General features: G+C 70.9%; 43 protein-coding genes (1 of these 43 running past the window's edge). 27 read left to right on the top strand and 16 right to left on the bottom strand.

Features of this window, described 5'->3' with window-relative positions; all coding sequences use genetic code 11:
• The 3 genes from A5655_RS08105 to trmB form a co-directional block, all read right to left on the bottom strand.
• On the bottom strand, positions 1 to 2,617 hold a 2,617-nt coding region (locus A5655_RS08105; RefSeq protein WP_231999103.1), incomplete at its 3' end, for an MMPL family transporter.
• A 49-nt stretch (positions 2,618 to 2,666) separates the two neighbouring features.
• On the bottom strand, positions 2,667 to 3,380 hold the full coding sequence (locus A5655_RS08100; RefSeq protein WP_067007891.1) for an NYN domain-containing protein: 714 nt from the start codon (positions 3,378 to 3,380) through the stop codon (positions 2,667 to 2,669).
• Between the two features lie 13 nt (positions 3,381 to 3,393).
• Positions 3,394 to 4,212 (bottom strand): tRNA (guanosine(46)-N7)-methyltransferase TrmB, encoded by an 819-nt coding sequence (gene trmB, locus A5655_RS08095; RefSeq protein WP_067007887.1) that lies wholly within the window; start codon positions 4,210 to 4,212, stop codon positions 3,394 to 3,396.
• Positions 4,213 to 4,365: 153 nt separating this feature from the next.
• Between trmB and A5655_RS08090 the strand changes: the two genes are divergently transcribed.
• The 3 genes from A5655_RS08090 to A5655_RS08080 all read left to right on the top strand — a co-directional run bounded on the left by A5655_RS08090 (position 4,366) and on the right by A5655_RS08080 (position 8,903).
• Complete coding sequence (locus tag A5655_RS08090; RefSeq protein ID WP_067007884.1) at positions 4,366 to 5,388, top strand: hypothetical protein; 1,023 nt, start codon at positions 4,366 to 4,368, stop codon at positions 5,386 to 5,388.
• On the top strand, positions 5,382 to 6,890 hold the full coding sequence (locus A5655_RS08085) for a hypothetical protein (protein WP_067007944.1): 1,509 nt from the start codon (positions 5,382 to 5,384) through the stop codon (positions 6,888 to 6,890). Before A5655_RS08090 ends, A5655_RS08085 begins: the two co-directional genes overlap by 7 nt.
• Before the next feature lie 183 nt (positions 6,891 to 7,073).
• Positions 7,074 to 8,903: a phosphoenolpyruvate carboxykinase (GTP) gene (locus A5655_RS08080; protein WP_067007881.1), complete on the top strand. Its 1,830-nt coding sequence runs from the start codon at positions 7,074 to 7,076 to the stop codon at positions 8,901 to 8,903.
• 11 nt (positions 8,904 to 8,914) lie between these two features.
• On the opposite strand, the gene soxR is transcribed toward A5655_RS08080, so the two are convergent.
• A complete protein-coding gene (soxR, locus tag A5655_RS08075) occupies positions 8,915 to 9,376 on the bottom strand; it encodes a redox-sensitive transcriptional activator SoxR (protein ID WP_067007878.1) in 462 nt (153 codons plus the stop codon).
• Between the two features lie 61 nt (positions 9,377 to 9,437).
• On the opposite strand from soxR, the gene A5655_RS08070 reads away from it, so the two are divergent.
• From A5655_RS08070 to A5655_RS08055, 4 genes are read left to right on the top strand one after another with little or no spacing between them, the layout of a single operon-like run.
• Positions 9,438 to 10,151: an SDR family oxidoreductase gene (locus A5655_RS08070; protein WP_067007941.1), complete on the top strand. Its 714-nt coding sequence runs from the start codon at positions 9,438 to 9,440 to the stop codon at positions 10,149 to 10,151.
• Positions 10,151 to 11,203, top strand: a complete 1,053-nt coding sequence (locus tag A5655_RS08065) for an S-adenosylmethionine:tRNA ribosyltransferase-isomerase (protein WP_067007939.1) — start codon at positions 10,151 to 10,153, stop codon at positions 11,201 to 11,203. Before A5655_RS08070 ends, A5655_RS08065 begins: the two co-directional genes overlap by 1 nt.
• Positions 11,204 to 11,236: 33 nt before the next feature.
• Positions 11,237 to 12,751, top strand: a complete 1,515-nt coding sequence (fadD4, locus tag A5655_RS08060) for a fatty-acid--CoA ligase FadD4 (RefSeq protein ID WP_067007875.1) — start codon at positions 11,237 to 11,239, stop codon at positions 12,749 to 12,751.
• A gap of 2 nt (positions 12,752 to 12,753) precedes the next feature.
• Positions 12,754 to 13,710, top strand: a complete 957-nt coding sequence (locus A5655_RS08055) for an enoyl-CoA hydratase/isomerase family protein (RefSeq protein WP_067007936.1) — start codon at positions 12,754 to 12,756, stop codon at positions 13,708 to 13,710.
• A gap of 7 nt (positions 13,711 to 13,717) precedes the next feature.
• Here the strand turns inward: A5655_RS08055 and A5655_RS08050 are convergent, their stop codons facing one another.
• A complete protein-coding gene (locus tag A5655_RS08050) occupies positions 13,718 to 14,134 on the bottom strand; it encodes a CD225/dispanin family protein (RefSeq protein ID WP_067007872.1) in 417 nt (138 codons plus the stop codon).
• Between the two features lie 77 nt (positions 14,135 to 14,211).
• Positions 14,212 to 15,357: an acyl-CoA dehydrogenase family protein gene (locus tag A5655_RS08045; RefSeq protein ID WP_082978552.1), complete on the bottom strand. Its 1,146-nt coding sequence runs from the start codon at positions 15,355 to 15,357 to the stop codon at positions 14,212 to 14,214.
• A gap of 30 nt (positions 15,358 to 15,387) precedes the next feature.
• Between A5655_RS08045 and A5655_RS08040 the strand changes: the two genes are divergently transcribed.
• Genes A5655_RS08040 through A5655_RS08030 form a run of 3 tightly spaced genes read left to right on the top strand, consistent with a single transcriptional unit; the run spans position 15,388 to position 18,897 of the window.
• Positions 15,388 to 16,383, top strand: coding sequence for a MaoC family dehydratase (locus A5655_RS08040; protein WP_156764763.1), 996 nt, complete (start codon positions 15,388 to 15,390; stop codon positions 16,381 to 16,383).
• Between the two features lie 25 nt (positions 16,384 to 16,408).
• Positions 16,409 to 17,599, top strand: coding sequence for a CoA transferase (locus A5655_RS08035; RefSeq protein WP_067007866.1), 1,191 nt, complete (start codon positions 16,409 to 16,411; stop codon positions 17,597 to 17,599).
• On the top strand, positions 17,593 to 18,897 hold the full coding sequence (locus A5655_RS08030) for an amidohydrolase family protein (protein WP_067007863.1): 1,305 nt from the start codon (positions 17,593 to 17,595) through the stop codon (positions 18,895 to 18,897). Before A5655_RS08035 ends, A5655_RS08030 begins: the two co-directional genes overlap by 7 nt.
• 7 nt (positions 18,898 to 18,904) lie before the next feature.
• Here A5655_RS08030 and A5655_RS08025 read toward each other — a convergent pair whose 3' ends face one another.
• Positions 18,905 to 19,804, bottom strand: coding sequence for an alpha/beta hydrolase (locus A5655_RS08025; RefSeq protein WP_067007860.1), 900 nt, complete (start codon positions 19,802 to 19,804; stop codon positions 18,905 to 18,907).
• Positions 19,805 to 20,007: 203 nt separating this feature from the next.
• Between A5655_RS08025 and A5655_RS08020 the strand changes: the two genes are divergently transcribed.
• The 11 genes from A5655_RS08020 to A5655_RS07970 all read left to right on the top strand — a co-directional run bounded on the left by A5655_RS08020 (position 20,008) and on the right by A5655_RS07970 (position 32,468).
• Positions 20,008 to 22,119: a molybdopterin oxidoreductase family protein gene (locus A5655_RS08020; RefSeq protein ID WP_067007855.1), complete on the top strand. Its 2,112-nt coding sequence runs from the start codon at positions 20,008 to 20,010 to the stop codon at positions 22,117 to 22,119.
• Positions 22,112 to 22,465 carry a molybdopterin oxidoreductase gene (locus A5655_RS28225; RefSeq protein WP_067007852.1) on the top strand — a complete coding sequence of 118 codons (354 nt, stop codon included), beginning with the start codon at positions 22,112 to 22,114 and terminating at the stop codon, positions 22,463 to 22,465. The genes A5655_RS08020 and A5655_RS28225 overlap by 8 nt, the downstream gene beginning before the upstream one ends.
• A gap of 6 nt (positions 22,466 to 22,471) precedes the next feature.
• Positions 22,472 to 24,988 carry a nitrite reductase large subunit NirB gene (gene nirB, locus A5655_RS08010; RefSeq protein ID WP_067007849.1) on the top strand — a complete coding sequence of 839 codons (2,517 nt, stop codon included), beginning with the start codon at positions 22,472 to 22,474 and terminating at the stop codon, positions 24,986 to 24,988.
• A complete protein-coding gene (locus tag A5655_RS08005) occupies positions 24,985 to 25,344 on the top strand; it encodes a Rieske 2Fe-2S domain-containing protein (RefSeq protein WP_067007846.1) in 360 nt (119 codons plus the stop codon). The genes nirB and A5655_RS08005 overlap by 4 nt, the downstream gene beginning before the upstream one ends.
• A gap of 84 nt (positions 25,345 to 25,428) precedes the next feature.
• Complete coding sequence (locus tag A5655_RS08000) at positions 25,429 to 26,223, top strand: alpha/beta fold hydrolase (RefSeq protein ID WP_369807195.1); 795 nt, start codon at positions 25,429 to 25,431, stop codon at positions 26,221 to 26,223.
• Between the two features lie 237 nt (positions 26,224 to 26,460).
• Positions 26,461 to 27,114 (top strand): SAM-dependent methyltransferase, encoded by a 654-nt coding sequence (locus A5655_RS07995; protein WP_067007927.1) that lies wholly within the window; start codon positions 26,461 to 26,463, stop codon positions 27,112 to 27,114.
• On the top strand, positions 27,111 to 28,400 hold the full coding sequence (locus A5655_RS07990) for a molybdopterin-dependent oxidoreductase (protein WP_067007843.1): 1,290 nt from the start codon (positions 27,111 to 27,113) through the stop codon (positions 28,398 to 28,400). The genes A5655_RS07995 and A5655_RS07990 overlap by 4 nt, the downstream gene beginning before the upstream one ends.
• A gap of 1 nt (position 28,401) precedes the next feature.
• Positions 28,402 to 28,905: a hypothetical protein gene (locus A5655_RS07985; protein ID WP_067007840.1), complete on the top strand. Its 504-nt coding sequence runs from the start codon at positions 28,402 to 28,404 to the stop codon at positions 28,903 to 28,905.
• Positions 28,906 to 28,950: 45 nt separating this feature from the next.
• Positions 28,951 to 30,156: an alpha/beta hydrolase gene (locus A5655_RS07980; RefSeq protein ID WP_067007837.1), complete on the top strand. Its 1,206-nt coding sequence runs from the start codon at positions 28,951 to 28,953 to the stop codon at positions 30,154 to 30,156.
• Between the two features lie 44 nt (positions 30,157 to 30,200).
• Positions 30,201 to 31,610, top strand: coding sequence for a wax ester/triacylglycerol synthase family O-acyltransferase (locus tag A5655_RS07975; protein WP_067007834.1), 1,410 nt, complete (start codon positions 30,201 to 30,203; stop codon positions 31,608 to 31,610).
• A gap of 36 nt (positions 31,611 to 31,646) precedes the next feature.
• Positions 31,647 to 32,468 (top strand): crotonase/enoyl-CoA hydratase family protein, encoded by an 822-nt coding sequence (locus A5655_RS07970; RefSeq protein WP_067007831.1) that lies wholly within the window; start codon positions 31,647 to 31,649, stop codon positions 32,466 to 32,468.
• Here the strand turns inward: A5655_RS07970 and A5655_RS07965 are convergent.
• The gene (locus tag A5655_RS07965; protein WP_067007924.1) at positions 32,465 to 33,055 is read right to left on the bottom strand and encodes a TetR/AcrR family transcriptional regulator; all 591 of its coding nucleotides are present in this window, start codon (positions 33,053 to 33,055) and stop codon (positions 32,465 to 32,467) included. The two genes, A5655_RS07970 and A5655_RS07965, sit on opposite strands and share 4 nt — an antisense overlap.
• 101 nt (positions 33,056 to 33,156) lie before the next feature.
• On the opposite strand from A5655_RS07965, the gene A5655_RS07960 reads away from it, so the two are divergent.
• The 3 genes from A5655_RS07960 to A5655_RS07950 all read left to right on the top strand — a co-directional run bounded on the left by A5655_RS07960 (position 33,157) and on the right by A5655_RS07950 (position 35,555).
• Positions 33,157 to 33,696: an isoprenylcysteine carboxylmethyltransferase family protein gene (locus tag A5655_RS07960; RefSeq protein WP_067007828.1), complete on the top strand. Its 540-nt coding sequence runs from the start codon at positions 33,157 to 33,159 to the stop codon at positions 33,694 to 33,696.
• Positions 33,697 to 33,762: 66 nt separating this feature from the next.
• Complete coding sequence (locus A5655_RS07955) at positions 33,763 to 35,262, top strand: class I adenylate-forming enzyme family protein (RefSeq protein ID WP_067007825.1); 1,500 nt, start codon at positions 33,763 to 33,765, stop codon at positions 35,260 to 35,262.
• Positions 35,259 to 35,555 (top strand): hypothetical protein, encoded by a 297-nt coding sequence (locus A5655_RS07950; protein WP_066938713.1) that lies wholly within the window; start codon positions 35,259 to 35,261, stop codon positions 35,553 to 35,555. Before A5655_RS07955 ends, A5655_RS07950 begins: the two co-directional genes overlap by 4 nt.
• A 4-nt stretch (positions 35,556 to 35,559) precedes the next feature.
• Here the strand turns inward: A5655_RS07950 and A5655_RS07945 are convergent, their stop codons facing one another.
• The 3 genes from A5655_RS07945 to A5655_RS07935 all read right to left on the bottom strand — a co-directional run bounded on the left by A5655_RS07945 (position 35,560) and on the right by A5655_RS07935 (position 39,233).
• Positions 35,560 to 37,005, bottom strand: coding sequence for a PE family protein (locus A5655_RS07945; protein ID WP_067007822.1), 1,446 nt, complete (start codon positions 37,003 to 37,005; stop codon positions 35,560 to 35,562).
• A gap of 78 nt (positions 37,006 to 37,083) precedes the next feature.
• On the bottom strand, positions 37,084 to 38,535 hold the full coding sequence (locus A5655_RS07940; protein ID WP_067007820.1) for a PE family protein: 1,452 nt from the start codon (positions 38,533 to 38,535) through the stop codon (positions 37,084 to 37,086).
• A gap of 131 nt (positions 38,536 to 38,666) precedes the next feature.
• Positions 38,667 to 39,233: a TetR/AcrR family transcriptional regulator gene (locus tag A5655_RS07935; RefSeq protein ID WP_067007921.1), complete on the bottom strand. Its 567-nt coding sequence runs from the start codon at positions 39,231 to 39,233 to the stop codon at positions 38,667 to 38,669.
• Between the two features lie 428 nt (positions 39,234 to 39,661).
• Between A5655_RS07935 and A5655_RS07930 the strand changes: the two genes are divergently transcribed.
• A complete protein-coding gene (locus A5655_RS07930) occupies positions 39,662 to 40,456 on the top strand; it encodes a crotonase/enoyl-CoA hydratase family protein (protein ID WP_067007817.1) in 795 nt (264 codons plus the stop codon).
• Between the two features lie 55 nt (positions 40,457 to 40,511).
• Positions 40,512 to 41,135 (top strand): TetR/AcrR family transcriptional regulator, encoded by a 624-nt coding sequence (locus A5655_RS07925; RefSeq protein WP_067007814.1) that lies wholly within the window; start codon positions 40,512 to 40,514, stop codon positions 41,133 to 41,135.
• 4 nt (positions 41,136 to 41,139) lie between these two features.
• Here the strand turns inward: A5655_RS07925 and A5655_RS07920 are convergent, their stop codons facing one another.
• Genes A5655_RS07920 through A5655_RS07910 form a run of 3 tightly spaced genes read right to left on the bottom strand, consistent with a single transcriptional unit; the run spans position 41,140 to position 44,635 of the window.
• The gene (locus tag A5655_RS07920; protein ID WP_067007811.1) at positions 41,140 to 42,609 is read right to left on the bottom strand and encodes an aldehyde dehydrogenase; all 1,470 of its coding nucleotides are present in this window, start codon (positions 42,607 to 42,609) and stop codon (positions 41,140 to 41,142) included.
• Between the two features lie 44 nt (positions 42,610 to 42,653).
• Positions 42,654 to 43,421, bottom strand: a complete 768-nt coding sequence (locus tag A5655_RS07915) for a class I SAM-dependent methyltransferase (protein WP_067007808.1) — start codon at positions 43,419 to 43,421, stop codon at positions 42,654 to 42,656.
• Between the two features lie 26 nt (positions 43,422 to 43,447).
• On the bottom strand, positions 43,448 to 44,635 hold the full coding sequence (locus A5655_RS07910; RefSeq protein WP_067007805.1) for a hypothetical protein: 1,188 nt from the start codon (positions 44,633 to 44,635) through the stop codon (positions 43,448 to 43,450).
• 60 nt (positions 44,636 to 44,695) lie between these two features.
• On the opposite strand from A5655_RS07910, the gene A5655_RS07905 reads away from it, so the two are divergent.
• Complete coding sequence (locus tag A5655_RS07905) at positions 44,696 to 45,850, top strand: glycosyltransferase family 4 protein (protein ID WP_067007802.1); 1,155 nt, start codon at positions 44,696 to 44,698, stop codon at positions 45,848 to 45,850.
• Here A5655_RS07905 and A5655_RS07900 read toward each other — a convergent pair.
• Together A5655_RS07900 and A5655_RS07895 are read right to left on the bottom strand one after the other, a co-directional pair.
• Positions 45,834 to 47,525, bottom strand: coding sequence for a hypothetical protein (locus tag A5655_RS07900; RefSeq protein WP_067007799.1), 1,692 nt, complete (start codon positions 47,523 to 47,525; stop codon positions 45,834 to 45,836). The two genes, A5655_RS07905 and A5655_RS07900, sit on opposite strands and share 17 nt — an antisense overlap.
• 20 nt (positions 47,526 to 47,545) lie before the next feature.
• Positions 47,546 to 47,878, bottom strand: the final stretch of a protein-coding gene (locus A5655_RS07895; protein ID WP_067007796.1) for a DUF3068 domain-containing protein. 957 nt of this gene lie beyond the right edge of the window; only the last 333 of its 1,290 coding nucleotides appear in the window; the start codon falls outside the window, past its right edge; it ends in the stop codon at positions 47,546 to 47,548.

Below are 47,878 nucleotides of genomic sequence, written 5' to 3'. Positions count from 1 at the left end.
CGGCGGGCGCGCCCGGCCCCCCGTCGCGGCGGCCAGCCTGGCCGCGGGGGCACCGCGCGCGCAGCACGATCCCACCCACCCCGGCTCGCTGGAGCCGTCGCGGGCCGCGCACCCGGACCAGCTGGAGCCCAGGCCCGCCCGGGAACTGGCGGCCGGCGCGCCGAGCACGCCGTCCGCGGCGAGCACCACCCGCCTGCAGGCCCAGCCGGGCCAGCCCGTCGAGGCCAAAACCGCGCGCCTCTCGGTGCCCACGAACGCGGCCCCGGCCGCACCCGGTCGCGAACGGCCGGCCGTTGAGGGTGGGCCGCTTGCGCTCGTCGGGGAGGTCGATCTCGCCCAGCCCCATCTTGTTCTGCAGGCGGCGGGCCCAGCGCGGCGCCCACCAGCAGTCGTCGCCGAGCAACTTCATCACCGACGGCACCAGGAACATCCGGACCACGGTGGCGTCCAGCAACAGCGCCGCCATCAGCCCGAACGCCAGGTACTTCATCAGCACGAGGTCGGAGAAGACGAACGACGCGGCGACCACGGCGAGGACCAGCGCGGCGGCGGTGATCAGGCGCCCGGTGGTCGCGGTGCCGATCCGGATCGCCTCCGCGGTGGACATGCCGCGTTCGCGGGCCTCGACCATTCGGGACACCAGGAACACCTCGTAGTCGGTGGCCAGGCCGAAGCCCACGGCGACCACCAGCGCGATCAGCACCACCATCAGCGGCGTCGGCGTGAAGTTCAGCCACGTCGAGAAGTGCCCGTCGACGAAGATCCAGGTCAGGATGCCCAGCGTGGACCCGAGCGTCAGCGCGCTCATCACCACCGCCTTGATCGGCAACACCACCGATCCGAACGCCAGGAACATCAGCAGGGTGGTGGCGCCGAGCAACAGGACCAGCATCAGCGGGGCCTTGTCGAACAGGCTGTGGATGCTGTCCTGCTCGAGCGCCGGCGTGCCGCCGACCAGGAGGGTGAGGCCCTTCGGGGGATTTATGGCCCGCAGTTCGTCGATCTTCTTGGCGGCGTCATTGCGATTGGACAGGCCGTTCTGGATGACGCGCACCGAGTCGTTCTTCGGCTGCGTCGTCCCGTTCGGGCCGCTGACGCAGGGGTTGCCCGCGATGGCCGGGCACGGCCGCTCCTCCCAGGATTTGTCCGTGAACCCGGTGATCGGCGCGATCCGGTTGCGGATGTCGGCGACCTGCTGGTCGGTGACCTTGCTGCCGTTGTTGCTCTTGATCACCACGGTCAGCTGCTCGGTGCGGTATCCGGGGAAGAGCTTGTCGAAGTGCTCCTGCGCCAGGCGCACGGAGTTGTTGGGCGGCAGGTACTTCTCGCTCATGCCGCCGAACGACAGGTTGCCCAGGGGGATGACCAGCAGGATCATCCCGACCGCGATCGGGATGGCGAACGCCAGTGGCCGCTTCATCACGAAATTGACCAGCTTGCCCCAGAACCCGGCCTCGACCTCTTCGCGGGTCTTGGTCTTCTGCAGCCGGTCGGCGAGCCAGTTGAGGTAGGCGCGCGAAACCTTCCAGTTGCGCAGGAAGGGGACGCGGAATGCGGTCCGCACGCCCAGCGCGTCGACGTGGCGGCCCAGGATGCCCAGGCAGGCCGGCAGCAACGTGATCGACAGCAGCGCCGCGAGTCCCACCGCGGCGAAGATCGCGTAGACCAGCGAATGCACGAAGCCCTGCGGCAACACGAGCAGGCTGGCGCTGGAGGCGATGATCAGCACCGCCGAGAAGGTGACGGTGCGACCGGCCGTCATGACGGTGCGTCGCACGGCCGCCTCGGTGTCGTAGCCCTCGGCGATCTCTTCGCGGAACCGGCTCACCACGAAAAGCCCGTAGTCGATGGCGATACCGAGGCCGATCAGCGACACCACCGGCTGGGCGAAATAGTGCACCGGCCCGAAGATGGCGACGAACCGCAGGATGCCCAGCGCGCCCGCGATGCTCAGCCCGCCCACGATGACCGGCAGGCCGGCGGCGATCGCGCCGCCGAACACCAGGAACAGCACCACCGTCACCAGCGGCAGCGCCAGGACCTCCATGCGGCGCTGGTCGGTGGCGATGGTGCCGGTCAGGGCGTTGGCTATCGGCTCCAGGCCCGCGAGCTGGACCGTGCCGCCGTCCAGCTTCTGCAGGTCCGGCGCGATGGTCTTGTAGTTGTTGAGGATCGAGTCGTCGTCGTCGCCCTTCAGCGGGATCGACACGAAGGTGTGCTTCTTGTCCTCGGTCGCCATCCCCTTGATCAGCGGGGGCGCGTCGGCCGGATTGGCCACCGCCAGCCAGCCGGCCCAGCCGACGACCTGGTTGGGGTGGTCGTTCTTGAACTTGTTCAGCTCGTCGACGATCTTCTGCCGCCACGCCGGGTCCTCGACGGTCTTGCCGTCGGGAGCGGTGAAGGTGGCGACGATGTGGCTGGTGCGGTCGCGGCCGTAGGTCTGGTCACCCAGGACCGAGGCCTTGACGGACTGGCTGCCGTCGTCGTAAAAGCCGCTCTGTGTAACGTGTTTGCCCAGGCTCATGCCGAAAATGCCGCCGCCGAGGCACAGAGCCACCATGACCCCGATGACGATGTACCGATACCGGTACACAGTTCGTCCCCACCAGGCGAACACGTAAGCTCCTTACTGGATCTCTAGCGACCCACGCATTGGGTTCCCAGTCTCACACACGCGTGGTCAACAGGGCGGACAGCGGCCGGAACGGCTGCAGCCATGCTCCATGGTCAGGCAGCGAATCCAGGCCGATCCGCGGCAACGGCTCCCGGAACACACCGGCGATGTCTTCCAGGTCGACGAAGTCCAAGGTATCCGACGCTAGCGCCCAACTGGCGTGTTCGCGAAATCCGATCACCTGGACGGGAACCCCGGCGCCCGCGATCTCTTCCAGCGGGTGCCGGAAGGCCTGACCGTCGGCGGAAGCCACCACCAGCGCCGCGAGCCCCTCGGAATGTCGCTGCGCGATATGCGCCAGCATGTCGCGGTCCACGTCGCTGTCCTCGTCGATCTTCGGCTTGGCGAAGACCGCGAATCCCACGTTACGCAGCGCATCCACCCACGGCCGGACGACGTCCGCGCTGCCGGGGGCGATGTTGGTGAAAACGGTGGCCTCGGGCTCGATGACGACGCCGGGGCGGCCCGAGCTGGCCTCCGCGGTGCGCGCCAACAGCCAGCGCCCCAGCGCGTCGAACCGGGGCCGCTCCAGGGCCGTGGGGCGCCGGCCCAATATGGAGCCCAGGCCCATGTCGAGGTTGGGAGCGTCCCAGACCAGCAGCACCCGCCCGGCCGGCGGTTGGAAGCTGCTCAGGCCCTCGGCCGACAGGACCGCCGGCGCTTCCAACGGTTCCGGTGTGGCTGTCGCCTCTTCTGTCAGGCTCATATTTATCGCCTACTCATCGTCTAAGCCAGATGAATTCGTTCACGGCGCTGCCCGCTTCTTGGGCCTTGGTCTCGTACTTGGTGGTCGGGCGCACCACCGAGATGGGCAGCGGGCTGCCCGGGTCGACGCGACGAAGCCGGGGTTCCCCATCGCCGGCCTCGGCGATGTGCTCGGCATAGCCGGGATGGTCCGTCGCGGCGTGCAGGACACCACCAGGGAGTAACCGGTCGGCGATCAGGCCAATCGTGCTCGGTTGCAGGAACCGGCGTTTGTGATGCCGGGCCTTGGGCCAGGGATCGGGAAAGAAGACGCGGACGCCGGTCAGCGAACCCGGGGCGACCAGGCGGTCCAGCACGTCGATGCCGTTGCCGCGGATCAGCCGGATGTTGTCGACCTGCTCGCGGTCGATCGCGGACAGCAGTTGCGCCAGGCCGCGGCGGTAGACCTCCACCGCGATCACGTCGACGCCGGGCTCGTCCTTGGCCATCGCGAGAGTCGATGTGCCACTGCCGCAACCGATTTCGAGCACCACCGGCGCCTCGCGACCAAACCACGCGCGGGTGTCCAGGGGCTCCGGGCGCTGGGGAACCCCGGCGGGCGACGACCCCAGCGAGATGCCCAGTTTCGGCCACAACCGCTCCCAGGTCCGGCGCTGGGCCTCCGACAGCGCGGAACGCCGCGAGCGGAAACTCGTGGCCGGGAGTCGGCGATGTTCGGGACCGGGCGGTTCTGCAGTCACTTCTTCCGTTTCCGAGCAAGCCTCCACTCCCGCCGGCGCGTCGGGACACGTCCCGACCCCGGGTTGCGCATGCATTTGTCCATGGTGGCCCATGAACCCCCGACGTAGCCGCCCCTGGTCCAGATTGATACCCAACAGTTGCCTTCGGCTGGTAGCGGTGGCTCGCATCTCTGTGACGCAGATGCCACCATTCGGTGAGACCTGGCCGCTCGGCAACCGGACGCCATCGGATCCAATGGGCAGGACATGACGGGACAAGGGCACAAAATTTTCGTCGACGAGCTGGCGCGCTTTGCCGCCGGCGGCGCCGACGCGCGCGTGACGGCGATCGCCGAGCGGGCCGGCGCGCCACTGCGCGTGGCTGTCCGCGGCCGCCGCGGCGTGGGTTGCCGCACGGTGGCGCGCGCCCTGGACCGCGCCGGAGCCGGGATATCGGTGACTACGGGGGCGGCCGCCGACGTGGTCGTGTACGTCACGGCCGAGGCGATCAAGCCCGAGGACATCGACGCGATCGCGAGCACCGGCGGCCCGGTGGTGGTGGTGCTGAACAAGGCCGACCTGTCTCGGCTGTCCGGCCGCGCCGGCGACGCGCGGTTCGCCGAGCCGATCGGGGCGCCGACGGCGCCGATGAGCGGTTTGCTCGCCGTCGCCGCGCTGGACGGCCTGGACCGCACCCGATGGGCCGCGCTGCGGGCGCTGGCCGCCGATCCCGGCGGCGCCGCCTGCCTCGACGGGTCCTACCCCGGCTTCCTCGCGGCGGACCTTCCGGTGCCGACCGAAGTGCGGCTGCGGCTGCTCGAGACGCTTGACCTGTTCGGCACCGCGCTCGGCATCGCCGCGGCCCGGCAGGGCCGGACGCCGGCGCAGGTCGGCGCCCTGCTGCGCCGGATCAGCGGCGTCGATGCCGTCCTGCGCGAGATCTCGTCCGTCGGCGCCCCGGTGCGCTACCGGCGGGTGCTGAGTGCGGTCGCCGAACTGGAGGCCCTCGCCGTCGGCGACGACGAGATCCACGCCTTCCTGTGCTGCGACGACACCGTGGTCGCCCGGATGGCCTCCGCGGTCGACGTGGCCGAGGCCGCCGGGCTCGACCCCGGCCCCGACGACGACCCGGGCGCCCATCTGCCCCGGGCGGTGCGCTGGCGGCGCTACAGCCTTGGCAGGCTGGGCCCGGTGAGTGATCTGCAGCGCGCCTGCGGCGCGGACATCGCCCGGGGATCGCTGCGGCTGTGGTCGCAGGCGTGCGGGGCGCCGCCGGGGGAGCCATGGTGAGCGGCGAAGATCCGGCCGCCGAGGTGGACGCGCTGGTGGCGGCGATCGGGCCCCGGCTGGATTCGCCCGGCATCAACCGCCGCGACGTCGTGTTGGTGACCGGCCCGTGGATGGCCGGCGTCACTGCCGTGGTGTCGGCGCTGCGCGAACGGCTGCCGCAGCACAAGTTCGTCGAGTCGGCGGATCTGGGACCCGGCGATGCGCCGATCGCGGTGGTGTTCGTCGTCTCCGCGGCCGCGCAGTTGACCGGATCCGACTGCGCGCTGCTGGATGCCGCCGCCGAGCACACCGACGTCGTCGTCGGCGTGGTGTCCAAGATCGACGTGCACCGCAACTGGCCCGACGTCCTGGCCGCCAACCGCGACACCCTGGCCGCGCACGCGCCGCGCTACACCCAGGTGCCCTGGGTCGGCGCGGCCGCCCGGCCCGACGTGGGCGACCCGAGCGTCGACGACCTGGTGCGGACCGTCGACGAGCTACTCGCCGATTCCGACATTCCGCGACGAAACAGGTTGCGCGCCTGGGAATCCCGGCTGCAAACGGTCGCCCAGCGGATCGACCGCGACGCCGAGGGCGCCGGGCGGCGGGCGCGGGTCGACGCGCTGCGCGAGGAGCGCAGCGGGGCCCTGCGGCAGCGGCGGCAGGCGAAGACCGAGCGCACCATCACGCTGCGCGGACAGATTCAGCAGGCCCGCGTCCAGTTGTCCTACTTCGCGCGCAACCGGTGTTCGTCGGTGCGCACCGAGCTGCAAGAGGACGCCGCCGGTCTGTCCCGGCGCAAGATGGCCGGCTTCGGCGATTACGCCCGCGGCCGCGTCGACGAGGTGGTGGCCGAGGTGAGCGAGGGAACCAGCACCCACCTCGCCGAGGTCGCGCAGGTGCTGGGCGTACCGGTGGCCCTGCCCGCCGTCGAGCAGTTGCCGACGGTGGAGGTCCCGCCCGCGCCCCTGAAATCCCGGCGGCACGAGACCTGGCTGATGATGCTGCTGGGCGCCGGCTTCGGGCTCGGGGTGGCGCTGACGCTCAGCCGGCTGGTCGGCGGGCTGGCCTCCCGGCTCAGCCCCGCGCTGGCCGCGGCGGGCGCCGTCGGGTGCGTCGCCGTCGGGGTGGCGGTCACGTTCGTGGTCATCCACATCCGCGGGCTGCTGCGCGACCGGGCGCTGCTGGACCGCTGGGCGGCCGACGTGACGTCGTCGCTGCAGTCGGCGGTGGAGGAGCTGGTGGCGACCCGGGTGCTCGTCGCCGAGTCGCTGCTGAGCACCGCGCTGGTCGCCCGCGACGAGGCGGAGAACGCGCAGGTGGCCGACCAGGTCAGCGCGATCGACAGCGAACTGCGCGAGCACGCGATCGCGGCGGCGCGGGCGGCCGCAGTGCGCGACCGCGAGATGCCGACCGTGCAGGCCGCGCTGGACGCCGTGCGTGCAGAACTGGGACAACCGGGTATACCCCAGGGCGAAAGCGAAGAGCCGGCTTCAAGGAGCGAAAATGGCGACGAGGCGTGACGTTCGGCCCTGTTTCTGAATCGTTGTTGTGAGAAGGCTTATACCCGCCCGAGACCTCTGGAACAAGTGGCTCACGATAACCTGTAGTTAACGCCACCATGTAAACAGTTGTGTGGGCGAGGGCATAGCAAGGCAACTCAAATACGAGCCGAGTAAGCAGGCAGAAGAATCCAGGAGACTTCGATGACTTCAGCGACCATCCCCGGTTTGGACACCGCGCCCACCAATCACCAGGGGCTGCTGTCCTGGGTGGCGGAGGTCGCCGAGCTCACCCAGCCCGACCGGGTGGTCTTCTGTGACGGCTCCGCCGAGGAATTCGATCGGCTGGCCGCACAGCTGGTCGAGGCCGGCACGTTCACCAAGCTGAACGAGAAGAAGCATCCCAATTCCTACCTGGCGTTGTCCGACCCGTCCGATGTGGCGCGCGTGGAGTCGCGGACCTTCATCTGTTCCGAACGCGAGATCGACGCCGGCCCGACCAACAACTGGATGGACCCGGCCGAGATGCGGTCCATCCTCAACGACCTGTACCGCGGCTGCATGCGCGGCCGCACCATGTATGTGGTGCCGTTCTGCATGGGCCCGCTCGGCGCCGACGACCCGAAGCTGGGCGTGGAGATCACCGACTCCGAGTACGTCGTCGTCTCGATGCGCACCATGACCCGGATGGGCAAGGCCGCGCTGGAAAAGATGGGCGACGACGGCTTCTTCGTCAAGGCGCTGCACTCGGTGGGGGCGCCGCTGGAGCCCGGCCAGAAGGACGTGCCGTGGCCGTGCAACGACACCAAGTACATCACCCACTTCCCGGAGACCCGCGAGATCATGAGCTACGGCTCCGGCTACGGCGGCAACGCCCTGCTGGGCAAGAAGTGCTACTCGCTGCGCATCGCCTCGGCGATGGCCCACGACGAGGGCTGGCTCGCCGAGCACATGCTGATCCTCAAGCTGATCTCCCCGGAGAACAAGGCGTACTACTTCGCCGCGGCGTTCCCGTCGGCGTGCGGCAAGACCAACCTGGCCATGCTGCAGCCGACGATCCCGGGCTGGCGCGCCGAGACGCTGGGTGACGACATCGCCTGGATGCGGTTCGGCAAGGACGGCCGGCTGTACGCGGTCAATCCCGAGTTCGGCTTCTTCGGGGTCGCGCCGGGCACCAACTGGAAGTCCAACCCCAACGCCATGCGCACCATCGAGGCCGGCAACACCGTCTTCACCAACGTGGCGCTGACCGACGACAACGACGTGTGGTGGGAGGGCCTGGAGGGCGAGCCGGATCACCTGATCGACTGGAAGGGCAACGACTGGATCCTGCGCGAGACGGATACCAAAGCGGCGCACCCGAATTCGCGGTACTGCACCCCGATGTCGCAGTGCCCGATCCTGGCGCCGGAGTGGGACGACCCGCAGGGCGTGCCGATCTCGGGGATCCTGTTCGGCGCGCGCCGCAAGACCACGGTGCCGCTGGTGACCGAGGCCCGCGACTGGCAGCACGGCGTGTTCATGGGGGCGACCATGGGCAGCGAGCAGACCGCCGCCGCCGAGGGCAAGGTCGGCACCGTGCGCCGCGACCCGATGGCCATGCTGCCGTTCCTGGGCTACCACGTCGGCGACTACTTCCAGCACTGGCTGGACCTGGGCAAGAACTCCGACGAGTCCAAGCTGCCGAAGGTGTTCTTCGTCAACTGGTTCCGCCGAGGCGAGAAGGGCGAGTTCCTGTGGCCGGGCTTCGGCGAGAACAGCCGCGTGCTGAAGTGGATCGTCGACCGCATCGAGCACCGGGCAGGCGGCCAGGAGACCCCGATCGGCATCGTGCCGACCGCCGAGGACCTGGACCTGGAGGGGCTCGACGCGGACAGCAAAGAGGTCGCGCAGGCGCTGGCGGTCAACGCCGACGAGTGGCGCCAGGAGCTGCCGCTGATCGAGGAGTGGTTCGAGTTCGTCGGCGAGAAGCTGCCGACCGGCGTCAAGGACGAGTTCGAGGCGCTCAAGCAGCGGCTTGCCGAGTCCAGCTAGACCCCTAGCCCCTATATCGCCTGCCGTCGCAGCGACTTCGGCAGGTACACGGCGCCCGCTCCGGCGCCGGCCGCAAGGTCGCCCGGGTTGGAGATGGCGCAGCGCTTCAATGACAGGCAGCCGCAGCCGATGCAGGAGTCGAGGTTGTCGCGCAGCGCGATCAACCCGGCGATCTGGTCGTCGAGGCGCGTGCGCCAGGTCTTGGACAGCCGGGTCCAGTCGGCGCGGGTGGGGGTGCGGCCGTCGGGCAGGGTCGCCAACGCGTCGGCGACCTCGTCCAGGCTCAGCCCGACGTTGCGGGCGGCCTTGATGAACGCCAGGCGCCGCAGCATCTGCCGCTCGAATCGGCGCTGATTGCCCGACGTCCGGGTCGCGGTGATGAGGCCCTGGCTCTCGTAGAAGCGGATCGCCGAGGCGGCGAAGCCGCTGCGGCGGGCGATCTCGCTGACGGTGAACAGATCCCGCTTGTCCATTGTGGGCCTTCCCGAATTGGTACTTGACTTAAAGTTTACTTCAACTATCAGTATGGGCGGTATGACTCAATCGCAACCCAACCCCGTCGCCATCGTCACCGGCGCCTCCCGCGGGTTCGGCAGGGCGGTGACCGCCGCCCTGCTCGAACGCGGGTGGGCCGTCGTCGCCGATGCACGCCGCGCCCACGAACTCGAAGCAACTGTCGCAGAGCTTAATTCGGATCGACTGATCGGATTGCCCGGCGACGTGACCGACGCGTCGCACCGTGACGCGCTGCTGACCGCCGCGCTCGGGGCCGGTCCCCTCGGCCTGCTGGTGAACAACGCCAGCCGGCTGGGGCCCAGCCCGCAGCCGGCGCTGGGCGACTACCCGATCGGCGAATTACGCGACGTGTACGAGACCAACGTGTTCGCCCCGCTGGCGCTGATCCGGGCGGCGCTGCCGGCGCTGGCCGACAACGCGGGGGTGATCGTCAACCTGTCGTCCGACGCCGCCGTCGAGCCGTATGCCGGCTGGGGCGGGTACGGATCGTCGAAGGCCGCGCTGGACCAGGCCTCGGCCGTCCTGGCGGCCGAGGTGGCGGCGGTTCGCGTGTACGCCTTCGACCCGGGCGACATGCGCACCGAGATGCACCAGGCCGCGTTTCCCGGCGAGGACATCTCCGATCGCGCCGAGCCGGAATCCGTCGTGCCCGCCCTGCTGCACCTCGTGGACACCCGGCCCGCCCCAGGTCGTTACCGGGCGGCCGACCTCGCGCTGTCCGGGGCGCGGTGATGACGCTCGCGGCGCGGCCGCGCACGCAGTTCCACCGCCCCCCGGGCTCCGACGCCAGTGAGCCGCCCGAAGCCCGCGGCGTCGCCCGCGACGCGGTCCGGCTGCTGGTCGCGCGCCCGGGCGGGGTCAGCCACGCGCGCTTCGCCGACCTCGGCGACTACCTGCGACCCGGCGACCTGCTGGTGGTCAACAACTCCGCCACCATGCCCGCCGCGGTCGACGGCCGCCGCGGCGGACGGGCCATCGCCGTGCACTTTTCGACGGCCCGCGGCGAAAAGGAGTGGGTGGTGGAGCTGCGGCCGGCGGTGGACGCCGCCGGACACCTCACCGACGTGCGGCCCGGCGAACGCGTCGAGCTGCCCGGCGGCGCGGCGCTCGTCATCGGGTCGTCGTACCCCGAACCCGGGGCCGACGGCGCGCGGCTGTGGACCGCGCGGATCATCCTGGAGGGCGCCGTGGGGGCCTACCTGTCGCGGCACGGTCGGCCGATCCGGTACGCGTACGTGCCGCGCGAGTGGCCGCTGCGTTACTACCAGACCGTGTTCGCCCGCTCCGCCGGTAGCGCCGAAATGCCCAGCGCCGCCAGGCCTTTCAGCACCGAACTGGTGACCGCGCTGGTATCCGCCGGGATCGCGATCGCGCCGGTCACCCTGCACGCCGGGGTGTCGTCGGCCGAAGCGGGCGAGCCACCGACTCCCGAGCTGTTCGAGGTGCCCGCGCCCACCGCGCGGATGGTGAACTCGGCGCGCGCGGCCGGCGGCAGGGTGGTCGCCGTCGGCACGACGGTGACCCGCGCGCTGGAGTCGGCCGCGAACCCCGCCGGCGTGGTGGGGCCGGCCGTCGGTTGGACCGATCTGGTGCTCGGCCCGCACCGCCCGTGCCGGGTGGTCGACGGCCTGATCACCGGGTGGCACGACGCCGGCGCCTCGCATCTGCTGCTGCTCGAGGCCGTCGCCGGTCCCGACCTGGTCGCGGCGGCCTACCGGGAGGCGGTCGCGCGCGGTTATCTGTGGCACGAATTCGGGGACAGCGCCCTGCTGCTGCCCTCATGACAGGTGTCAAACCGGGCGTCGTACAGTCGGCGCATGCAGATTCGCCCCCATGTCGGCGCCGACAAGCCCGCCGTGATCCTGTACCCGTCCGGGACGGTCGTCACCTTCGATGACCTGGAAGCCCGTGCCAATCGACTGGCGCATCGGTTCCGCCAGGCCGGGCTGCGCGAGGGGGACACCGTCGCGATCCTGATGGAGAACAACGAGCACATCCACGCGGTGATGTGGGCGGCGCGCCGCAGCGGTCTGTACTACGTGCCGATCAACACCCACCTGACCGCGGCCGAGGCCGCCTACATCGTCGACAACAGCAACGCAAAGGCGATCATCGGTTCCGCGGCCTTGCGCGGCACGCTGATCCAACTGGGCGACCACCTCCCGCGGCTGCCCGAGCTACTGATGATCGCCGACGGCGACCTGCCGGGCTGGGAGCGCTACCCCGAATGCGTTGCCCACCAACCTGATACCCCGAGCGACGACGAGATCGAGGGCGACCTGCTGCAGTACTCGTCTGGGACCACGGGACGGCCCAAGGGCATCAGGCGCGACCTGCCGCATCTCCCGCCCGCCGAGGCACCGGGCATGATGTCGGCGCTGGTCGAGTTGTGGATGTCCCCCGACTCGATCTATCTCAGCCCGGCCCCGCTCTACCACACGGCGCCGTCGGTGTGGTCGATGAGCGCGCAGGCGGGCGGCATCACCACGGTCGTGCTGGAGAAGTTCGACGCCGAGGGCACGCTGGACGCCATTCAGCGCTACCGCATCACCCACGGCCAGTTCGTGCCGGCCATGTTCACTCGGATGCTGAAACTTCCTCCCGCCGTTCGTGATTCGTACGACCTGTCCAGTCTGAAGCGGGTGATGCACGCCGCCGCGCCGTGCCCGGTCGAGATCAAGAAGCAGATGATCGACTGGTGGGGGCCGATCATCGACGAGTATTACGCCTCCTCGGAGGCGATCGGGGCGACGCTGATCAGCGCCGAGGAATGGCTGGCGCACCCCGGTTCGGTCGGCAAGCCATACCTGGGCGCGGCCCACATCCTCGGCGAGGACGGCACCGAGCTGCCGCCGGGCCAGCCCGGCGAGATCTACTTCGAGGGCGGGCACTCGTTCGAATACCTCAACGATCCGACGAAAACCGCCGCGTCGCGCGACACGCACGGCTGGGTGACGGTCGGCGATGTCGGTTACCTCGACGAGGAGGGCTACCTCTACCTCACCGACCGGCGCCACCACATGATCATCTCCGGCGGGGTGAACATCTACCCGCAGGAGACCGAGAACCTTCTGGTCACCCACCCGAAGGTGTTGGACGCCGCGGTGTTCGGCGTTCCCGACGACGAGATGGGCCAGCGCGTCATGGCGGCGGTGCAGACCGTCGACCCGGCCGACGCCACCGATCAATTCGCCGACGAGCTGGCCGCGTGGCTGCGGGACCGCCTGGCGCACTACAAATGTCCGCGCTCGATCGCCTTCGAGGCGCAGCTGCCGCGCACCGACACCGGAAAGCTGTACAAGAACGGGCTGATCGAGAAGTACTCGGTGTGACCCTGCGCGTCGTCGATCTGAGCGGGCCGCAGCAGGCCGATGACGATGCGTTGCCCGGTGTGCAGGTTGCCGTTGGGCCGATCGCGGGCGCCGACGAATCATGGCTCGATCGCGCCACTTTCACGTTGACCGAAGAATCGTGTGACGATCGCAGGGTCGTCGTCGTCGACTCGGTGCCCGACGCCCTGGCCGAGCTCACCGAGCGCTGCCAGCGGTGGCCGCACGCCAGCGCGGTGTGCGACGACGTGCTGCGCGCCGTCGACCCGGGCGGCCCGACGCTGGCCGGGGTGGTGACCGAGTCGCTGGCCTACTCCACGCTGCAGGCCGGCCCGGAGTTCGCGCGGTGGCTGGCCGAACGCGGTCCCGCCCGCGTGCCCGACATCGCCGAGCCGGTGCTGGCCCGGCGCGACGGCGACACCCTGTGGATCACGTTCAACCGGCCGCAACGCCACAACGCGTTTTCCACCGATGCGCGGGCCGCGCTGCTCGAGGCGCTGACCGTCGCGTTGCTGGACCCGTCGGTGACCGGGATCGTGTTGAGCGGCAACGGCCCATCGTTCGGCAGCGGCGGGGACCTGGCGGAATTCGGTACGTTCGCCGACCCGGCGAGCGCGCACCTGGCCCGCACCCGGCACAGCCCCGCGCTGGCCCTCGACGCGCTCACCGCGCGGCTCGGCCGGTCCTGTCGCGCCCGGGTGCACGGCCGGGTGATGGGCAGCGGGCTGGAGATGGCGGCGTTCTGCGGATGGATTGAGGCGCACGACGATTCGGTGTTCGGGCTACCCGAACTGGGCCTCGGCCTGATCCCCGGCGCCGGCGGCACCGTCAGCATCACCCGGCGGATCGGGCGGTGGCGCACCGCGTACCTGGTGCTGTCCGGCCGGACGATCGGCGCCGACGCCGCGCGGCAGTGGGGGCTGGTGGACGCGACTTACCCTGGCGCCCAGGGCCTTACCTAGTGGTAGCTCAGAAGCCCGAATAGGTGGTGGTGGTCGTGGACGGCAGGTTCGAGACGGCCACCGCGAACACGAAGGCGTACAGGATGCCGACGATGACGTAGGCGGCCACGCCCGCGATCGCGCCGATGATGGCCCACTTCTTGGCGCTGTCGGCCGCCGACTGCGCCTCGGCGTAGCGGCCCTGGGTCCACAGCCCGGAGACCTTGGTGGAGTACACGATCGAGACGATCCCGAACGGCAGGCAGCACAGCACGGTGACCAGGATGGCCCAGACGAGGTAGTTGTCCGGCTCGCGCTGGGCCGGCCAACCCGGCTGCGGGGCCGGGTATCCCGGCGGCGGCGGCGGTGGCTGGCCCTGCCACGCCGGCGGCTGCTGGCCCTGCCATTCTGGGGAACCCTCGTACGGCCCTGGGGGATAACTCATGGCAGCTGCCTCTCTTTGCTGGCGCCGAAGTCAGGCAAATATACAGCAAACCAGGGCGTCAATCAGGGAGGTTCGCGTCAGATCCCGCCCCGGGCAACGAGCTGCGCGGCGATCACGTTGCGCTGGATCTCGTTGGTGCCCTCGCCGACGATCATCAGCGGCGCGTCGCGGAAGTAGCGTTCGACGTCGTATTCGGTGGAGTAGCCGTAGCCGCCGTGGATGCGCACGGCGTTCAGCGCGATCTCCATCGCGGTCTCGGAGGCGAACAGCTTGGCCATCCCGGCCTCCATGTCGCAGCGTTCGCCGCTGTCGTAGCGCTCGGCGGCGTAGCGGGTGAGCTGGCGCGCGGCGCTGAGCTTGGTCGCCATGTCTGCCAGGTAGTTACCTATCGACTGGTGTTTCCAGATCGGGCGCCCGAAGCTTTCCCGCTGCTGCGCGTAGGCCAGCGCGTCCTCGAGCGCCGCGGTTGCCACGCCCAGGGCGCGGGCGGCCACCTGGATGCGGCCCGTCTCGAGGCCTTTCATCATCTGCGCGAAGCCCTCGCCCACCCGGCCGCCCAGCACCGCCGACGCCGGCGCGCGGAAGTCGTCGAACGACAGCTCGCAGGACTCGACGCCCTTGTAGCCCAGCTTGGGCAGGTCCCGCGAGACCGTCATGCCCGGCCCGTGCTCGGCGAGCACGATCGAGATGCCCGTGTGACGCGGCGTGGCGCTGGGGTCGGTCTTGCACAGCAGCGCGATCAGCCCGGACCGGCGCGCGTTGCTGATCCAGGTCTTGGCACCGTTGATCCGCAGGCCGCCGGAACCGTCGGGCAGCGCGGTGGTCGCCATGTTCTGCAGGTCCGAGCCGCCGCCCGGCTCGGTCAACGCCATGGTGGCCCGCAGCTCGCCGGTGGCCATCGGCGGCAGGTAGGACCGCTTCTGCTCCTCGGTGCCGAACAGCGTCAGCAGCTTGGCCACCACCGTGTGCCCGCCCATCGCGCCGGCCAGGCTCATCCAGCCGCGGGCCAGTTCCTCGGTGACCCGCACGTAGCAGGGCGTCGACACCGGTGAACCGCCGTATTGCTCGGGAACGGCCAGGCCGTAGATGCCGATCCGCTTCATCTGGTCGATCCACGCCTCGGGGTAGGTGTTGGCGTGCTCGACCTCGCGGACGCCGGGTTTGACGTCGCGGTCGACGAACGCCCGCACCGTGGCGACCAGCATGTCCTCTTCGTCATTCAGCTCACTGCTCACGTGTGCCATATTGGCCCCGTGACTTACGCGCATGCACGCGAGGGCGGCCCCTACTTCGACGATCTCTCGGTCGGTGAGGTCTTCGACTGGGCGCCGGCGATGACGCTCTCGGCCGGCATGGCCGCCGCGCATCAGGCGATCGTGGGGGACCGGCTGCGCCTGGCCTGCGATGCGGTGCTGTGCACCGCCGTGACCGGCGTGCCGGGACCGCTGGCGCACCCGGCGCTGGTCTGCGACGTCGCGATCGGGCAGTCGACGCTGGCCACCCAGCGGGTCAAGGCCAACCTGTTCTATCGCGGCCTCGTGTTCCACCGATTCCCCGCCGTCGGCGACACCATCTACACGCGCACGGAAGTGGTTGGGCTGCGGGCGAACTCGGCCAAGCCCGGCCGGGCGCCGACGGGATTGGCGGCGCTGCGGATGATCACGATCGATCAGGCCGACCGGTTGGTGCTCGACTTCTACCGGTGCGCCATGCTGCCGGCGAGCCCCGACTGGGATCCCTCCGGCGCGCCCGCCGATGATCTGTCGGCCGTCGGCGCCGACGTGCCCGGCCCGGCCCACGATCCGACCGCGCACTGGGACGCCGAGGTGTTCCGAAACAAGGTGCCGGGCCCGCATTTTGAGCCCGGCCTGGCGGGCGCGGTGCTGCGCAGCACCGGCGACGTGGTCAGCAGCGCGCCCGAACTCGCCCGGCTTACGCTGAATGTCGCCGCCACACATCACGATTCGCGGGTAGGCGGTGAGCGGCTGGTGTACGGCGGTCACACCATCGGGCTGGCGCTCGCGCAAGCCAGCAGGCTGCTGCCCAACCTGGCGACGGTCCTGGGTTGGCGCTCCTGCGATCACACCGGCCCGGTGCACGAGGGCGACACCCTCTACAGCGAGCTGCACGTCGAATCCGCCGAGCCGACCGGCCACGGCGGGGTGCTGGGGCTGAGGTCGCTGGTGTACGCCGTGGGCGAGCCGGACCGACCGGTGCTGGACTGGCGCTTCGACGCGCTGCATTTCTGAGTCGCGGCGGCGAGCCGCGCGCACAATGGGGTGCGTGAGTTCGGCGTCCTCAAGCTGGGGCAGCAGCGGGCTGGCCTGCCTGACTGGCCTGCCCGACGGGCCGCCCGACTTCTCCCGCGCCAACGTGCTGGCCCGCGCCGAGGAGGTGGCCACGGCCATCCGTCGCCGGACGGGCGCCCGCATCGACCCGGCCGGCCTGCTGGCCGGGCGGGCCGGCCTGCTCGGGTTGACCCGCCGCGGCCGGGTCTCGGCGGGCGGCGCCACCCGGCTGCTGCCGACCCGGGACGGCTGGTGCGCGATCACGCTCTCGCGCCCCGACGACGTCGCCGCCGTTCCCGCGCTGGTGGAGGCCGAAGCGGCGGACGCCGATCCGTGGCCGGCGCTGCGGCGCTGGGCCGCGGCGCGTCCGGTGTCGGCGGTCACCGAGCGGGCGGCGCTGCTCGACATCCCCGCGGCCGCGCTGGGTGAGGTTGCCGCCGCGTCGCCTCAGGTGCGGCACCTGGGCTTCCGGGCGCACCCGCGCGAGCTGGCCGGCCTGCTGGTGGCCGATCTGTCCTCGATGTGGGCGGGACCGCTGTGCGGGCGGCTCCTGGCGCGCGGCGGGGCGACCGTCGTCAAGGTGGAGAGCCCGCGCCGACCGGACGGCACCCGGGCGGGCAACCGGGCCTTCTACGACTGGATGAACGGTGAGAAGCTTTCCTATTGTGTGGATTTCGACCGCCAGGCCGACCAGCTGCGCGAGTTGCTCGGCGTCGCCGACATCGTGATCGAGGGCTCGCGGCCCGCGGCGCTCGAGCGGCGGGGGCTCGGGCCGGACCACGTCGCGCCGCGAACGGGCCGAATCTGGTTGCGCATCAGCGGATACGACGACCGCAGGCCGGCGTTCGGGGACGACGCCGCGGTGGCCGGCGGCCTGGTGGGTACCGCCGCCGACGGCCCGGTGTTCTGCGGCGACGCCATCGCCGACCCGCTGACCGGGCTGGAGGCGGCTCTTGCGGTGCTCGAATCGCTGGGCCGCGGCGGCGGCGAGTTGATCCACGTGTCCATGGCCGCGGTCGCCGCGACGCACGCGGCGTTACCGACCGAAGCGTCGGCCGGACCGTGCCCGGCGCCGCCACCGCGGGCGCCGGCGGTCCGCGACGCGGCGGCCGCGCTCGGCGCCGACAACGACGCCGTGCGCCGGATGGTCTCCGAAAGGCATTGCCTGCCGTGCTGATCCACCGCGCCACCTTGCTGGACGGCCGAACGGTCGACATCCGCGTCGGCGCGCAGATCGACGAGGTGGGGGAAGGCCTGGTCGCCGGCAAAGGGGAGGGCGTGCTCTACGCCGGCGGCGGAACCGTCCTGCCGGGGCTGCACGACCACCACGTGCACCTGCGTTCGGCCGCGTCGGCGCTGGATTCGTTCCTCGTCGGGCCGCCCGGCGTAAGTACCAAAGACCAACTCACGCAACTACTTTCGAATGCGACGCCGGGTCCGGACGGGTGGATTCGCGCCGTCGGCTACCACGAGTCTGTCGCCGGCGAGCTGGACCGGACGGCCCTCGACGCCGTCGTGCGCGACGTCCCGGTGCGCATCCAGCACCGCAGCGGCGCGCTGTGGATCCTCAACTCCGAGGCGCTGGGCCGCGTCGGCCTGCCCGACCACCCCGATGGCCGCCTGCGCAGCGCGGACCGCGGCTGGTCGGACGCGCTGGCGCAGCGCGAAACCGACCTGGCCGAACTCAGCCGCCGCATCACCGCGACCGGCGTCACCGGGGTCACCGACGCCACCCCCGACCTCGGCGCCGACGACATGGTCGCGCTGCTGGTCGCTCACCGCCGCGGCGAATTTCGGCCACGGCCAAGCTTTCTGTCGCCCGGTAAGAAGATCCTGCAGGACGACCACCTGGACCTGGACGCCCTTACCGCCTGGATCGCCGACCTGCACGGCGACGGCCGTCCGGTCGCGGTGCACTGCGTCACGGCCGCCCAACTGGTGGTCACGATCGCGGCCCTGCGCGCCGCCGGCAGCCACCCGCTGGATCGCGTCGAACACGCCGCGGTGGTGCCCGACGACAACCTGGCCGACCTGGCTGACCTGGGCGTCACCGTGGTGACGCAGCCCAACTTCGTCGCCGAGCGCGGCGACCAGTACCTCGCCGACGTCCCCGCCGCCGAGCACGACCAGCTGTGGCGGGTCGCGTCCCTGCTGGAATCGGACGTGCCGGTGGCGCTGTCCACCGACATGCCCTTCGGCCACGGCGACCCGTGGACGGCGATGCGCGCGGCGGTGTACCGCACGACACCCAGCGGCGCCGTGCTCAACGCGAACGAATGTGTCTCGGCGCTAACGGCTTTGACGATGTTCCTGGGCCGGCCCGATCGTCCGGGCCGGCCGCGGTCCGTCGAACCCGGCCAGCCCGGCGATCTCTGCGTGCTGACCGAGCCGCCGGCGACGGCGCTGGCGGAGCTGGACGCCGGCATGGTCGCGGCCACCGTCATCGGCGGCGAGCTGGTGTACTTCGCGATGTGACCGGCGCTCAGGCCGTCGGGACCAGGGCGGCGCGCAGGCTTTCGCACTGGCTGTCGAAAAACCGCCGCGACACTTCGGCTTTGCGCGCCACCACATCGAAGCCGTGGAACGCGCCCGGAACCACCTCGACGTGACACGGCACCCCCGCATCGATCAGGCGCTGGGCGTAGGCCAGGTCCTCGTCGTGGAACAGGTCGTGCGTGCCGACCCCGATCCATGCCGGCGGCAACCCGCCCAGGTCGTCGCGGCGCCCCGGGACGGCGACCCGCGGGTCGGCGCCGCCGAGGTAGGCGCTCCAGCCGAACCGGTTGCTGCGCGCGTTCCACAGGCGGTGGTTCGGGCTCGCGCCGGTGGCCGAACTCCGGTCGTCCAGCATCGGGTACGCCAACGCCTGGAACACCGGGCTCACCTCGCCGCGGTCCCGGGCCAGCAGCGCCAGCGCCGCCGCCAGGCCGCCGCCCGCGCTGGCGCCGGCGATCGCCACCCGGTGGCCGTCCACGGCGGGCAGGCCGGCGAGCCAGGTGAGCGCCGAATAGCAGTCCTCCAGCGAGGCGGGATACGGATGCTCGGGCGCCAGGCGGTATTCCACCGAGGCGACCGTCATGCCCAGCCTCGCGCTGAACCGGCGGCACAGCCAGTCGTCCTGCTCGGCGCTGCCGATCACGTAGCCGCCGCCGTGGATCCACAGCAGCGCGGGTCCGGGTTCGGTCACTCCGGCGGGCCGGAACAGCCGCACGCCGGCCCCCGATCCCAGGGTGAGCAGCTCGACGCCGGGCGGAGCGGCGCGGCGCCAGCCCGTCACCCCGCCCAGCGCCCGCATGATCGGCAGGCTGCGGGGACCGATCAGATGGCGCGGGGCGAGGCGGGCGATGCGGCGCAGGTCGGGGTGAACGTCGTCGTTCGGCACCGGTCAAGTATCGCCGGGGCGAAACCCGCACCGCGCACAGGCCCGTGATGCCGCGGTAGTCGTGCGGACAATCGGCGGAAATGGCTTGGAAACACGGCCGACGTACCGTCGGCGGTAAGGGCCTATCGGGAGGCGACATGGGAGGTACATCCAGCCGGGCCGCCCAAACGCGCGCCGGTTCGTCGGCTACGCGGTGATCGCCGATGGCGCCCGAGCCGACGAAAACGCATTGCCCCTACTGTTCTTTGCAGTGTGGGATCACCCTCGACGTGTCCGGGGGACGGGTCGTGCTTGCGCCGCAGGACGACTTTCCCACCAATCGCGGCGGCCTGTGCGCCAAGGGCTGGACGGCGGCCGATCTGCTGGGCCATCCGGAACGGCTGACCACGCCGTTGGTTCGGGACGAGCGGGCGGCACCGCTGCGACGCGCAACCTGGAACGAGGCGCTGGAACGGATCGTTGCGGCGTTCCAGAAGACACAGCAGGACCATGGCCGGGACGCGGTCGGATGTTTCGGCGGCGGCGGCCTGACGAATGAAAAGGCCTACCAGCTAGGCAAATTCGCGCGCGTCGCCCTGCGCACCTCGGCGGTCGACTACAACGGCCGGTTCTGCATGTCGTCGGCGGCCGCGGCGTCGAACCGTTCGTTCGGCGTCGACCGCGGGTTGCCTTTTCCGCTCGCCGACATTGCCCACGCCGACGTCATCCTCCTCGTCGGGGGAAATCCCGCCGAAACCATGCCCCCAGCGATGCAATTTTTCGACGAGGGCCGCGCCAGGGGCGCCAAGCACATCGTGGTGGATCCGCGGCGCACGCCGACGGCCGGGCGTGCCGACCTTCATCTGCAGCCGGTTCCCGGAACGGACCTGGCCCTGGCCAACGGCATGCTCAATGTCTGTGCCCGGGAGGGGCTCATCGATCGGGACTACATCGCGGAGCGGAGCACCGGATTCGAGGCGGTGCGCCGCGCCGTGCGGCTGTACTGGCCGGACCGGGTCGAACGGATCACCGGCGTACCCGAAAAGGACATCGTTGCCGCGGCGCGGATGCTGGCGAAGGCGGACCGGGCAATGATCCTGACCTCCCGCGGTGCCGAGCAGCACAGCGCCGGCACCGACACCGTGCAGGCCTTCATCAACCTGGCCCTGGCGCTGGGGCTGCCGGGTCGCCCATATAGCGGATTCGCGACGATCACGGGCCAGGGCAACGGGCAGGGCGGCCGGGAACACGGGCAGAAGTGCGACCAGCTGCCCGGCTACCGCAAACTCGACGACCCCGTCGCACGCGCCGACGTCGCGCGGATTTGGGGGATAGATCCCGCCGACCTGCCGTCGTCCGGGCGGTCGGCCTACGAAATGCTCGACGGCATCGGCACACCCGGCGGCCTGCGCGCGTTATGGGTGATGGCGTCCAATATCGTTGTCTCGGCGCCGAATTCGCTACATGTCGCGGAGAAGTTGAAGGAACTGGACTTCCTGGTCGTGTCCGACATCTTCTTGTCCGAGACCGCCGCGCTAGCCGACGTGGTGCTCCCGACGACTCAGTGGGCCGAAGAGTCGGGAACCATGACCAACCTGGAAGGCCGGGTGATCCTGCGCCGGGCGGCGGTCGCGGCGCCCGCCGAGGTGCGCGGCGACCTCGACGTCATGGCCGACCTGGCGAAGCGCGTAGGGGTACACGGGTTTTCGGCCGATTCACAGGAGGTGTTCGAGGAACTGACTCGCGCGAGCCAGGGCGGCAAGGCCGACTACTACGGAATCAGCTACGACCGGATCGCGAACGGCGACGGCGTGTTCTGGCCCTGCCCGTCCCCCCGGTACCCCGACACCCCGCGACTGTTCACCGCCGACTTCCCGACGCCGGACCGCAGAGCGCACTTCCATCCCGTCGAGCATCGGGGCGGCCCGGAAACCCCGGATGACGAATTCCCGTACTACCTCACGACCGGCAGGGTGTTGCGGCAGTACCAATCCGGGACCCAAACGCGCAGGGTCGCCGCGCTCGCCGAAGCCGAGCCGGAACCGGTGGTCGAGCTGCACCCGACGCTGGCGCAACGCCTCGGTGTCGGCAGCGGGGACAAGGTCCGGCTGACGACGCGCCGGGGCGAGGCGGTGATGACGGCGCGAACGGATACCGGAATCCGCCCGGACACCGTCTTCGCACCGTTTCACTGGGGCGGCGCGGGGAGCATCAACCGGCTGACCAATCCGGCTCTGGACCCGCATTCCCGAATGCCGTCCTTCAAAGCCTGCGCGGTCGCCGTGGCACGCGCGGACACGGCCGATTCACCGAAAGGAGATGTGACGCATGGGTGACGACAGCACGCCTCGCTTTTTGCAGGGACCGTTCACTTTTCACGGAAAGGGCTACGATTCGCCGGCCCTGCTGGATTCTTCGCTGCGCTATGCCGTGCCGGCCGGGGCCATCACGCAGCCGGTCTACTTCCGCGGCGGCAACAGCACCGACGAGTTGGTCACCTTCGTCCTGATGCGTGACGGCGCCCCGATGCGGTACTTCCCCGTCGGCGCCAAGGACGCGGTACACGTGCCGCTACGGGTCGTCGAAGACCTGATCGCCGATACCGTCCTCGAGGTGTTCGTCGCGGCCCCCGACGGCCTGAGCGGCACGGTGTTCATCGACATCGGCCTTGTCGAGATCTGATTCGCCATGACCACCTTGGTGCAATCCGAAACCAACGGGCACGCAGCCGGCCTGGCCAGGCTGGTGGTTGTCGGCAACGGCATGGCCGGGGCGCGCGCGGTGGAGGAGATCCTCGCCCGCGGCGGCGACGAACGGTTCGCCATCACCGTCTTCGGCGACGAACCGTACGGGAACTACAACCGGATCCTGCTGTCCAACGTGCTGGCCGGGTCCGACGACGCCGGCGAGATCTACCTCAATCCGCTGGACTGGTACGCGCAGAACAACATCGAGCTGCGGGCCGGGGTACGGGTGGTGCGGATCAACCCCTTCGCGCACCTGGTGTACGCCGACGACGGCAGCACCGTCCGCTACGACAAGCTGATCCTGGCGACGGGCAGCAGGTCGTTCTTCCCGCCGGTCGAGGGCATCTGGCAAGACGACAGGACCCTGGCCCGCGGTGTTTTCGGATTCCGCAGCCTCGACGATTGCGGGGCGATGATCGAATTCGCCAAGGGGAGAAGCAAGGCCGTCGTCATCGGTGGCGGGCTGCTGGGGCTGGAAGCCGCGCGCGGGCTGCAGAACCGCGGACTTCACGTCGCCGTCGTCCAGGGCGGCGCCACCCTGATGAATGCCCAACTCGACGATCAGGGCAGCGCCATCCTGCGCCGCCTGGTGGAGGCGCTGGGCATCGAGGTGCACACCGGCAAGAAAACCATCAGGATGCTCACCCTGGACGGTCTTCCGTCCGCGATCGAATTCGCCGACGGCACCCAGCTGCCGTGCGACATGGTGGTGATGGCGGCCGGCATCCGCCCCAATGTGGGGCTGGCACAGCGCGCCGGGCTGACCGTCGAACGCGCGGTCGTCGTCGACGACCAGATGCGCTCGATCGACGACGACGACATCTATGTGGTGGGCGAGTGCGCGCAGCATCGCGGGCAGGTGTACGGGTTGGTGGCGCCGCTGTGGGAGCAGGCCGGCGTGCTGGCCGATCACTTGACGAGCGCCAATCCTCGTGCCGCATACCATGGTTCGCGCACCGCCACCAAACTGAAGGTGGCGGGCGTCGATGTCGCTGCGATGGGGCTGAAGGGACCCGAACGCGACGACGACGAGTTCGTGCAGTATTCGGAGCCCAAGCACGGCGTGTACAAGACCGTGGTGGTGCGCGACGACAAACTGGTCGGCGCCACCCTGGTCGGGGACGTCAGCAAGGTGGCCTTCCTGATGCAGGCCTTCGACCGCGGGCTTCCGCTTCCGCCCGAACGGATCTCGCTGATGTTCGACATCGGCACCCCCGACGCCGCGACCGGCGCCGCGGAATTGGCCGATGACGCCCAGGTGTGCAACTGCAACGGCGTGAGCAAGGCCGCGATCGTCGGCTGCGTCAAGGACGGCCAGACCTCGCTCGCCGGGGTGATGTCGGCGACCCGCGCGGGGAAGGGGTGCGGCTCGTGCAAGGGACTGGTCGCCCAGGTCGTCGAGTGGGCGGCATCCGAAGCGGGCGCCGCGGTTTCCGAAGACGCACAGTCCAGTTGGTACGTTCCGGGAATCCCCTATGAGAAACCGGAACTGATGCGGCTGGTCCGCGAGCTCGAGCTGCATTCGGTGTCGTCGGTGTTCGCCGCGCTGGCGCCGGAGGGTCGCGAAGACGCGGGCTCGAAAATGGCGCTCGCCTCGCTGCTCGACATGATGTGGGGCGACGAGTTCGTCGACGAACGCGACAGCCGCTACATCAACGACCGGGTGCACGCCAACATCCAGCGAGACGGCACCTTCTCGGTGGTTCCGCAACTCAAGGGCGGGGTGACCAACTCCGACCAGCTACGCAAGATCGCCGACGTGGCCGACAAATACGGGATTCCGATGATCAAGCTCACCGGCGGCCAGCGCATCGATCTGCTGGGCGTGCGCAAGGAGGACCTGCCGGCGGTGTGGGCCGACCTCGGGATGCCGTCCGGGTACGCCTACGGCAAGAGCTTCCGCACCGTCAAAACCTGCGTGGGTAGCGACTTCTGCCGGTACGGGTTGGGCGATTCGACGGCGCTGGGCATCGCCATCGAGGAGCGCTTCCAGGGCCTGCCCAGCCCCGCAAAGATGAAGCTGGCGGTGACCGGATGTCCCCGCAATTGCGCCGAGGCCCTGTGCAAGGACGTCGGCGTCGTCGCGATCGAGGGCGGGCAATGGCAGCTCTACGTGGGCGGCGCGGCCGGGTCACACGTCCGCAAGGGCGACTTGCTGGCGACGGTGGAGACCGGCGATGAGGTCATCGCGCTGACGGGCCGGTTTCTGCAGTACTACCGGGAGAACGCCAACTGGCTCGAACGCACCTACGATTTCGTGCCGAGGGTTGGCATCGAGCGGATCCGCTCGATCGTGGTGCAGGACAGTGAGGGCATCGGAGGAGACCTGGACGCACGCATGCAGAAGTCGGTCGACTCCTACCGCGATCCATGGGCCGAGAGCCGAAAAGGCGCTGCACCCAATCACTTCCGTTCTTCGCTGCCGCTGATTCCATTGCCGCAGGTGCCGGTGCGATGACCGACGTCATTTTGGGCCCGGTTGACGACATCCCGCTGGGCGAGGGCCGCACCTACGCGATCTCCGGGCGGCAAATCGCGGTCTTCCGGTTGCGCGACGGGTCGCTGCGCGCCCTTGACGCGGTGTGTCCGCACCGCGGCGGACCGTTGGCGGACGGGCTCACCGACGGCCGGGTGGTGGTCTGCCCGCTGCACGGCTTCACCTACGACCTGGAAACGGGCTGCGAGATCACCGGCGGCGACGCGGAGGTGACCGCCTATCCCGTGCGGGACAGCGGGGCCGGAACGATCCAGCTGCGCCTGGGCGGCAAACCACATCGCTCGCACAGCAATGGCGCGGTCTCGCGCGGGGCTTGACGACGCACAAGGGACGCGGGCCGGCGCCCTCGCGCTAGCTATGGTGGCGACGTGAGCGAGCTCGTGCCGCGGTTGGTCGACACCGTGCTGGGGACCATCCGCGTCCAGGTCAGCCCCGGTGCCGGGCCCGCCGTGCTGATGTGGCCCAGCCTGCTGATGACCGGGGACCTCTGGGACGGCCAGGCCGCCCGCTTCGGCGAGACGCACCGCCTGGTGCTCATCGACCCGCCCGGCCACGGCGGCAGCGCGCGCCTGCGCGCGGCGTTCAGCTTCACCGACTGCGCGCGCTGCGTCGTCGACCTGCTGGACGGGCTCGGCATCGACAAGGCTCACTTCGTCGGCAATTCCTGGGGTGGAATGATCGGCGCCACGTTCGCTGCCCGCCATCCCGACCGCCTCGACCGCGCCGTCCTGATGAACTGCACCGCGTCGAAAGCCGGTGTGATCCAAAGGGTTCGGTTCGCGGCCATGCTGCGGTTGGCGGCGGCGCTGGGCGGCATCCGGCCGCCGCTGACGGGGGCGGCGGTGCGCAGCTTCCTCGGACCGACGACGCTGCGTGGCCGCCCGCAGGTGGTCGAGACCGTCCTGGCGAACCTGCGCGCCGTCGACATCGACTCGGCCCGCTGGGCGGTCCGCAGCGTGGTCCCCGACCGGCCGGACCAACACGCCCTGCTGGCCGGCGTGACCGTCCCGGTGCTCGTCGTCGCCGGCGCCGAGGACGCCACCTTCCCGGTGGCGGAAACCCGCGCGATGGCGGATTCGATCCCCGGCGCCTCGTTCACCGTGCTCGACGGCGTCGGGCACCTGGCCGCGCTGGAAGACCCGGGCCGGGTGAACCGGCTGCTGGACGAGTTTCTGTTCGACGCCCCGCCCCGCTGAACCCGGACCCATCCGGGCGGGTTTCGGCGCCGAATACCTGCCGTGAACCATTCGGCCGGGTCGGCGGGGCGGCGCCGCGCGCCCGGGGTTAGCCGATCGCGGATCGGGGTACCGATCCGGGTGATCGAAACGCTGGCGTATCCCGTGGACATCGGCGTGCCGGCGAGGCGGGTGCACGAGCACATCTCCCACCGGGGCACAGGCGCGTCGGGGCGCGCACGATGCGAAAGGCGTGACATGCTGGGGCATCTCTACGATCGGGCGCTCGGTGGCGAGAGATGTTGGGTCCGGCACGAGGACGGCGAGGTTCGGCCGCTGCCGGCGCACCGGTGGCTGGGCGAGCGATGTCCCGACAGCGCGCCGCGCGACGCCTTCGACGACGTCTTCGACGAGGCGGTGACGCAGATGTGCACCGGACCGACGATCGAGCTGGGGTGCGGGCCGGGGCGGTTGGTCGCCAAGCTCATCCAGCGGGGGATACCCGCGCTCGGCATCGATCGGTCGGCGACGGCGATCCGCCTGGCGGGACGCGGCGGTGCGCCCGCGCTGCTGGGTGACGTCTTCGAGCCGCTGCCCGGAACCGGTTGTTGGCAGACGGTTTTGCTCGTCGACGGCAACGTCGGCCTCGGCGGCGACCCGCGGCGGATCCTGGCCCGCGCCGCCGAGCTGCTCGGTCGCGGCGGGCGCTGCGTCGCGGAGTTCGAGACCGACGCCGTCGGGGTCCGCCCGCGCTGGGTGCGCCTGGAGACGGACCGCGACGTCGGGCCCTGGTTCCGGTGGGCGACCGTCGGCGTCGACAGCGCCGCCACGCTGGCCGCGCAGGTCGGGCTGACCCTGACCGGCGTCCGCCTGATCGGCGGGCGGGTCATCGCGAGCCTGGCCGCCCTGTGAGCGACTACGGGTTTCCCGCCGCACTGTGGCGCGCGATCGACCGGCACCCGCCGCCCGGCGCGCGGCGGCTGGGGCTGTTTCGGAGCCCGCTGCGCGGCCCGTGGCTGACGTCGGTGTTCGGGCTGGTGCTGCTGATCGCCCTGCCGATCGTCATCCTCACCGGGCTGCTGTCGTACATCGCCTACGGGCCGCGGCTCGGCCAGGCGATCCCCGCCGACGTCGGCTGGCTGCGGCTGCCCGTCTTCGACTGGCCGGCGCGCCCGTCGTGGTTGTACCGGCTGACACAGGGCCTGCACGTGGGGCTGGGCCTGGTGATCATCCCGGTGGTGCTGGCGAAGCTGTGGTCGGTGATCCCGCGGCTGTTCGCGTGGCCGCCGGCCCGCTCGATCGCCCAAGCGCTGGAGCGGTTGTCGCTGCTGATGCTGGTCGGCGGCGTGCTGTTCGAAATCGTCACCGGGGTGCTGAACATCCAGTACGACTACATCTTCGGGTTCAGCTTCTACGACGCCCACTATTTCGGGGCGTGGGTCTTCATCGCCGGATTTCTGATGCACATCACGATCAAGATTCCGCGGATGCTCACCGGGTTGCGGTCGCTGTCGCTGCGAGAAGTGTTGCGCACCAACCGAAGCGACACCCGCCCGGAACCGCCCGATCCCGACGGCCTGGTATCGGCCGACCCGGCCGAGCCGACGATGAGCCGACGCGGCGCCCTGGCGCTGGTCGGCTCCGGCGTGGCGCTGGTCGGCGTGCTGACCGCCGGTCAGACCCTCGGCGGGGCCGCCCGCGGCGCCGCCCTGTTGCTGCCGCGCGGGCGGGGCCACGACTTCCCGGTCAACAAGACCGCCGTCGCCGCGGGCATCGCGCCCGAAAGCGTCGGCCCGGGCTGGCGGCTGGTCCTGCGCAGCGGGGCCTCGGTGGTGGTGCTGGACCGCGACACGCTGGTGCGGATGGCGCAACACAGCGCGCGCCTGCCGATCGCGTGCGTCGAGGGATGGTCGACCGTGCAGACGTGGAGCGGGGTCCGGCTGTCCGAGCTGGCCCGAATCGTGGGCGTGCGCGTCCCGCGCTCGGCGCGGGTGACGTCGCTGCAACGGGGCGGCGCGTTCGGCGAGGCGGCGTTGCAGCCCAACCAGGTTCGTGACCCGGACGCCCTGCTGGCGCTGCGGGTCAACGGCGCCGACCTGACGCTGGATCACGGCTACCCGGCGCGGATCATCGTGCCGGCGCTGCCGGGGGTGCACAACACCAAATGGGTGGCGTCCATCGAGTTCGAGCCGAGCTGAGATGCCCAAATTCCCACGGCGTTTCGCGGCGATCTACGGGTCCGGCCCACTGCACCTGCTGACGATGCTGTCCGGGTTCGCGCTGTTGGGCTACGTTCTCGCCACCTTCAAGCCGGCCACGCTGTGGAACTCCGGCACCTGGTGGCAGTCGATCGCCGTCTGGTTGGCCGCCGCCGTGATCGCCCATGACCTGTTGCTCTTCCCGCTCTACGCGCTGGCCGACCGGGCGCTGTTCGCGCGGGCGCGGCGCCATCCAAACGTCAGCGCGCGCAACCACATTCGGGTGCCCGCCCTGGGCGCCGGTCTGACGCTGCTGATCTTCCTGCCGGGCATCATCGAGCAGGGCGCCGCGACCTACGCGGCGGCCACCGGGCAAACCCAACAGCCGTTTCTGGGCCGGTGGCTGCTGCTCACCGCGGCGATGTTCGCGGTGAGCGCGATCTGGTACGCCGCCCGACTCGCCGTGACGCGCCGTGCCACCGGCGAACCGCGCCGCGCGCTCTAACGCAAACGTCAGTTTCAGCGGGCGAACCGGGGGTACAGTCCGTACATGACTGCGAGGGCGCCCCGCATGACCCCCTGTGTGAAGTGGTTGCTGCGGGCCGGCCCCGCCGACTACATGCTGGCCCTGAGCGTGGCCAGCGCTTCGCTGCCCGTCGTCGGAAAGCGCCTGGAACCGCTGGGCGCGATGACCGCGATGAGCGTCTGGGGCGCGCGCCACGCGCCGCAAGCCCTGTCCGCGCTGACGAAGGATCTGCTGACGCCCGGCGTCAGCGACGTGCATCGCGAGGACCGGCAAAGCATCCACGAGGTCGCCGTCGCCGCGCTGCGGGGCGTCGTGTCGGCCGCGGACCTCGACGGCGAATGGCCCGTCGCCGAGCGGACCCCGCCGATCTGGGACGCGATGCGCCGGCGCCGCTACCTGTACCGCCGCGGCGTCCACTACGGGGGCCACCCGGCGCAGGTGCTCGAGGTGTGGCGGCGCAAGGACCTGCCCGCGCAACCCGCGCCCGTCCTGATCTTCGTGCCCGGCGGCGCCTGGGTGCACGGCAGGTCCATGGGACAGGGCTCCGCGCTGATGTCCCGGCTGGCCGAGCAGGGCTGGGTGTGCCTGGCGATCGACTACCGCGTCGCGCCGCACCACCGCTGGCCGCGGCACATCACCGACGTCAAGACCGCCATCGCGTGGGCGCGCGCCAACGTCGACAAGTTCGGCGGCGACCGCAATTTCGTTGCCGTGGCGGGCTGTTCGGCCGGCGGGCACCTGTCCGCACTGGCCGGACTGACCCACGACGACCCGGCGCACCGGGCCGAACTGCCCGAGGGCGCCGACAGTTCGGTCGACGCGGTCGTCGGCATCTACGGCCGCTACGACTGGGAGGACCGCTCCACCCCCGAGCGGGTGCGGTTCGTCGACTTCCTGGAGCGGGTGGTCGTCAAGAAGTCGATCGCGCGGCACCCCGAGGTGTTCCGCGACGCGTCGCCGATCGCGCGAGTGCATCGAAATGCGCCGCCGTTCCTCGTGATTCACGGCAGCAAGGACAGCGTCATCCCGGTCGAGCAGGCGCGCAGCTTCGTCGAACGGTTGCGTGCCGTCTCGCATTCGATGGTCGGCTACCTGGAGCTGCCCGGCGCGGGCCACGGGTACGACCTCATCGACGGGGAGCGGGCCGGGGCCGCGGCGCACGCCGCGTCGCTGTTCCTCAACCAGGTGTACCGCACCAAAATGCAGATCGGCGCAAAAGAGGTTATCTGAGCTCCCGCCGCTGGGTAATGTCCCCCTATGGGTAAGGGGCAGCGGTGAAAAGGCTCAGCGGCTGGGACGCGGTACTGCTGTACAGCGAGACGCCGAACGTGCACATGCACACCATCAAGGCCGCGGTGATCGAGCTGGCTCCGGATCGGCGTGACTTCGACATCCAGGCCTTCCGCCAGGTGATCGGCGGCCGGTTGAACAAGCTCGATCCGTTCTGCTATCAGCTCGTCGAAATCCCGTTCCACTTCCACCATCCGATGTGGCGGGAGAACTGCGAGGTCGACCTGGAGTACCACATCCGGCCGTGGCGGCTGCCGGCGCCGGGCGGCCGTCGCGAATTGGACGAGGCGATCGGGCGGATCGCCAGCACCCCGCTCGATCGCGCCCGCCCGCTGTGGGAGATGTACTTCATCGAGGGCCTGGCCAACAACCGGATCGCGGTGGTCGGCAAGATCCACCACGCGCTGGCCGACGGCGTCGCCTCGGCGAACCTGCTGGCCCGCGGCATGGACATCCAGCCGGGGCCCGAGGGCCGGCCGTACAAGTGCGACCCCGCCCCCACCCCGCGGCAGCTGATGAGTTCGGCGTTCGCCGATCACCTGCGCCACGTCGGGCGAATCCCCGCGACGATCCGCTACACCGCGCAGGGCCTGGGCCGGGTCCGCCGCAGCTCACGCAAGCTGTCCCCGGAACTGACCCGGCCGTTCGAGCCGCCGCCGACCTTCATGAACCACAAGATCACCGCGGAGCGGCGGTTCGCCACCGCCACCCTGGCGCTGGCCGACGTCAAGGAGACCGGCAAGCGGCTCGGGGCGACGATCAACGACATGGTGCTCGCCATGTCGACCGGGGCGCTGCGCACCCTGCAACTGCGCTACGACGGCCAGGCCGTGCCCCTGCTGGCGTCGGTGCCGATGAGTTTCGACTTCTCGCCGGAGCGCATCTCCGGCAACCGGTTCACCGGCGTGCTGGTGGGCCTGCCGACCGACTCCGACGACCCGCTGGAGCGAGTGGCTTGCAGCCACGAGAACGCCATCGCCGCCAAGGAAAGCAACCAGCTGATGGGTCCCGAGCTGGTCAGCCGGTGGGCGGCCTACATGCCCCCCGCTCCCACCCAGGCCTTCTTCCGGTGGGCCTCCGGCCGCGACGGTCACAACAAGATCCTCAACCTGAACATCTCCAACGTGCCCGGCCCGCGGGAGCGCGGCCGGGTGGGCGGTGCGCTGGTCACCGAGATCTATTCGGTGGGGCCGTTGACCGCCGGCAGCGGCCTCAACATCACCGTGTGGAGCTACGTCGATCAGCTCAACATCTCGGTGCTCTCCGACGGGGCCACCCTCAAGGACCCGCACGAGGTGACCGAGGCCATGGTCGCCGACTTCATCGAAATACGCAGGGCCGCAGGGCTTTCCGAAGACCTGACGGTCATCGAGGCGGCAATGGCACCGGCCTGAGGACCGTCCCGGTAACGGGACTCTCGACTGGTGCCAATGCCATTTCCGCCGACCGTTACCATCAGCACCGTGACTGGTAGCGACGAAGCTGGCAATAGCGAACCCGAAGTCCTGGTCGAGCAGCGGGACCGGATCCTGATCATCACCATCAACCGGCCCAAGGCCAAGAACGCGGTCAACGCCGCGGTCGCCCGGGGCCTGGCCGACGCCGTGGATCGGCTCGACGGCGACACCGGCCTGTCGGTGGGAATCGTGACCGGCGCGGGCGGCTCGTTCTGCGCGGGCATGGACCTCAAGGCCTTCGCGCGGGGCGAAGTGCCCATCGTCGAGGGCCGCGGCATGGGCTTCACCGAGCGCCCGCCGGTCAAGCCGCTGATCGCCGCAGTGGAGGGCTTCGCGTTGGCCGGCGGCACCGAGCTGGCGCTCGCCACCGACCTGATCGTGGCCGCGCGCGACTCGGCGTTCGGCATCCCGGAGGTCAAGCGGGGGCTCGTCGCCGGCGGCGGCGGGCTGTTGCGGCTGCCGGAGCGCATCCCGTCCGCCATCGCGATGGAGCTGGCGCTGACCGGCGACAACCTGTCCGCCGAGCGCGCCCACGAGCTGGGGATGGTCAACGTGCTGGCCGAACCGGGCAAGGCGCTGGACGCCGCCATCGAGCTGGCCGAGAACATCGCCGCCAACGGCCCGCTCGCGGTGGCCGCCACCAAGCGGATCATCGTCGAGTCCCGCGGCTGGACCCCGGAGTCCCGCTGGGAGGAGCAGAACAAGATCCTGGGCCCGGTGTTCGTGTCGAACGACGCCAAGGAGGGCGCCATCGCGTTCGCGGAGAAGCGCCCGGCGCGCTGGACCGGCACCTAGCCGGTCAGGTAACGCTGCACCGTCGGCCCCAGCCAGGCGACCAGGTCGTCGACCGCGGTCGACGCGAGCGGCTCGACCCTCAGCTGGTAACGCGCGAACGCGAGCCCGGCCAGGTGGCTGGCGACCAACTCGACCCGTAGCTCGGCATCGGCCACCCCGAATTCCGCCGCGACCCGCTTGGCGATGGGCCCGGCCAGGCTGTCGTGCAACACCTTTCGCGCCTGGGGATGGATGGCCGCCGACCGCCACAGCGTCATGAACGGCTCGAAGACGCCGCCTTCTTCCCAGTGCTCGAAGAAGCGGCGCACCAGGCGCGCACCGATCTCGTCGCTGCCCTCGTCCAGCAGCGTGCCCAGCTGGTGCAGCGGGTGCTCGGGCCCGGTCAGCGCCGACGCGGTGAACAGCCCCTCCTTGCTGTCGAAGAAGTAGTAGACCATCGCGACGTCCACGCCGGCGTCGGCGGCGATCGCCCGGACCGTCGCCTTGTCGTACCCGTCGCGCATGAAACGTTCGCGCGCCGCGTCGATGATGCGCTGCCGGCTCTGCTGGCCGGTCCGCCACCGGCCCGCCCGCCGCGCCTCCGCCATGCCCGCCAGCATACTTCAACAAGCGTTGACCTATGTGCGGCCCGCGCGTAGGGTGAGATTGTTCAACGATAGTTGAAGTAATAGCGGGAGAGGAGAAGGCGATGGCGACGAACACGCGCGAACGGCGGCTCTGGTGGCGGCACCTGATGTCCGTCCTGCTTTTCCCGGTGACGGTGACGCTCGTGGTCCCGGCCCTGATCGTGCTGCCGGCCGGCGTGCGCTGGCCGCAGTTCGGGGCGCCTGCGACGGCCGCGCTGGTGACCGTGGGCTGCGTGCTGATCGCCGCGGGATTGGGCCTGATGGTCTGGACCAACGTGCTGTTCGACCGGGTGGGCGAGGGGACGCTCGGGCTCGGTCCCGTCATGGGCGAGCCGGTCCACCTGGTGGTGCGCGGGCCCTACCGGCACGTGCGCAACCCCATGATCACCGGCGTGTTGTGCATCCTGCTCGGCGAGGCGGCCCTCACCGGGTCCGGTGCGCTGCTGACCTGGTTCGCGATCTTCCTGACGTTCCAGGCGACGGCCATCTGGTTCTGGGAGGAGCCCCACCTCGTCCGGCGCTACGGCCACGAGTACGCCGACTACAAGCGCCACGTGCCGCGCTGGATCCCCCGAATCACGGCCTGGGACCCGAACCGGTAGCAGTAGTTAGATGGCTTACACTGTGCGCTAGATCTGTAAAGGGCGGGGATCCACGAAGGATCGAGGATGAGCATTTCGTTGCTGCTGGAGATGGCCGCGTCGAGCAACCCCGAGCGCACGGCCGTCGTCTCCGGGGAGCTGCGGCTGACGACGCAGCAACTCAGCGATCTCGCCGACGGCGGCGCCGGCGTCATCGCGGCGTCCGGCGCCAGGCACGTGGCCTACGTGGGCACCGGCGGCGCGATGCTGCCGGCGCTGATCTTCGCCACCGCGCGCGCCGGCCTGGCCTTCACGCCGCTCAATTACCGGCTCTCCGCCGACGGGATCCAGGCGCTGATCGAGCGGCTGCCCGACCCGCTGGTGATCGCCGACGACCGCTATCGCGACATGATCGGGGCGTCGTCGCAGCGGGTGATGGCGTCCGACGCGTTCCTGGCGGCGGCGCGCGAGGCCGAGCCCGCGGCGGAGTTCGCCGACCCGGAGTCGGTCGCCATCGTGCTGTTCACGTCGGGCACCACGTCGCAGCCCAAGGCGGTCGAGCTCTCGCACAACAACCTGACCAGTTACGTCACCGGGACCGTCGAGTTCGAATCGGCCGAACCCAGCGACGCCGCGCTGATCTGCGTGCCGCCCTATCACATCGCCGGGGTCAGCGCCGCGCTGTCGAACCTCTACGCCGGCCGAAAGATGGTCTACCTGCCCAACTTTGACGCCGACGAATGGGTGCGGCTGATAGAGGCCGAGCGGGTGACCACCGCGACGGTGGTGCCCACCATGCTGGACCGCATCGTCACCGTCCTCGAGAGCGGCGGGCATCAGCTGGCGTCGCTGCGCAGCCTGGCCTACGGCGGATCCAAGGTGGGCCTGCCGCTGGTCCGCCGGGCGCTGGAGCTGCTGCCACACGTGGGCTTCGTGAACGCCTACGGGCTGACCGAGACGAGTTCGACGATCGCGGTGCTGGGACCCGACGACCACCGCGAGGCGCACGCGGCACCCGCCCCGCACGTGGCCAAGCGGCTGGGGTCGGTCGGGCGGCCGGTGCCCGGCATCGAGCTGCAGATCCGCGACGAGGACGGCAAGGTGCTGGGGCCGGGGGAGACCGGCGAGCTGTTCGTGCGCGGCGAACAGGTCTCGGGCCGCTACACCGGGATCGGCTCGGTGCTCGACGAGGACGGCTGGTTCCCGACCCGCGACATCGCGCTGCTCGACGAGGACGGCTACCTCTTCATCGGCGGGCGCAGCGACGACACCATCATCCGCGGAGGTGAGAACATCGCGCCCGCCGAGCTGGAGGAGGTGCTCATCGAGCACGCCCACGTGCGCGACGTCGCGGTCGTCGGCGTCGAGGATCCGCAGTGGGGCCAGGCGATCGTGGCCGTGGTGGTGCCGGTGGCGGGCATCGACCCAGATCCCGAGGAGCTGCGCGAGCATGTCCGCAAGAGTTTGCGGGGGTCGCGCACCCCGGACCGGGTAGTCTTTCGCGACGAGTTGCCGACCACACCCACCGGCAAGGTCCTGCGCCGCGAAATCGTCGAAAATCTCCGAACATTAGGGACGCCAAAATGATCAAGAACGGAACCCGCCTCGCCAGCCAGGTGTGTGACACCCAGGTCATCGTGGTCCGCAGCGCGGACAGCCTCGACGACCTGCGCTGCGGCGGCGCGCCGATGGTGCCGATCGGCGGCGAGCGCTCCGGCGAGCTCGACCCGGCGTTCTCCGACGGCACCGTGATGGGCAAGCGCTACGTCGACGAGACCGGCGCCGAGGTGCTGGTGACCAAGCCCGGCGCCGGCAGCCTGAGCGTCGGTCAGACCGCGCTGCAGCTCAAAGAGGTCAAGCCGCTGCCCGCCAGCGACTGACGGCTTACGGGCCGGCGTGCCCGTCGGGGCCGGGGATTCCGAGAAGCAGCCCGCCGTTCCCGCCCACCCCGGGAGTGGCGCCGGCGCCGGCGCTGTTGCCGCCGGTGCCGCCGTTGCCGACGAGTTGGGCGTTTCCGCCGCCGCCGCCGTTGGCCTTGCCGGTCGCGCTGGCCCCGCCGTTACCGCCGTTTCCGCCGCCGCCGAAGACCCCACCGTTGCCGCCATGGCCACCCTGACCGCCGCTGAATGCGGCGGTGGCACTTTGGCCTCCGTTGCCGCCGTCCCCGCCGTGGCCGAACAACCCGACGGCGTTGCCGCCGGCACCGCCGGGGCCGCCAACGTTGAGGTCCGACTGTCCCCCGTTGCCGCCGTGGCCGCCGTTGCCCAACAGGGTGCCGCCGTTTCCGCCGGCACCGCCGACCGCCGCGAACTGGCCGTTGCCCCCGGCGCCGCCGTTGCCGATCAGGCCGGCATTGCCGCCGTGGCCGGATTTGCCGCCGAAGCCTGCGCCGCCGTCACCGCCGTTGCCGCTGAGCAGCCCGCCGGCGCCACCGTCGCCGCCGGTACCGGGGACGGAGCCCTGGGCGCCCGCGGCGCCACCGGCGCCGCCGTTGCCGTTGATCAGGCCGCCGTGACCACCGTGGCCGCCGGATCCGGCACCGGCGCCGAACACGTTGCCAGTGGCGATGCCACCGGCCCCACCGGCGCCGCCCTGACCGAACAGCCCGACCGCGTCGCCGCCCGCGCCCCCTGAGCCGCCGCCGGCGACGCCCATGCCGGCGGTGTTATAGGTGCCGCCCGCGCCCCCCGGGCCGCCGTTGCCCCACAACAGCCCGCCCGTGCCACCGGTGCCGCCCCTACCGGCACTTACCGCGTCGAAGTCGCTTAAGCCGCCGGCCCCGCCGGCGCCGCCGTGGCCGAACAACCCGGCGGCCCCGCCGTTTCCGCCCTTTCCTCCGCTGGTGGACGCGGTTGCGGCCGTCCCGGACCCGCCGTTGCCGCCGTTGCCCCACAGCAGGCCGCCGGCGCCGCCGTCCTGGCCGGTCCCGGGCAGGCCGTTGGTGCCGTTGCCGATCAGCGGGCGCTGCAACAACAGTTCGGTGGGCGTGTTGATCGCGTTGAGGATGTCCTGCTGCACGACCTGCCACGGGTTGGCCGTGGCCGCGGCGTTGGCCGCCTCGGCGCCGGCATAGGCGCCCGCGCCGGCGTTCAACGCCTGGACGAATTGCTGATGGAAGGTCGCCGCCTGGGCGCTGACGGCCTGGTAGTCCAGCGCGTGCGCGCCGAAGAACGCGGCCACCGCCGCCGACACCTCGTCGCCACCGGCCGCCAGCATCTCGGTGGTCTGGGCCGCCGCGGCGGAGTTGGCCTGGCTGAGCGCGGATCCGATACCCGCCAAATCCGTGGCGGCCGTTGAGACGACGTCGGGCACCGCGAACACGAAAGACATTCCTTACCTCCGGCAACGCCCCCGTCGACTGGGCAGAATCGTAGCGCGGTCGTCGCACGCGCGCGTGATTTCGTCCGGTTACGGCCCCTGGCGCCCGTCGGCCCCCGGCACGCCCAGCAACAGGCCGCCGCCGCCGCCGATGCCGCCGGGTTCGAGGTAGCCGTTGCCGCCGGCGCCGCCGTTGCCGATCAGCTGCGCGTTGCCGCCGTCGCCGCCCTCCGATCCGGGGAAGGGGTTCGTGCCGAAGCCGGCGCCGCCGCCCTTTCCGCCGTTGCCGATGGCGCCTGCATTGCCGCCGCGCCCGCCGTCCCCGCCGTTGCCGAGACCCTGGCCGCCGTCCCCGCCGACACCGCCGTTGCCGTAGAGCCCGACGGCGTTGCCGCCCGCGCCCCCGGCGCCGCCGGCGCTGTAGGCGGACTGGCCGCCGAGCCCACCGTGGCCGCCGCTGCCGAACAGGGTGCCTCCGGCGCCCCCGCTGCCACCGACGCCACCGGCTTCGTTGAGGACCGTATTGTCGGCGGCCCCGCCGGTTCCCCCGGCACCACCATCGCCAATGACGCCCGCGGCCCCGCCGTTGCCGCCGGCCTTGCCGCCCGAGCCGTTGCCGCCGTTTCCGCCGTTGCCGTGCAGCATCCCGCCCGCGCCGCCGTCGCCGCCCTGGTTGCCGTGCGTGGCGACCCCGGCGTTGCCGCCGGCGCCGCCATTCCCATTCAGTAGGCCGCCATGGCCACCGTGTCCGCCGGCACCGGCGAAGGCCTGCTGGATGTCGCCGACGACGCCGGAACCCCCGTCGCCGCCGGCGCCCCCGCTGCCGAACAAGCCGATCGCATCACCGCCCCGGCCCCCGGCGCCGGCCGAGGCGGCGGACAACGAGTACCCGCCGACGCCGCCGGCTCCGCCGTTGCCCCACAGCATCCCGCCGGTGCCGCCCGCGCCGCCGTTGCCGGCACCCTCGTTGACGTTCGGGGCCCCGCCGGCGCCGCCGGCGCCGCCGTTGCCGAACAGCCCGGCCGGCCCGCCGTTACCGCCCGGCCCCCCAGAGACGAATCCGTGTGCGGGTGTGCCGGTGCCACCGTTGCCGCCGTTGCCCCACAGCAGCCCGCCGGCCCCGCCGTTCTGGCCGGTCCCAGGCAAGCCGTCGGCGCCGTTGCCGATCAGCGGGCGCCCCATCAGCAGCTCGGTGGGCGTGTTGATGGCGCCCAGCAGGTCCTGCTGCAGCGTCTGCCAGGGGTTGGCGGCCGCCGCGGCGTTGGCCGCCTCCGCGCCGGCATAGGCGCCCGCTCCCGCGTTCAGCGCCTGGACGAATTGGTCGTGAAACGCCGTCACCTGTGCGCTGAGCGCCTGATAGCCCCGGCCGTGAGCAGCAAAGAATTCCGCGACCGCCGCCGACACCTCGTCGGCGCCGGCCGCGACCAGCTCGGTGGTTCGGGCCGCCGCGACCGAGTTGGCCTGGCTGAGCGTCGAGCCGATGCTCGCCAAATCCGTTGCGGCGGCTGACACTACGTCCGGCGCGGCGAACACAAACGACATCGATTACCTCCCGACGAGCGCTCCGACAGGGCGCCGTCCGGCGCGGGTATTGGTGGAGCCGTGTAGTTAGCAACCAGATGCTACTTGCTGGGGGCAGCAAATGTTGCATTATTGCCCGTGAAGCCGGCGCGCTACTCCGCGATCTTGTTGCGGATGACGAATTCCCTCGCCTTGATGAGGAATTCGAGCTGCTCGCCCACCTGGTGCAGGGGGTCCGTGCTGCGAGTGGAGCGGGACAGCACGACGGCGCCCTCCAGGGCGGCGATCGACATCACCGCCAGCGACGAGGCCTCGGCGTCGTCGAAGCCGTCGTTGACGAACGCCCGCGTCAACGCGGTGCACCAGCGGCCCAGGATGGCGCCGGCCTCGGCGGACAACTTGGGTTCCGCGTCGTCCGAGCCGATCGCCGCGGCGACCACGGGGCAGCCGGCGCCGAAGTCGCCCTCGGACAAGAGCCGCTCCCAGAATTCGACGAACTCGCGCAGCAGGGCCCTGGCGCCCCAGCCGGCCGCGTCGTCGATCATGGCGGTGATGGAGTCGCCGGCGTACTGCAGCGCCTCGGTCAGGATCTGATTGCGCCCGTCGGGAAAGTGGTAGTACACCGACCCGCGCGGCGCGCCGCTGCGGGCCAGCACCTCATCGATGGTCACGCCGGCGGCACCCCGCTCGCGCATCACCTCGGCGGCGCTGAGCAGCATCTTCTTGCGGGTGTCGCAGCGTTTGGTCGGCGTGGATTCCGGCTTGGCGTCGGTGGTAGTCGGCACTGTCGTACCTCCCATTGCGAGCGTCATGCAGCGTGCGAGTGCCTCGGTACCGGCCAGTGCATGTTACGCGGGCTGAACCGGAACGGCCGCCGCTTGAAGTCGGGCATCTCGCGCGTGAACTGGTAGCCGGCGACGTTGAGTTCGATGATCCACATTATTTTCTCCCGGCCTGAGTGAGGCCATAGATTATGCTTAGAAGCATATAAGACAGCGGTCGAGTAAGCAACATTTATTCCCTAAGTAACCCGTGCAGCTCGACAAACGGCCTTTCGGGCCGATGGAGCATGTGGCTCGCCGGAAGGGTGATCCCGGTCTCATTATGCTGTATTGCATAATCCTTAGAGCTGCGCTTCACTGAGCCGATGGCCCTGCCCAACCTCGACACCGTGTCCCTCGAGCGCGACGGACACGTCCTGCTGATCGGGCTGAACCGGCCCCACAAGCGCAACGCGTTCGACCGCGCGATGCTGGCGGACCTGTCGCGCGCCTACGGGCTGCTGGAATCCGACGACTCGCTATGGGCCGGGGTGCTGTTCGCGCACGGCGACCACTTCACCGCCGGCCTGGATCTGGTCGACGTCGGCCCGGCGGTTGCGGCCGGGGACTTGCCGACGCCGGACGACGGCCGCGACCCGTGGCGGCTCGACGGCGCCTGGACCACACCGGTGGTCGCCGTCGCGCACGGCTGGTGCATGACGCTGGGCATCGAGCTGCTGCTGGCCGCCGACATCCGCATCGCGGCTAGCGGTACGCGCTTCACCCAGCTGGAGGTGCAACGCGGGATCTACCCGTTCGCCGGTGCGACGATCCGGCTTCCCCGCGACGCCGGGTGGGGCAATGCCATGCGCTGGCTGCTGACCGGCGACGAGTTCGATGCCGCCGAGGCGCACCGCATCGGGCTGGTTCAGGAGGTGGCCGACGACGCGGGCGCGGCGCTGGCCCGCGGGCGCGAGATCGCGCGCACCATCGCCGAGCGCGCCGCGCCGTTGGCGGTGCGCGCCACGCTGGCGTCGGCCCAGGTGGCGCGTCGGCAGGGGGAGTCCGCCGCGATCGAGCGGCTGCGGCCCGACGTGGCCGCGCTGTTCGCCAGCGCGGACGCCGCCGAGGGCGTGCAGTCGTTCGTCGAGCGACGGCGGGCCCAATTCCGGGGCCACTAACCGCGGCTCGCGCGCGTCCCGACGCCGCCGGGGCGGGCGTGTCTACGCTGAGACGATGTCCAGCGAGTCGGCGTCCGGTGACCCCGAGCCGTCACGCGTCGATCGGATTCTCACCGCGGCGCTGAAGACGTTCGCGGCCCACGGCACCGAAGCCACCTCGCTGCGCACGATCGCCGCGGCCGCGGGTGTTTCGCTCGGGCTGGTCCAGCATCACTTCGTCACCAAAGCCAACCTCATCCAGGCCGTCGACGACCATGTGACGGCGGTGCTGACGGCCTCGCTGGCAACCGCCGCATCGGCGCCGGCCGACGACCCCGTCGCCGACATCGCGGATAGGGTGACCTCGCTGCTCGTCGACCACGGCGACGTCGTCGACTACCTGTGCCGCGCGCTCGTCGACGCCACGCCCACCGGCTCCCGCGTCTTCGACACCCTGGTCACGGTGGCGGGCGGGCACTGGGAGCAGCTCCAACAGCAAGGGCTGACCAAGCCCGGCCTCGACCCGGTCTGGATGACGCTCAACCCGCTGGTGCTGGTGCTGGGCATGTTCCTGCTGCGCACCCAACTGAACCGGCACCTGCCCGAGGCGCTCACCAGCCGAACGCAGGTGCAGCGCTGGCGAGACGCCACCGAGCAGATCATCGCCGACGGCCAACTGCAAAGGCCCCCAGCCGAGTAGGCGCCTAACTGTCGACCGTGTAGCCCATCGGCATCAGCACGCTCTTCTGCTGGGTGAAGTGCTCGACGCCCTCAGGGCCGTTCTCGCGGCCGATGCCGGAGTTCTTGTAGCCGCCGAACGGGCAGCACGGATCGAAGGCATACCAGTTGATCGCGTACGTGCCGGTGCGGATCTTCTCCGAGATCTCGATGCCCCGCGGCACGTTGGTGGTCCACACGCTGCCGGCCAGGCCGTACTCCGAGTCGTTGGCGATCTTGATCGCGTCCTCCTCGGTGTCGTAGGGGATGATGCTCAGCACCGGCCCGAAGATCTCCTCCTGGGCGATCGTCATCTTGTTGTCGACGTCCGCGAAAACCGTTGGCTGCACGAAGAATCCGTTGTCCAGGCCCTCGGGGCGGCCGCCGCCGCACACCAGCCGGGCGCCCTCCTCGATGCCCTTGGCGATGTAGCCCTCGACCCGGGCGCGCTGCTTCTCCGAGATCAGCGAGCCGATCTGGGCGCCCGCGTCCGACGGCGGGCCCACGGGCAGCGACTGCACGAAAGCGCTTACCGCGTCGACGATTTCGTCGTAGCGCGAGCGCGGCGCCAGGATGCGGGTCTGACCGACGCAGGCCTGCCCGGTGTTCATGATCCCGGAGAACACCATCATCGGCACCGCGGACGCCAGGTCGACGTCCTCGAGGACGATGGCCGCCGACTTGCCGCCGAGCTCGAGCGTGCACGGCTTGAGCATTTCCGCGGCGCGCCGGCCGATCTCCTTGCCGACGCCGGAGCTGCCGGTGAAGGTGAACAGGTCGACGTCCCGGTTGGAGGTCAGCGCCTGCCCGGTCTCGATCCCGCCGGGCACCACCGACAGCACGCCCTCGGGCAGGCCGGCGTCGGCGAACACCTCGGCCAAAGCGTTTGCGGTCAGCGGTGTTTCGGCGGCCGGCTTGAGCACCACCGTGCAGCCGGCCAGCAGCGCCGGGCCGAGCTTGTTGACCGCCAGGAACAGCGGGACGTTCCACGCCACGATCGCGCCGACCACACCGATGGGCTCGCGGTGCACGATCGTCTGCCCGTAGGAGCCGTTGCGGATCTCCCGCCACTTGACCTGGTCGACGGCGGGGCCGGCGAAGAATTGCATCGCCCCCATCGACCCCATCCAGTGCATCGTCTCGATGGTCATCGGCGGCTGGCCGGTCTCGTCGGCGAGCAGCTTGGCGAACTGGTCCTTGCGCTCCTCGAGCAGCTCCAGGTCCTTGGCGATGACGGCCGCGCGCTCCTTCGGCGGCGTCGTCGGCCAGGGGCCGCTGTCGAAGGCGGCGCGGGCCGCCGCGACCGCCGCGTCGACGTCGGCCGCCGTGGCGAGCGGCACCTTCCCGACGTACTCGCCGGTGGCCGGGCAGTGCACCTCGATGACTTCCGAGGTCGACGGCTCCGTCCACTTGCCGCCGATGAAAAGTTTGTCGTATTCGGTCTTCACGTCGGTCATGGCGCCACCCTACCCAAGGGAAAGCAAAACGAGAACATGTTTCATTACTGGGGTATCAGCACCAGCACGAGATTGCTGACGAGGAACTCGCGCAGCACCGGGACCGACGTCAGCCGCCAGGCCCATCGGGGGTGGTAGCGGGGAAATGCGCCCACCGCGGCGCCGGTGCCGGCGGCCCAGCTCAGGCCGTCGGCGGCCGACACCGCGAACAACGACGACCCGTAGTTGTTTTTGGCCGGGTGGCCGTGTCTGCGGGCGTAGCGCGCGGCGGCGCGCTCGCCGCCGAGGTAGTGCCACAGGCCCATCTCGTGGCCGCCGAACGGGCCGAGCCACACGGTGTAGGAAAGCACCACCAGTCCTCCGGGCTTGGTCACCCGTAGCATCTCGGCGCCCAGCTGCCACGGCCGCGGCACGTGTTCGGCGACGTTGGAGGAAAGGCAGATGTCGACGGAGTCGTCGCCGAAGGGCAGCGCCATGCCCGAGGCCCGGACGAACGTGCCGGCCGCGTTCGCGAAAGCCGGCCCGCCGGCGTGCATTTCGCTCGGGTCGGGTTCCACGCCGACGTAGCGGACGCCGGCGTCGGCGAACGCCGCCGCGAAATATCCCGGGCCGCCGCCGACGTCGAGCAGCGTGCGGCCGGCCGGATCCTCGCCATGGGTCCCGCGCCACAGGTCGGTGACCATCGCCGCGGTGTCGGCGGCCAAAGTGCGATAGAACTTGGCCGGGTCGGACCGCTCGTGACGAAACTCCGACAGCAGCCGCAGCGACCGGCGCAGCGTGGCCCGCCGCGCGAACAGGTCGGTGACGGGCACTGGCCAACCGTACGGCCGCGGGCCGGCTAGACCTGTTGGTCGTGGCGTTGCAGATACGGGGTCAGGCCGAATTTCTCGACGAGCAGCAGGAAATCCCCTCCGGAGACCGAGAAATCGGGGGGCTCGTTCACGCGCTGCCGCACGTTGCCCGGCCAGGAAAACCGCATGTCCAGGCCGCCGATGGTGTCACGGCATCCGATGGTCAGCGGCGGTGCACCGGGAAAGCCGAGCACCAGGACCGGCGTCGTGGACAGCGACGACGCGATGCCGCGCTCCAACATGGCGCCCACGATTTGGTCCGGCGATCCGAACCCGAAACCGCCGCGCCGGTATTGGTAGGTTTCCGGCGTCGCACCCACCTGCGCAACCGGCGCCGAGGCCACCAGCGCATTGCTGTTCGGGTCGACCACCCGGACCGCGTCAGCGTCCACGTCGATGGCCAGGCGAGGTTGGTGGGCCGACTGCAGCACCTGTTGTTTTCGCCGGACCGCGAACGGCCCCATCTGCTGGATCGCCAGGGGGCTGGGGAAAAGCAGGCACCGAACCGGTCCCGTGGGCGCGCGCGAGCCTGCGGCCAACCCGCTCCGATCGCCCAGCCGCCCGGACATGGCGAGGATCTCACCGAAGTCCGACGCCGGCACCCAGGCGTCGACGTCCAGCGGCAGGCCGTAGCCGGCGTCGGGCGCTTCGAGCCGCGTCCCGGGCGCAACGCGATAGTCTCGCCCGCCGAGAACGAAGCGGCGCCCGCCGCAGTGCAGATGCAGGGTCGTGCCCATCGTCATGCCGCCGGATATCCCCCACACGCCCAGCTGTGCGTCGCCGAACGGATAAACGTCGCCGGGCCGCTTGCTGACGGTCAGGGCATCGCGGGTGACGTCGATCAGGATCTTGCCGTGGCCGGACCGCTGGGACCACCAATACCAGCCGCCGACAGCGCCGAAAATCAGGGCGACCGCGCCGTAACGGAGCACCTTGTCCATGAGGTCGGCGACGGCGGCCGACCCGCCCGAACTGCGGTAGACGTACGACTGCACACCCATGTACAACACCGCGGCGACGGCGGTGAACGCGAGGATCCCGACGACCATGATCAGGTAGGACCGGGCGGGTTTGCTTTGCCACGCCGGTGTCGTTACGGAGGCCATCTTCGAGCCCCAGAACGGGGGATTCGCCACAAACCGGCGCGCCGCACCCGATTCATTGCCGATGCTCATCTGGGAAGGATCCCACCAGTGGGTCCGGCTGCAAAGCGTCGACGGCTACGCTGGCCAGCAATGTCTTCTCTCCGTTCCGTCCTGCTGCTGTGCTGGCGCGACACCGGGCACCCGCAGGGCGGCGGCAGCGAGGCCTACTTGCAGCGCGTCGGCGCGCAGCTGGCCGCGTCCGGGATTGCCGTCACGCTGCGCACCGCCCGCTACCCGGGCGCCCCCCGCCGCGAGGTGATCGACGGGGTGCGCATCGACCGCGCCGGCGGCCGGTACTCGGTGTACGTGTGGGCGCTGCTGGCGATGGCCGCGGCGCGCATCGGCCTCGGGCCGCTGCGGCGCGTGCGGCCCGACGCGGTCGTCGACACCCAGAACGGCCTGCCGTTTCTGGCCCGGCTGGTGTACGGCCGGCGGGTGGTGGTGCTGGTGCACCACTGCCACCGCGAACAGTGGCCGGTGGCCGGGCCGGTGCTCGGCCGGATCGGCTGGTTCGTCGAGTCGAGGCTGTCGCCCCGGCTGAACCGGCGCAATCAGTACGTGACGGTGTCGCTGCCGTCGGCCCGCGACCTGGTCGCGCTCGGCGTGCACAACGAGCAGATCGCCGTGGTGCGCAACGGCCTCGACGAGGCGCCGGCGCAATCGTTGTCCGGCCCGCGCTCGGCCGCACCGAGGGTGGTCGTGCTGTCGCGGCTGGTGCCGCACAAGCGGATCGAAGACGCGCTCGAAGCGGTCGCGGCGCTGCGGCCCCGAATCGCCGGGCTGCATCTGGACATCGTCGGCGACGGCTGGTGGCGGCAGCGGCTCGTCGACCACGTCCGGCGCCTCGGCATGGCCGACGCCGTGACCTTCCACGGCCACGTCGACGACGTGACCAAACACCATGTCCTGCAGAGCTCCTGGGTGCACGTGCTGCCGTCGCGCAAGGAGGGGTGGGGCCTGGCCGTCGTCGAGGCGGCGCAGCACGCGGTGCCCACCGTCGGCTACCGCTCCTCGGGCGGGCTGTCCGACTCGATCGTCGACGGGGTGACCGGGCTCCTGGTGGACAGCCACGACGAGCTGGTGGACCGCCTCGAACGGCTGCTCCGCGACCCCGTGCTGCGCGACCAACTCGGCGCCAAGGCGCAGGCGCGCAGCGGCGAGTTCTCCTGGGCGCAAAGCGCCGACGCGATGGCCGGGGTGCTCCGGGCCGTCCGGGCGGGCGAATTCGTCAGCGGCGTCGTCTGAGCGCGCAAAACGCCGCGCCGACGGCGCCCGCGATCAGCAACGCCAGCCACGCGAGGTGCGCGATCAGCGTCGCGGTGCGCCGCGCGCCGGGAACACCGGCGGTGTCGCCGCCGATTCGGTAGAGGGCGAACTCGTCGTCGCGGTAGACCGGCGTCAGCGCGTCCAGGGTGCGCGACGCGGCGCCCATGGCGCCGGCGCTGTCCGACTCGACGACCAGCCACCCGATGCCGGCCGGCGCCAGCGCGCCCGGCTCGGGCCCCGACAGCAGCAGGTCCTGCACGGCCCGGGCGCGATCGCCCTCCCCCTGAATGACCACCCCCGAGATGGCCAGGTCGCCGGTGGTCAGCACGTCGGCGCGCAGCCAGCGGGGCAGCGGATCCAGCACCGGCGCCGGCCCCGACCACGAGAAGCGCCGCATGGTGCCGGCGGGCAGCACCGCCACGGCCCGGGGATCGGCGTTGATCGCCGCCGCCACCGCGGCCCACCCCCGCGGGTAGCGCACCGGGGCGACCGTGCCCCAGCCGCCCCACGCCAGGTCCGGCAGCGCCAGCAGCAGCGCGAGGCAGCAGACCAGCGCCGCCACCGACGGCCGCAACCACCGCCGCAGCGTCAGCACGGCGCCCGCGCCCGCCAGCGCGTATCCCGGCACCGCCAGCGCCACCCACTTCTGCCCGTCGCGCAGCACACCGAAGGCGGGTGCGGCGTCGACGAGGGCCCGCAGCGCGTGCAGACCCGGGCCCGTCGCCAACACCGCCGGCACCACGACGGCCACCGCCGCCAGCGCCAGCAGCGGCGCCGCCACGCGCCGACGCGCCACCACCGGCAACCCCGCCGCCACCACCCCCAGCAGCACCACGGTGGACGACAGCGCGAAAAGCGTTGTCCGCGAGGCGGGTACGGCCTCGCCGTTCCAGATGCCGCCGAGGCTGGCCAGGCTCGCGAGCGTGCCCAGGCCGGGCTCGGCGCGCGGCGCGAACGCGTTGACCCCGAGCGCGTTCGCCGCGGTGTGCGCTTTCAACGACGAGCCCAGCACGGCCGCGGTCAGCCAGGGCGCCGCCGCTACCAGCGCGACCGCCGAGGCCGCCGCCGCGCACAGCCAGCGCGGCCGGGCCGCCCCCGGGACGGCCACGCAGACCAGCGCCACCGCCACGGTGAGCAGCAGGCCCGTCGGGGTCAGCCCGCCCAGCGCCACCCAGAACGCCAGGCCGAACCACGCGGAGCGCCCGGCATCCGCCGCCGTCCGCAGCCGCAGCATCGCTGTCGCCACCCAGAGCAGGCAGCCGTACGCGACCAGCAGGCTCCAGTGGCCCTGCAAAAGCCGTTCGGCGACATAGGGATTCCAGATCGCCAGCGTGATGGCGACGAACTCGCCCGGCGCCCCCGCGTCGGGCAGCGCGGTGGCGACCAGCCGCGCCGCGCCCCATCCGGCGAGCCACAGGCCCGCAATCAGCAGCGCCTTCACCACCACGCCGCCGTCGAGCAGATGCGAGGCCAGCGCCACGGCGAAATCCTGCGGCGTCGCCCGCGGCGCCGCCGTCAACCCCAGGGCGGTATCGGACACATACGACCGGGGCGTCGACACCGCGTCGCGCAACAGCAGGTAGCCGGGCGCCAGGAGCGGCCCCGCCACCAGGAGCGCCAGCAACAGCGCGTACCCCGGCCGGGTCCAGCGCACGGTGAGCGCCTCCAGGGAAGCTAGGCCCGTTCGGGGGGACCCGGTGACGCCGGCGGTCCCGCGTCGGGCGGCCCCGGCTCGGGTGGCTCGTCGGAACCGACGGTCGGCGCGTCGGGATCCTCGCCCCCGGCGGGGCGCTGGGTGGGCAGCTTCTCGGTCTCGGCTTCGGCGCCGGGCACCGGTTCTTCGGGAGCGCCGCGGCCGAAGACTTCCTGGTCGGACCGGTCCAGGCCCGGGTCGGTCAGCGCGCTCTCGGTCCGCAGGCTGAACGAGGCCAGCACCCCGCCGCCGATCAGCGCGATCAGGCCGACCGCGGTGAAGGTGATGGGCAGCACCCGCGACCACAGCGCCAG

It is taken from the genome of Mycobacterium sp. 1081908.1 (assembly GCF_001673535.1).
Lineage (GTDB): Bacteria > Actinomycetota > Actinomycetes > Mycobacteriales > Mycobacteriaceae > Mycobacterium.
The sequence above is the reverse complement of the archived record's forward strand: the minus strand, read 5'-3'. Positions and strand labels throughout refer to the sequence as shown.

Excerpts from the sequence above, each read along its gene's own strand:
- A5655_RS07940 (WP_067007820.1), bottom strand. The coding sequence starts at position 38,535 with ATGTCGTTTGTGTTCGCCGCGCCGGACGTAGTGTCAGCCGCCGCAACG.
- A5655_RS07985 (WP_067007840.1), top strand. The coding sequence starts at position 28,402 with ATGCCCAAATTCCCACGGCGTTTCGCGGCGATCTACGGGTCCGGCCCA.
- A5655_RS07905 (WP_067007802.1), top strand. The coding sequence starts at position 44,696 with ATGTCTTCTCTCCGTTCCGTCCTGCTGCTGTGCTGGCGCGACACCGGG.
- A5655_RS08085 (WP_067007944.1), top strand. The coding sequence starts at position 5,382 with ATGGTGAGCGGCGAAGATCCGGCCGCCGAGGTGGACGCGCTGGTGGCG.
- A5655_RS07935 (WP_067007921.1), bottom strand. The coding sequence starts at position 39,233 with ATGCTGCTCAGCGCCGCCGAGGTGATGCGCGAGCGGGGTGCCGCCGGC.
- A5655_RS07980 (WP_067007837.1), top strand. The coding sequence starts at position 28,951 with ATGACTGCGAGGGCGCCCCGCATGACCCCCTGTGTGAAGTGGTTGCTG.
- A5655_RS08080 (WP_067007881.1), top strand. The coding sequence starts at position 7,074 with ATGACTTCAGCGACCATCCCCGGTTTGGACACCGCGCCCACCAATCAC.
- A5655_RS08100 (WP_067007891.1), bottom strand. The coding sequence starts at position 3,380 with ATGAGCCTGACAGAAGAGGCGACAGCCACACCGGAACCGTTGGAAGCG.
- A5655_RS07965 (WP_067007924.1), bottom strand. The coding sequence starts at position 33,055 with ATGGCGGAGGCGCGGCGGGCGGGCCGGTGGCGGACCGGCCAGCAGAGC.
- A5655_RS07960 (WP_067007828.1), top strand. The coding sequence starts at position 33,157 with ATGGCGACGAACACGCGCGAACGGCGGCTCTGGTGGCGGCACCTGATG.
- A5655_RS28225 (WP_067007852.1), top strand. The coding sequence starts at position 22,112 with ATGGGTGACGACAGCACGCCTCGCTTTTTGCAGGGACCGTTCACTTTT.
- A5655_RS08090 (WP_067007884.1), top strand. The coding sequence starts at position 4,366 with ATGACGGGACAAGGGCACAAAATTTTCGTCGACGAGCTGGCGCGCTTT.
- A5655_RS07970 (WP_067007831.1), top strand. The coding sequence starts at position 31,647 with ATGCCATTTCCGCCGACCGTTACCATCAGCACCGTGACTGGTAGCGAC.
- A5655_RS07995 (WP_067007927.1), top strand. The coding sequence starts at position 26,461 with ATGCTGGGGCATCTCTACGATCGGGCGCTCGGTGGCGAGAGATGTTGG.
- A5655_RS07950 (WP_066938713.1), top strand. The coding sequence starts at position 35,259 with ATGATCAAGAACGGAACCCGCCTCGCCAGCCAGGTGTGTGACACCCAG.
- A5655_RS07910 (WP_067007805.1), bottom strand. The coding sequence starts at position 44,635 with ATGAGCATCGGCAATGAATCGGGTGCGGCGCGCCGGTTTGTGGCGAAT.
- A5655_RS08020 (WP_067007855.1), top strand. The coding sequence starts at position 20,008 with ATGGCGCCCGAGCCGACGAAAACGCATTGCCCCTACTGTTCTTTGCAG.
- A5655_RS08005 (WP_067007846.1), top strand. The coding sequence starts at position 24,985 with ATGACCGACGTCATTTTGGGCCCGGTTGACGACATCCCGCTGGGCGAG.
- A5655_RS07925 (WP_067007814.1), top strand. The coding sequence starts at position 40,512 with ATGTCCAGCGAGTCGGCGTCCGGTGACCCCGAGCCGTCACGCGTCGAT.
- A5655_RS08035 (WP_067007866.1), top strand. The coding sequence starts at position 16,409 with ATGGGGTGCGTGAGTTCGGCGTCCTCAAGCTGGGGCAGCAGCGGGCTG.
- A5655_RS08070 (WP_067007941.1), top strand. The coding sequence starts at position 9,438 with ATGACTCAATCGCAACCCAACCCCGTCGCCATCGTCACCGGCGCCTCC.
- fadD4 (WP_067007875.1), top strand. The coding sequence starts at position 11,237 with ATGCAGATTCGCCCCCATGTCGGCGCCGACAAGCCCGCCGTGATCCTG.
- nirB (WP_067007849.1), top strand. The coding sequence starts at position 22,472 with ATGACCACCTTGGTGCAATCCGAAACCAACGGGCACGCAGCCGGCCTG.
- A5655_RS07920 (WP_067007811.1), bottom strand. The coding sequence starts at position 42,609 with ATGACCGACGTGAAGACCGAATACGACAAACTTTTCATCGGCGGCAAG.
- A5655_RS08065 (WP_067007939.1), top strand. The coding sequence starts at position 10,151 with ATGACGCTCGCGGCGCGGCCGCGCACGCAGTTCCACCGCCCCCCGGGC.
- soxR (WP_067007878.1), bottom strand. The coding sequence starts at position 9,376 with ATGGACAAGCGGGATCTGTTCACCGTCAGCGAGATCGCCCGCCGCAGC.
- A5655_RS07930 (WP_067007817.1), top strand. The coding sequence starts at position 39,662 with ATGGCCCTGCCCAACCTCGACACCGTGTCCCTCGAGCGCGACGGACAC.
- trmB (WP_067007887.1), bottom strand. The coding sequence starts at position 4,212 with ATGGGCCACCATGGACAAATGCATGCGCAACCCGGGGTCGGGACGTGT.
- A5655_RS07945 (WP_067007822.1), bottom strand. The coding sequence starts at position 37,005 with ATGTCTTTCGTGTTCGCGGTGCCCGACGTCGTCTCAACGGCCGCCACG.
- A5655_RS08050 (WP_067007872.1), bottom strand. The coding sequence starts at position 14,134 with ATGAGTTATCCCCCAGGGCCGTACGAGGGTTCCCCAGAATGGCAGGGC.
- A5655_RS07955 (WP_067007825.1), top strand. The coding sequence starts at position 33,763 with ATGAGCATTTCGTTGCTGCTGGAGATGGCCGCGTCGAGCAACCCCGAG.